Annotated in this window: 49 protein-coding genes (2 of these 49 cut by a window edge); 13 read left to right on the top strand and 36 right to left on the bottom strand. The window is 70.0% G+C overall.

What is annotated here, in order from left to right; translation table 11 throughout:
• Together AMS65_RS15450 and serS are read right to left on the bottom strand one after the other, a co-directional pair.
• Positions 1–842 carry the 5' portion of an HAD family hydrolase gene (locus AMS65_RS15450; RefSeq protein WP_053385069.1) on the bottom strand. 19 nt of this gene lie to the left of the window's left edge, so only the first 842 of its 861 coding nucleotides appear in the window; its start codon is at positions 840–842; its stop codon lies off the left edge, out of view.
• Positions 843–846: 4 nt separating this feature from the next.
• Positions 847–2,112 carry a serine--tRNA ligase gene (gene serS, locus AMS65_RS15445; RefSeq protein ID WP_053385068.1) on the bottom strand — a complete coding sequence of 422 codons (1,266 nt, stop codon included), beginning with the start codon at positions 2,110–2,112 and terminating at the stop codon, positions 847–849.
• 164 nt (positions 2,113–2,276) lie between these two features.
• On the opposite strand from serS, the gene AMS65_RS15440 reads away from it, so the two are divergent.
• Positions 2,277–3,275, top strand: a complete 999-nt coding sequence (locus AMS65_RS15440; protein WP_053385067.1) for a diacylglycerol/lipid kinase family protein — start codon at positions 2,277–2,279, stop codon at positions 3,273–3,275.
• A gap of 9 nt (positions 3,276–3,284) precedes the next feature.
• Here AMS65_RS15440 and pheA read toward each other — a convergent pair whose 3' ends face one another.
• The 7 genes from pheA to AMS65_RS15405 form a co-directional block, all read right to left on the bottom strand.
• Positions 3,285–4,244 carry a prephenate dehydratase gene (gene pheA, locus AMS65_RS15435; RefSeq protein WP_053385066.1) on the bottom strand — a complete coding sequence of 320 codons (960 nt, stop codon included), beginning with the start codon at positions 4,242–4,244 and terminating at the stop codon, positions 3,285–3,287.
• 216 nt (positions 4,245–4,460) lie between these two features.
• Positions 4,461–6,179, bottom strand: a complete 1,719-nt coding sequence (gene pgm, locus AMS65_RS15430; protein WP_053385065.1) for a phosphoglucomutase (alpha-D-glucose-1,6-bisphosphate-dependent) — start codon at positions 6,177–6,179, stop codon at positions 4,461–4,463.
• A 133-nt stretch (positions 6,180–6,312) separates the two neighbouring features.
• Positions 6,313–6,693 carry a RidA family protein gene (locus AMS65_RS15425; protein WP_053385064.1) on the bottom strand — a complete coding sequence of 127 codons (381 nt, stop codon included), beginning with the start codon at positions 6,691–6,693 and terminating at the stop codon, positions 6,313–6,315.
• Positions 6,690–7,709, bottom strand: a complete 1,020-nt coding sequence (locus tag AMS65_RS15420; RefSeq protein WP_053385063.1) for a dipeptidase — start codon at positions 7,707–7,709, stop codon at positions 6,690–6,692. Before AMS65_RS15420 ends, AMS65_RS15425 begins: the two co-directional genes overlap by 4 nt.
• Positions 7,706–8,434: a hypothetical protein gene (locus AMS65_RS15415; RefSeq protein ID WP_157502345.1), complete on the bottom strand. Its 729-nt coding sequence runs from the start codon at positions 8,432–8,434 to the stop codon at positions 7,706–7,708. Before AMS65_RS15415 ends, AMS65_RS15420 begins: the two co-directional genes overlap by 4 nt.
• Entirely contained in the window at positions 8,431–10,146 is a 1,716-nt protein-coding gene (locus AMS65_RS15410; RefSeq protein ID WP_053385061.1) for a hypothetical protein, read from the bottom strand. The genes AMS65_RS15415 and AMS65_RS15410 overlap by 4 nt, the downstream gene beginning before the upstream one ends.
• 23 nt (positions 10,147–10,169) lie before the next feature.
• The gene (locus AMS65_RS15405) at positions 10,170–10,928 is read right to left on the bottom strand and encodes an IclR family transcriptional regulator (RefSeq protein ID WP_053385060.1); all 759 of its coding nucleotides are present in this window, start codon (positions 10,926–10,928) and stop codon (positions 10,170–10,172) included.
• A gap of 314 nt (positions 10,929–11,242) precedes the next feature.
• Here AMS65_RS15405 and AMS65_RS15400 point away from each other — a divergent pair, with 314 nt between their 5' ends.
• From AMS65_RS15400 to AMS65_RS15375, 6 genes are all read left to right on the top strand, one after another.
• Entirely contained in the window at positions 11,243–12,847 is a 1,605-nt protein-coding gene (locus tag AMS65_RS15400; RefSeq protein ID WP_053385059.1) for an ABC transporter substrate-binding protein, read from the top strand.
• A gap of 20 nt (positions 12,848–12,867) precedes the next feature.
• Complete coding sequence (locus AMS65_RS15395) at positions 12,868–13,953, top strand: ABC transporter permease (protein ID WP_083451759.1); 1,086 nt, start codon at positions 12,868–12,870, stop codon at positions 13,951–13,953.
• Complete coding sequence (locus AMS65_RS15390; protein ID WP_053385058.1) at positions 13,950–14,834, top strand: ABC transporter permease; 885 nt, start codon at positions 13,950–13,952, stop codon at positions 14,832–14,834. The genes AMS65_RS15395 and AMS65_RS15390 overlap by 4 nt, the downstream gene beginning before the upstream one ends.
• Entirely contained in the window at positions 14,831–15,637 is an 807-nt protein-coding gene (locus AMS65_RS15385; RefSeq protein ID WP_053385057.1) for an ABC transporter ATP-binding protein, read from the top strand. The genes AMS65_RS15390 and AMS65_RS15385 overlap by 4 nt, the downstream gene beginning before the upstream one ends.
• The gene (locus AMS65_RS15380; protein WP_053385056.1) at positions 15,634–16,452 is read left to right on the top strand and encodes an ABC transporter ATP-binding protein; all 819 of its coding nucleotides are present in this window, start codon (positions 15,634–15,636) and stop codon (positions 16,450–16,452) included. Before AMS65_RS15385 ends, AMS65_RS15380 begins: the two co-directional genes overlap by 4 nt.
• A gap of 185 nt (positions 16,453–16,637) precedes the next feature.
• Positions 16,638–17,429 (top strand): HAD-IIA family hydrolase, encoded by a 792-nt coding sequence (locus AMS65_RS15375; protein ID WP_053385055.1) that lies wholly within the window; start codon positions 16,638–16,640, stop codon positions 17,427–17,429.
• A gap of 18 nt (positions 17,430–17,447) precedes the next feature.
• On the opposite strand, the gene AMS65_RS15370 is transcribed toward AMS65_RS15375, so the two are convergent.
• From AMS65_RS15370 to AMS65_RS15335, 8 genes are all read right to left on the bottom strand, one after another.
• Entirely contained in the window at positions 17,448–17,993 is a 546-nt protein-coding gene (locus tag AMS65_RS15370) for a cysteine hydrolase family protein (protein WP_053385054.1), read from the bottom strand.
• A gap of 193 nt (positions 17,994–18,186) precedes the next feature.
• Positions 18,187–19,680, bottom strand: a complete 1,494-nt coding sequence (locus AMS65_RS15365) for a carboxyl transferase domain-containing protein (protein WP_053385053.1) — start codon at positions 19,678–19,680, stop codon at positions 18,187–18,189.
• Between the two features lie 83 nt (positions 19,681–19,763).
• Entirely contained in the window at positions 19,764–20,990 is a 1,227-nt protein-coding gene (locus tag AMS65_RS15360; RefSeq protein ID WP_053385052.1) for a CaiB/BaiF CoA transferase family protein, read from the bottom strand.
• A 41-nt stretch (positions 20,991–21,031) separates the two neighbouring features.
• Positions 21,032–22,462: an amidase gene (locus AMS65_RS15355; protein ID WP_053385051.1), complete on the bottom strand. Its 1,431-nt coding sequence runs from the start codon at positions 22,460–22,462 to the stop codon at positions 21,032–21,034.
• 7 nt (positions 22,463–22,469) lie between these two features.
• Positions 22,470–23,270: an ABC transporter ATP-binding protein gene (locus AMS65_RS15350; RefSeq protein WP_053385050.1), complete on the bottom strand. Its 801-nt coding sequence runs from the start codon at positions 23,268–23,270 to the stop codon at positions 22,470–22,472.
• Positions 23,271–23,361: 91 nt separating this feature from the next.
• Entirely contained in the window at positions 23,362–24,207 is an 846-nt protein-coding gene (locus tag AMS65_RS15345) for an ABC transporter permease (RefSeq protein WP_083451757.1), read from the bottom strand.
• 1 nt (position 24,208) lies between these two features.
• Entirely contained in the window at positions 24,209–25,000 is a 792-nt protein-coding gene (locus tag AMS65_RS15340; RefSeq protein ID WP_053385049.1) for an ABC transporter permease, read from the bottom strand.
• Between the two features lie 24 nt (positions 25,001–25,024).
• Complete coding sequence (locus tag AMS65_RS15335) at positions 25,025–26,038, bottom strand: ABC transporter substrate-binding protein (protein WP_053385048.1); 1,014 nt, start codon at positions 26,036–26,038, stop codon at positions 25,025–25,027.
• A gap of 169 nt (positions 26,039–26,207) precedes the next feature.
• On the opposite strand from AMS65_RS15335, the gene AMS65_RS15330 reads away from it, so the two are divergent.
• A complete protein-coding gene (locus AMS65_RS15330; RefSeq protein WP_053385047.1) occupies positions 26,208–27,188 on the top strand; it encodes an Lrp/AsnC family transcriptional regulator in 981 nt (326 codons plus the stop codon).
• Between the two features lie 101 nt (positions 27,189–27,289).
• On the opposite strand, the gene AMS65_RS15325 is transcribed toward AMS65_RS15330, so the two are convergent.
• The 5 genes from AMS65_RS15325 to AMS65_RS15305 are packed head-to-tail and all read right to left on the bottom strand — an operon-like array spanning position 27,290 to position 32,791.
• Positions 27,290–28,408 (bottom strand): ABC transporter substrate-binding protein, encoded by a 1,119-nt coding sequence (locus AMS65_RS15325; protein ID WP_053385046.1) that lies wholly within the window; start codon positions 28,406–28,408, stop codon positions 27,290–27,292.
• 3 nt (positions 28,409–28,411) lie between these two features.
• Positions 28,412–29,272, bottom strand: coding sequence for an ABC transporter permease (locus AMS65_RS15320; RefSeq protein ID WP_083451756.1), 861 nt, complete (start codon positions 29,270–29,272; stop codon positions 28,412–28,414).
• The gene (locus AMS65_RS15315) at positions 29,269–30,252 is read right to left on the bottom strand and encodes an ABC transporter permease (protein ID WP_157502343.1); all 984 of its coding nucleotides are present in this window, start codon (positions 30,250–30,252) and stop codon (positions 29,269–29,271) included. Before AMS65_RS15315 ends, AMS65_RS15320 begins: the two co-directional genes overlap by 4 nt.
• Positions 30,249–31,328 carry an ABC transporter ATP-binding protein gene (locus AMS65_RS15310; protein ID WP_053385044.1) on the bottom strand — a complete coding sequence of 360 codons (1,080 nt, stop codon included), beginning with the start codon at positions 31,326–31,328 and terminating at the stop codon, positions 30,249–30,251. Before AMS65_RS15310 ends, AMS65_RS15315 begins: the two co-directional genes overlap by 4 nt.
• The gene (locus tag AMS65_RS15305; RefSeq protein WP_083451755.1) at positions 31,325–32,791 is read right to left on the bottom strand and encodes an amidase; all 1,467 of its coding nucleotides are present in this window, start codon (positions 32,789–32,791) and stop codon (positions 31,325–31,327) included. The genes AMS65_RS15310 and AMS65_RS15305 overlap by 4 nt, the downstream gene beginning before the upstream one ends.
• A gap of 166 nt (positions 32,792–32,957) precedes the next feature.
• On the opposite strand from AMS65_RS15305, the gene AMS65_RS15300 reads away from it, so the two are divergent.
• Positions 32,958–33,947: an Lrp/AsnC family transcriptional regulator gene (locus AMS65_RS15300; protein ID WP_053385043.1), complete on the top strand. Its 990-nt coding sequence runs from the start codon at positions 32,958–32,960 to the stop codon at positions 33,945–33,947.
• A 191-nt stretch (positions 33,948–34,138) separates the two neighbouring features.
• Here AMS65_RS15300 and AMS65_RS15295 read toward each other — a convergent pair whose 3' ends face one another.
• From AMS65_RS15295 to AMS65_RS15285, 3 genes are read right to left on the bottom strand one after another with little or no spacing between them, the layout of a single operon-like run.
• Positions 34,139–34,915 (bottom strand): sulfite exporter TauE/SafE family protein, encoded by a 777-nt coding sequence (locus AMS65_RS15295; RefSeq protein WP_053385042.1) that lies wholly within the window; start codon positions 34,913–34,915, stop codon positions 34,139–34,141.
• A 54-nt stretch (positions 34,916–34,969) separates the two neighbouring features.
• Complete coding sequence (locus AMS65_RS15290) at positions 34,970–36,526, bottom strand: gamma-glutamyltransferase family protein (RefSeq protein WP_053385041.1); 1,557 nt, start codon at positions 36,524–36,526, stop codon at positions 34,970–34,972.
• Positions 36,523–37,257, bottom strand: a complete 735-nt coding sequence (locus tag AMS65_RS15285) for a FadR/GntR family transcriptional regulator (protein WP_053385040.1) — start codon at positions 37,255–37,257, stop codon at positions 36,523–36,525. The genes AMS65_RS15290 and AMS65_RS15285 overlap by 4 nt, the downstream gene beginning before the upstream one ends.
• Positions 37,258–37,508: 251 nt before the next feature.
• On the opposite strand from AMS65_RS15285, the gene AMS65_RS15280 reads away from it, so the two are divergent.
• The 3 genes from AMS65_RS15280 (at position 37,509) to AMS65_RS15270 (ending at position 40,060) form a co-directional block, all read left to right on the top strand.
• Positions 37,509–38,387, top strand: coding sequence for an ABC transporter substrate-binding protein (locus tag AMS65_RS15280; protein WP_053385039.1), 879 nt, complete (start codon positions 37,509–37,511; stop codon positions 38,385–38,387).
• Between the two features lie 63 nt (positions 38,388–38,450).
• Entirely contained in the window at positions 38,451–39,260 is an 810-nt protein-coding gene (locus AMS65_RS15275; RefSeq protein WP_053385038.1) for an amino acid ABC transporter permease, read from the top strand.
• Complete coding sequence (locus AMS65_RS15270) at positions 39,257–40,060, top strand: amino acid ABC transporter ATP-binding protein (protein WP_053385037.1); 804 nt, start codon at positions 39,257–39,259, stop codon at positions 40,058–40,060. Before AMS65_RS15275 ends, AMS65_RS15270 begins: the two co-directional genes overlap by 4 nt.
• Before the next feature lie 189 nt (positions 40,061–40,249).
• Here the strand turns inward: AMS65_RS15270 and AMS65_RS15265 are convergent, their stop codons facing one another.
• From AMS65_RS15265 to AMS65_RS15225, 9 genes are all read right to left on the bottom strand, one after another.
• Positions 40,250–41,467 (bottom strand): glycosyltransferase, encoded by a 1,218-nt coding sequence (locus AMS65_RS15265; protein WP_053385036.1) that lies wholly within the window; start codon positions 41,465–41,467, stop codon positions 40,250–40,252.
• On the bottom strand, positions 41,467–42,654 hold the full coding sequence (locus tag AMS65_RS15260; protein WP_053385035.1) for a glycosyltransferase: 1,188 nt from the start codon (positions 42,652–42,654) through the stop codon (positions 41,467–41,469). The genes AMS65_RS15265 and AMS65_RS15260 overlap by 1 nt, the downstream gene beginning before the upstream one ends.
• A 109-nt stretch (positions 42,655–42,763) precedes the next feature.
• Positions 42,764–43,117 (bottom strand): hypothetical protein, encoded by a 354-nt coding sequence (locus AMS65_RS15255; protein ID WP_053385034.1) that lies wholly within the window; start codon positions 43,115–43,117, stop codon positions 42,764–42,766.
• 143 nt (positions 43,118–43,260) lie between these two features.
• A complete protein-coding gene (locus tag AMS65_RS15250; protein WP_053385033.1) occupies positions 43,261–44,517 on the bottom strand; it encodes an MFS transporter in 1,257 nt (418 codons plus the stop codon).
• A gap of 67 nt (positions 44,518–44,584) precedes the next feature.
• Positions 44,585–46,399: an ABC transporter ATP-binding protein gene (locus tag AMS65_RS15245; RefSeq protein ID WP_053385032.1), complete on the bottom strand. Its 1,815-nt coding sequence runs from the start codon at positions 46,397–46,399 to the stop codon at positions 44,585–44,587.
• Positions 46,396–48,300, bottom strand: a complete 1,905-nt coding sequence (locus AMS65_RS15240; protein ID WP_083451754.1) for an ABC transporter ATP-binding protein — start codon at positions 48,298–48,300, stop codon at positions 46,396–46,398. Before AMS65_RS15240 ends, AMS65_RS15245 begins: the two co-directional genes overlap by 4 nt.
• Positions 48,301–48,560: 260 nt before the next feature.
• Positions 48,561–49,514 carry a 1,4-dihydroxy-2-naphthoate polyprenyltransferase gene (locus AMS65_RS15235; RefSeq protein ID WP_169787581.1) on the bottom strand — a complete coding sequence of 318 codons (954 nt, stop codon included), beginning with the start codon at positions 49,512–49,514 and terminating at the stop codon, positions 48,561–48,563.
• The gene (locus tag AMS65_RS15230; protein WP_241489471.1) at positions 49,511–50,737 is read right to left on the bottom strand and encodes an AMP-binding protein; all 1,227 of its coding nucleotides are present in this window, start codon (positions 50,735–50,737) and stop codon (positions 49,511–49,513) included. The genes AMS65_RS15235 and AMS65_RS15230 overlap by 4 nt, the downstream gene beginning before the upstream one ends.
• Positions 50,738–50,991: 254 nt before the next feature.
• Positions 50,992–51,906, bottom strand: a complete 915-nt coding sequence (locus AMS65_RS15225) for a 1,4-dihydroxy-2-naphthoyl-CoA synthase (protein WP_053385031.1) — start codon at positions 51,904–51,906, stop codon at positions 50,992–50,994.
• 155 nt (positions 51,907–52,061) lie between these two features.
• Here AMS65_RS15225 and AMS65_RS15220 point away from each other — a divergent pair, with 155 nt between their 5' ends.
• A complete protein-coding gene (locus AMS65_RS15220) occupies positions 52,062–53,168 on the top strand; it encodes an o-succinylbenzoate synthase (RefSeq protein WP_053385030.1) in 1,107 nt (368 codons plus the stop codon).
• Positions 53,169–53,198: 30 nt separating this feature from the next.
• On the opposite strand, the gene AMS65_RS15215 is transcribed toward AMS65_RS15220, so the two are convergent.
• Together AMS65_RS15215 and AMS65_RS15210 are read right to left on the bottom strand one after the other, a co-directional pair.
• The gene (locus tag AMS65_RS15215) at positions 53,199–54,965 is read right to left on the bottom strand and encodes an AMP-binding protein (RefSeq protein WP_053385105.1); all 1,767 of its coding nucleotides are present in this window, start codon (positions 54,963–54,965) and stop codon (positions 53,199–53,201) included.
• A 232-nt stretch (positions 54,966–55,197) separates the two neighbouring features.
• Positions 55,198–57,671 carry the 3' portion of a DUF2207 domain-containing protein gene (locus tag AMS65_RS15210; RefSeq protein WP_053385029.1) on the bottom strand. 658 nt of this gene lie beyond the right edge of the window, so only the last 2,474 of its 3,132 coding nucleotides appear in the window; its start codon lies off the right edge, out of view; it ends in the stop codon at positions 55,198–55,200.

The following is a 57,671-nucleotide window of genomic DNA, read 5'->3' as shown; positions in this document are numbered from 1 at the left end:
TCGCGCAGTGCGGTGAGCAGTCCGACCTCCTCGATCGTGCCGGTGACTCGGCCGGCCGCGGCCTGCACCTCCGGCACGGCCTGGCCCATCGCCACGGAGTCTCCCCGGCGTGCCGCCCAGCGCAGCATGTCGATGTCGTTGCGCCCGTCTCCGGCCGCGAACACTCGCGAGGCATCGATCCCGGCCTTCTCGGCGACCACCTCGAGCGCGCTCGCCTTGGTCACCCCGTCCGGCGCGATATCGAGCCACGAGGTGCTGCCCACCGCGTACGAGACGTGCGTCAGCCCCAGCGTCTCCACGGCATCGAGGAACTCCTCGAGGCGGTGATCCGGCGACACCACGACCACGCGCGAGGCCTGCACGCCGAGCAACTCCTCGAATCGCACGCGGCGCTGCTGCGACGGCAGCGTGCCGGTGGGAATCGTATCGGTGTACAGGAAGCCGCCGTCGGCGAGTTCGACGGCGAAGCGCGCGGTGAGCAGCTGCGTGCGGATCTTGACGAGCGCGTCGCTCGGGTCGAAGGCCTCGACGTACTCGCGGCGGTAGGCGCGATGCGCGAGCGGGTCGCGGCGCAGCGTCACCGCACCGTTCGCCGCGACGATCCACTCGGGGCGGATCCGCAGCTTCTCGACGATGGGCAGCGTCGCATCGACCGAGCGCCCGGTCGCGATGACCACTTCGTGACCGGCCTCGTGCAGCGAGCGGATCGCGTCGCCGAGCTCGGGATCGATGTGACCGGACTCGGGATCGTCGCCGGCGCCGGTGAAGCCGTGGTGCAGCACCGTGCCGTCGAGGTCGAGCGCGATGAGATGCCGCTGCTCGATCGGAACGCGATTCGCCATGCGCTCAGGCCTCCGGGGTCAGCGTCTCGAGGCCGCCCAGGTAGGGCCGCAGCGCTTCGGGAACGGTGACGCTGCCGTCGGCGCGCTGATGCGTCTCGAGGATCGCCACCAACCAGCGCGTGGTCGCGAGCGTGCCGTTGAGCGTCGCTACCGGGGCGGTCTTGCCCGTCTCGGTGCGGAAGCGGGTGGCGAGGCGGCGCGACTGGTAGGTGGTGCAGTTGCTCGTGGAGGTGAGCTCGCGGTAGGCGCCCTGGGTGGGGACCCAGGCCTCGATGTCGAACTTGCGCGCGGCGCTCGACCCGAGATCCCCCGCGGCCACGTCGATCACGCGGTAGTGGAGTCCGAGCGACTGCAGCATCTCCTCCTGCCAGGCGACCAGGCGGTCGTGCTCCGCCTCGGCCTCCGCCGGGTCGGTGTAGACGAACATCTCCAGCTTGTTGAACTGGTGCACGCGCAGAATGCCGCGGGTGTCCTTGCCGTGGGATCCCGCCTCGCTGCGATAGCACGTCGACCAGCCCGCGTAGCGGATCGGCCCCCGTGAGAGATCGATGATCTCGTCGGCGTGGTAGCCGGCGAGCGCCACCTCGCTCGTGCCGGTGAGGAACAGATCCTGAGCCGGCAGATGATAGACCTCGTCGGCGTGCTCCCCCAGGAAGCCCGTGCCCTGCATGATCTCGGGCTTCACGAGTGTGGGCGTGATGAGCGGCGTGAAGCCGTGCGCGAGCGCACGATCCAGCGCCAGGTTCATGAGCGCCAGCTCGAGTCGTGCACCCACGCCGCGCAGGAAGTAGAACCGTGCGCCAGACACCTTCGCGCCGCGCTCCATGTCGATGGCGCCCAGCAACTCGCCCAGCTCCAGGTGGTCTCGCGCCTCGAAGTCGAACTCGGGCTTCGACCCGACCTCGCGCAGCGTCACGAAGTTCTCCTCGCCGCCGGCGGGCACCCCCTCGACGACGATGTTCTCGATGCGCATCGCGAGCGCGTCGAACCCGGCCTCGGCCTCCTTGGCGCGGGCCTCCGCGGCCTTCACCGACGCCGCGAGCTGCTGCGCCTGCGCGATGAGCGCCGGCTTCTCGTCCTTGGGAGCGGTCTTCACGCGCCCGCCGAACTCCTTCTGCTCGGCGCGCAGGGTCTCGAACTCGGTCAGCGCCGAGCGGCGAGCGGTGTCGGCGGCGAGCGCCTCGTCCACCACCGTCTCGTCGTTTCCTCGCGCGCGCTGGGAGCGCTTGACGGCCTCGGGATCGTTGCGGAGCAGTACTGGATCGATCACGATTCCCAGCTTAGCGGTGCCCGTCTGTGCCGCGCCCTGCCGCTGTGCCGCCGCAGGGCCGCCGCTCGCGCAGGAGATCCACGATCGTGCAGGAGCGTTTCGCCGTTCCGGTCCTGCATGAGCGTGCATCTCCTGCACGAACGGCGGCCGCTACGCTGTATCCCATGCCCAGCACCCCCGCGCGTCAGCTGCCGAGCGCCGCCGTGGTCTACCATCCGCACAAAACCGATCTCGCGGCACTGCGCACCGCGGTCGCGCTGCAGGAGCGGCAGTCGGGCTGGGCTCCGACGCGCTGGTACGAGACCGAGGAGGCCGACGCCGGGATCTCGGCGACCCGTCGAGCGATCGCCGATGGCGCGAACGTCGTGCTGGCCAGCGGCGGAGACGGCACGGTCCGCGCCGTCTCCGAGGCGCTGCGGAGCAGCGGGATCCCCCTCACCATCGTGCCGCAGGGCACCGGCAACCTGCTCGCCCGCAATCTCGGGGTGCCGCTGGGCAGGCTCGACGAGAGCGTACGGGCGGCGTTCTTCGGCTCCAATCGTCACATCGATCTGGGCGTCCTCAAGATCGTGCGGGAGGACGCCTCGGAGGACGAGCACGTCTTCCTCGTGCTCGCGGGGATGGGACTCGACGCGCGGGCCATCTCCGCGACGAAGGCCACCCTCAAGAAGCGGCTGGGCTGGCTGGCCTACGTCGATGCCGGCATGCGCACCATGCTCACCGACCGCCCGCTGCAGATCCACTACTCGGTCGACGATTCACCGGTGAAGCCGCTCTCCGTGTACACGGTGATGATCGGCAACTGCGGCCTGATGCCCGGCGGCGTGCTGCTGATCCCGGACGCCGAGATCGACGACGGCAAGCTCGATGTAGTGGCGCTGCGACCGCTCGGCCCGTTCTCGTGGCTGCGCATCTGGAACAAGATCGGCTGGGAGAACGGCGTGCTGCGCAAGACGCGGACCGGGCGTCGCATCATCGACCTGGTCAACGACACGAAGAGCGTCAGCTACACGCGCGCCACCCGATACGCGCTCGCGGTGCCCAAGCCGGAGCCCATCCAGCTCGACGGCGACGATTTCGGCCTCGCGCTGGCGGCGAAGGGCGAGGTGGATCCCGGCGCGCTCACCGTGCGGGTGCTCCCCGAGTGGTCGCCCAGGCTCTGAATCGGGCCGTCACACCTCGCCGTCGGGAGTGCCTTCGAGGACCCCGCGCAGCCAATCGCGGGCGTCGCGGAACGTCTCGTCGTCGTGCGCGTCACGGATCGTCGCCGCGATCCGGTCGGCTCGCGGGTAGGAGCCGAGGAACACGACGCGCGGGCTGAAGCGCTTCACCCCGAGCAGGGCGTCGGCCACCCGCTCGTCCTTGACGTGCCCCTCGGCGTCGATGACGAAGCGATATCGACCCATGCGATCGCCGATGGGGCGCGACGCGAGCAGCGTGAGGTTGACGCCGCGGGTCGCGAACTGCTCGAGCAGCTCGAGCAGCGCGCCCGCGCGATCCTCGGGCAGCTCGACGATGAGCGAGGTCTTGTCCGCCCCGGTCGGCTCCCCCACCGGCACCGTGCGGCTGACGAGCACGAAGCGGGTGACGGCGTCGGGGTTCTCGGCGATGCCCTCGGCGAGCACCTCGACGTCGTAGTGCGCCTCGATTCCGGGAGGCGCGATCGCCGCGTCGATGCTCTTCTCGGGGTCGAAGAGGTCGGCCGCCGCCTGCACGTTGGAGGTGGCGGGGAGGTGGCGGTGCCGCGGCACCTGATCGTCGAGCCAGGCCCGGCACTGGCCGTAGGCGACGGGGTGCCCCGTGACCACCGCGATGTCCTCGAGCCGCGTGCCGGGCCGCGCCACGAGCACGAAGCGCACCGGCACCAGGTACTCGCCGACGATCCGCAGGCCCGGGATCGTGGCCAGGGCGTCCTGCGCCACGGTCACGCCGCCGTCGATCGAGTTCTCGATCGCGATCATCGCCGCGTCGCTGAACCCCGACACCACGTCGCCGAGCGCCTCGCCGAGGTTGGTGACGGGGTTCCACTCGTGGCCGGCGGCCTCCGGCACCTGCTTGAGCGCCGCCTCGGTAAAGGTTCCGGCCGGCCCCAGGTAGGAGTAGCGGCGGGTGGCGGCAGGCGTCTCGGGCATGGATCAAGGCTACCGCTGCCGACGCCGTCGCCGGTTGAGCGAGCCTGCGAGTCGAAACCCGTTCGATTTCGATATTTCGACTCGGCTTCGCCTCGCTCAGCACAGCGCTCGCTGACGCTCGCTCAATCGACGGTCACTGCCGGCGCTCAGCCGGCGGCGCTCAGCCGGCGGCGCTCAGCCAGCGGCGGTCAGCCAGCGGCGGTCAGCCAGCGGCGGTCAGCCGGCGGGGGCGAGCACGCGCGCCACGAGCTCCTGCGCCGCCTGCTGCACCTCGGCCAGGTGCTCCGGACCCCGGAACGACTCGGCGTAGATCTTCATGACGTCCTCGGTGCCGGAGGGACGCGCCGCGAACCAGGCGTGCTCGGTCTGCACCTTGAGCCCGCCGATGGGGGCGCCGTTGCCCGGCGCCGTCGTGAGGATCGCGGTGATCGGATCGCCGGCCAGCTCGGTGTCGGTCACGTCGTCGGGCGAGAGCGCTCCGAGCCGGGCCTTCTGCTCCGGCGTGGCGGCCGCATCGACGCGGGCGTAGGCGGGTTCGCCGAAGCGGTCGGTCAGCTCGCGGTAGCGCTCGGACGGGGACTGCCCGGTGACGGCCTGGATCTCGGCGGCGAGGAGCGCGAGCAGGATGCCGTCCTTGTCGGTGCTCCAAGCGGTGCCGTCGAAGCGCTGGAACGAGGCCCCGGCGCTCTCCTCGCCGCCGAAGACGAGGCTGCCGTTCGAGAGGCCGGGGACGAACCACTTGAACCCGACCGGCACCTCGAGCAGCTCCCGGCCGTGCGAGGCGACCACGCGGTCGATGAGCGCCGACGACACGAGGGTCTTGCCCACTCCGGCGCCGGCCGACCAGCCTGGCCGGTGCGCGAGCAGGTAGTCGATCGCCACCGCGAGGTAGTGGTTGGGGTTCATGAGACCGCCGTCGGCGGTGACGATGCCGTGCCGGTCGGCGTCGGCGTCGTTGCCCGTCACGATCGGGTACAGCCGCTGGTACTCCTCGACGGTCGACATGACGTGCCGAGACGAGGGGTCCATGCGGATCCTGCCGTCCCAGTCGAGGTGCATGAACCCCCACTGCGGATCCACCCCCGGACCCAGCACCGTGAGGTCGAGACCGTGGCGATCCCGGATCGCCGCCCAGTAGGCGGCGCTCGCTCCGCCGAGCGGGTGCGCCGCCATGCGCACCCCGGCCTCGCGGATCGCGCCGAGGTCGATGACCTCGCCGAGCGACTCGACGTACTCGCCGAGGAAGTCGTAGCGCCCCACGGGAACCCCGCCGATGCCGTCCTCCTGGCGCAGTGGCGCCAGCGAAGATCGCGCGGAATCGCGATGCGATCCCGCTTGAGCGATCCCCGCACGCGGGATCGCATCGGTGCCGCTCGCCAGCAGTTCGTTGGCACGCGCCGCGATCCAGTCGGTCGCCTCGCCGTCGGCCGGGCCGCCGTGCGGGGGGTTGTACTTGAAGCCGCCGTCGGCCGGCGGATTGTGGCTGGGGGTGACGACGATGCCGTCGGCGCGGTGCGGATCGTCGGCGGTGCGATCCCGATTGTGCGTGAGGATCGCGTGGCTCACGGCCGGCGTCGGTACGAACAGCTCGTCGCCGCTGCCGGACTTCGCCAGCACGTGCACGCCGGCCGCCGAGAGCACCTCGCGAGCCGTGTGCTCGGCCGGGGAGGAGAGGGCGTGCGTGTCGGCTCCGATGAACAGCGGGCCGCGGATCCCCTGCGCCGTGCGGTACTCCGCGATGGCCGCGCTGATCGCGACGATGTGCGCCTCGTTGAAGGATCCCTTCAACGAGGATCCCCGGTGCCCGGAGGTGCCGAACACGACGCGCTGCGCCGGATCGGCGGGATCCGGCACCACCTCGGTGTACGCCGCGAGCAGCGCGTCGACGTCGATGAGATCCTGCTGCTGCGCCGGCCGTCCCGCTCTCTCGTGCATGCTTCCAGTGTGCCAGTACCCTCCGACACGCTCCAGTGCGGGATCGGCTCGGCCCTGCCGCCGCACCGCTGCGGATTCTGCGGCTGCGCGCAGAATGACGGGGATGGACGCTGCGTGCTGCGGCTCGCGGAGACTACGCGGACGGAACCGCGGCGACCGCCGTCAGCTCGACGAGCATCGTCGGCCGCGCGAGCTCGGCGACGCCGACGGCGCAGCGCACGGGCACCACGCCGCCGAAGCGCCGCGCATAGACCTCGTTGAACGCCCCGCGGTTCTCCGCGAGATCGCGCAGGTAGATCGTCAGGTGCGCGACATCGGCGAGCCTCGCACCGACCTTCGCGAGTTCCTCCTCGAGGTTAGCGATGACGATCTCCGACTGCGCCTCGATGCCATCGACGAGTACGCCGTCGGCGTCGACCGGGATGACCGTGACGTAGGCGGTGCCGTGCGCCACGGTGATGTCGGAGGACAGCGCGCCGTTCGCATCCTCGGGATGCCGTGTCACCGCGCTCATGCGTCGTGCTCCTTCGTCGGGGAGTCCATCTCGCTCATCGGCACGAACCCCTCGTCGTACATCCGCTTCCAGTTGCCGAAGAACACCTGCTGCGCTTCGTCGGCGGTCAGCAGGCCCCGCTCGACGAGCCGATCGCGCACCTCGCCGAACTTGTGGAAGTCGAAGTTGTCGATCCAGGCTTCGGGCGGCGGCGCGATGTCGGGCCGCGCAGCGCCGTGCTGGGTGCGCCGGCTCCACCGACCGTTGCGCATCCAGGCGAGGTTGTCGGTCGGCGCGTTCGGATCGAGGTCCGAACCGTAGGCCACGTGGTCGATCCCGAGCAGATCCACGTGCTTCGCGATGAGGTCGGCGGAGCCGTCGAGGGTCGCCGCATACTCGCCCGCGATGTTGTTGTACGTGCAGACGCCCAGCACGCCGCCACCGGCGACGAGCGCGCGCAGCACGTCGTCGCCCTTGTTCCGCGCGTGGTCGTAGATCGAGCGCGCGTTCGCGTGGTTGATCGCGACGGGCCGTGTCGACGCCTCGATCGCCTCGAGCGAGGTGCGCTCGCCGACGTGCGAGAGATCGACGATCATGCCGACGCGGTTCATCTCCTCGACCACCTCGTGCCCGAAGCGCGAGAGACCCGTGTCGGTCGGCTCGTAGCAGGAGGCGCCGATGGCGTTCTGGATGTTGTAGGTGAGCTGCACGATGCGCACCCCCATGTTCCAGAAGTGCTCGATGAAGCCGAGCCGATCGTTGAACAGCGACGAGTTCTGCGTGCCGAGCACGATCGCGATCCGGTCGCTCGCCACCGCGTTATCGATATCGGCGCCGCTCCTCGCGATGAGCGCGAGGTCGGAGTGCTCGCGCACGAGGTCGTTCCACTTCGCGAGCGCGTCCATGGTCTCGAGCGCGTCCTCCCAGAAGGAGGCCGTGATGGTGGCCGCACGCAGCCCGCCGTCGCGCATCCGCTCGAGCAGCCCGCGGTCGTAGCGCCCGCACTGCAGTCCGTCGATCACCGGCCCGCCGCTCATGCGAGCACCGCCTGCGGAGAGTTCCCCGCCTCGCGGCGCAGATGCAGGTAGGTCTCCTCGCTCACCTCGCCGAGCAGGTTGCCCTGCTCGTCGTAGAGCTGCGAACCCGCGTGGCGGCGCGAGATCTCGGAGTCGGGGGTGAGCGCTTCATTCGACTCGTGGAAGAGCCGCCAGAACTGGTCGGCGTCCAGCTCGTAGCCGTCGAGCAGGATCCTCTGCATCGCCGGTCCCGCAGCGGAATCCGCCGGCGATACGGGGGTCGCCGGCGTGCGTTCGAAGGCGACCGTCGCGGATTCGCCGCTGTCTCCGGCGGCTCCGCTCGCAGGACCGATCCGGAACGCGACGCCGCGCACGGCGGCGTACTCGCCGAGCGCGGCGAACATGTCGATGCCGCGCACGTTTCGGACGACGGCCGAGGAATCGCCCGCCGACGCGGCGAGCGCCAGCTCGTCGATGAGCGCCGGGGCGAGGAGCAGGGCCGGCGTCGCGTCGCCGTCGAGCACGAGGCGCTCGCCGACGCGGCCGACGATGAAGCTCGTCCGCGCCTCCGGGTAGCTCGCTCGGACGCGCTCCATCTCCGTCACGGCGTCGAAGCCCTCGGCCTGAGCCGCCATGATGGCGTCGCGCACGGCATTGACCGCGTACCCCGGGCACCCCCTGGAGTGCAGGTAGCGTCCCACCATGTGTCGCATCTCGCGGGCGGACGCCCGCATCCTCTCCGTCATCGTGCGGCTCCGATCGTGGTCGCGGGCATCTGGGGGTAGCGGGTCTCGATCTCGAGGCCCTCGTTCAGGTCGGCAGCCGTGGGTGCGCCGAGGTAGATGAGCCCGAGGACGTTGCGGTCGTCGCCCTCGTCCACCGTGCGCAGCAGGCCGTGGACGGCAGAGTTCATGAAGCGCACGATGGAGACGGGGACGAACTCGTCCGAGAGCATGTTGATGTGCGGCGAGTGGTAGCGGAATCCGCGCAGCGACTGGATGCGCTCGACGGCCGCCCGGAGATCGGGGCGTTCGCGCAACAGCTCGCCCACGTACCCCGCATTCGTCTCCTGCAGCGCCGCTGCGACGGCCTGCAGCTCGGTCGGGAGGTCGAGCGCCCAGTTGCGGCCTCCCTGGACCTCGGCGGCCGGTCCACGTCGAGGCTCCTCGGCGTCGGCCGACTTGTACCAGACGTAGTGCCGCGCGCCCGGGGCGTCCATGTCGGTCCCGAGCGCCCAGGTGTAGTCGCGATCGATGATCTCGCGGAGTTCGGAGAGCGTCATAGTCGCGTCGCAGACGAACTGCTCGGAGCGGATGCCGCCCTCGAGCGCCTCGACCACCCGCTCGTAGGGCAGCAGCTCGAGCAGGTTCGCGGCGACGAGTTCCCAGGCCTCGTCACCGATCCGCCCTTCGAGGCGCCCGAGGAGCTCCGCCCCGGTCGTCGCGCCGCGCGCCGCGAGAGCCTCGAGCTCGACGACGGCGTCGTCGAGGTGCACCGCGACGCGGTGGGGGTCGTCGAATCGCGCGTACACGTACGGATCGACCCGGGCGAACTCGGCCGCGCGCCGCAGCAGCTCGAGGTACTCCTCGTACGAGGCCTCTCCCGGACGCAGCGGGATCAGCGTCGCCTCGGCCAGCAGGGTCTGGCGCTGTTCGAGCCAGGTGCCGACGAGCATCGGGTGGGTGTTCACGAAGAAGAGCAGCCCCAGCGCCGAGCCGTTGCCGATGCCGATCATGCGTCGGAGTTCGCGGTCGAGCACCGCCGCCTCGGGGTTGCGGTGCTTCGCCATGGTCTCGACGAGGTCGGACGCGAACTCGCGCATGATGAACGCGGACAGCAGCTGCGCGTGCAGCGGCAGCCGCAACGGGTGGTCGGCCTCGAGCGTGAGGAAGGAGCGAGTGAGGAAGGTCCCGTTGCCGTCCAGCCCGGTGTTGCGCATGAGGTACCCGACCTCCCAGAGCTCACGGGTGTCGGGTTGCCGGCCCTCGACCAGCGCGTCGACCGTGTGGTTGAACGCGCGGAAGCTGCGGTTCGAGCGCGCCCACGTGAGGGTGCCGGGCACCGCGCGGCCCGCGTAGAGCTTCGGCAGTTCCTCGCGCGTGGTCGCCCGATCCGCCGCCGTCGTCGGCCCCTCGATGAGGGCCCCCATCATGTCCCAGTTCTGGCCGGTGATCCGGCCCGTGCGCCCGTCGAGCGTCGGCTCGAAGCTGAAGATCACGAAGTCGAACACCCGGCCCGCCGCCGCGTGCACCCGATACAGGGCCTCGCCCTCGGCTCGCGCATCGACGTCGAAGTGCACGCGCTCGAACGTCCATCCCTCCTGCTGCATCTTCTCGAGCAGGCTGCGCCCGGCCGAGATCCGGCTGGCGGGCAGCGACTGCAGGCGTCCCGACCGCAGCAGCTGATCGGGATCGAGGATCCGTCGAGGGACCTCGACGGACGGGGGTGTGATGGACATCGGCACTCCTTCGTGTTCTGGGGCTAGGTGAGCAGGATTCCGGCGCTCTGTTCGGTGAGATCCTCGATCGCCCGGGCGCCGGCCTCGAGCGATGAGAGCACGTGATCCGGCTTCGCGCGGCCGTGCGGCCAGTGCGCGGACAGCGCGAATCGCACCCGGCCGGGAGTACGGCCGACGGGAACGGCGACGATCTCGATCGGATCGAACTCGTCGTCGACGAGCATCGCGTACCCCTCCGCCCGCACTCGGGCCCGCTCGGCCTCTCCGGGGAGCTCGACGCCGGAATCGCGGAACCGGCGGAGTTCGGACTCGCCGAGGTAGCTGGCGAGCACCGACCCGAGGGCGCTTCCCGCGATGCCGAAGCGTTGACCGTGCTCGAGCGACACGTGGACGTTCCTCGGCGGCAGCCCGCGTCCGACGATCGTGACCGAGTCGCCGTCGAGCGTGCCGAGGGAGATGCCCTCCCCGAGCTCGTCGGCGAGCCGGGTGAGTTCTTCGGAGATGCGCTGGTCGACGCTCGCGTGCCGCAGCGCGGCCTGGCCGAGGCGGACCGGCGAGAAGGTCAGGGTGTACGAGCCCTGCGCATCGGTCGTGAGCCACCCGCCCGCGACGAGCGTCACGAGTTGCCGGTGCACCATCGACCGGGATCCCCCGACCCGGCGGGCGATCTCGGACACGCCGAAGGGTGCGCTCGTCTTCGCGATCTCCTCGAGCAAGCGCAGCATCTTGAGGTTCGAGGTCAGCGGTGCCGTACCGCCCGTCCCGGGAACGCTCTCAGTCATGGGATCTCCATTCTTTGTCACCTATTTCGTGACATAGTTGCGCATTGCGTGACACGAAACTAGCCAGCGAATTCGGATAAGTCAACTCGTTTTTCCGGAATGCGCCTGTCCTGGCATGCAGAGATTCGTTTCATAACAAAATACGGATCCCTCTTGACGAACATCGCATCACCGGTAATATCGCTCTCACTGCTTCACAAATTAGAAGCAGTTGTCACGATATGGTTGACACTAACCCCGACAGCGAGGTCGCGCAAGTCCTGATCTCACCGGGTACAACCCCGCGACACCGATACATCGAAAGGATCTGCGACATGGCATCGAAGCCGCTTCGAAAAGCCGCAGGGGTCTCCGCACTGCTCATGGCCGGCGCCCTCGTCGTCTCCGGCTGCGCAGCCGGAGGCCAGGCGGGCAACACCGGCGCCTCGACGGAGAAGCCCGGGACACTCGTCATAGACCAGGCGTTCACCGCGCAGTCGATCGACCCCGCCACCATCTTCCAGGTGACCGACGCGATCGTCGCCAGCGGCATCTACCAGACGCTCTTCACCTACGTCGACAACGTCGCCGAGCCGCAGCCGCTCCTCGCCGAGTCGATCGAGGCGAACGACAGCGCGACCGAGTTCACCGTGACCCTGCGCGACGACGTGAAGTTCGCGAACGGCAACCCGGTCACCGCAGCGGACGTGGTGTTCTCCCTCAACCGCCTGAAGCACCTCGGAGCAAGCCCGGCGTATCGCATGGAGGGCGTCACGGTCGCAGAGGCCGACGAGCGCACCGTGACGATCACCACCGAGAGCCCGGCGCCCTACATGGAGCACACGCTGACCGCCTCACCGCTGTCGATCGTCGACGACGAGACGGTGCGCGCAGCGGGTGGCACGGATGCCGAGGACGCGGCCGAGGCCGATCAGGCCGGCAATCTCTTCACCGAGTCGGGCAACGGCGTCGGAAGCGGCCCGTACACGCTCGAGAGCTACGACACGAACTCTCAGATCGTGCTCGTGAAGAACGAGGACTACTGGGGCGACGCGCCCGCCTACGACCGCATCGTACTGCGCAACGTCAACAACGCGCAGCAGCAGAAGGCGAACATCGAGGGCGGCGACAGCCAGATCGCACTCGACATCCCGGGGCGCATCGCCGAGGGCATGGAGTCGGACGCGCTGAAGGTGCAGTCCTCGCCGTCCCCCGAGGTGCTCTACCTCGCCCTCTCCCAGAAGGCCGGCGCGGCAACGGCCGATCCAGATGTCACGGAGGCGATCAAGACCGGCATCGACTACGAAGCGCTGCGCGCCCTCGTCGGCGCGGGCGCCAAGGAGGCCACGGGCATCATCCCGTCGATGATGCTCGGCTCCCTGCCGGAGGGCGAGGGCCCGAAGTCCGATCCCGAGGCGGCGAAGCAGCTCCTCGCCGACGCGGGCAAGACCGGTACCGCGGTCACGCTGGACTACGCGAACGACTACACGCGCCTCGCGGGCATCGACTACAACGTGCTCGCCCAGGGCCTGCAGACCCAGCTCGAGGCGATCGGCCTGAAGGTCACCCTGAACCCGACGCCCACCTCGACCTCGCTCCAGCGCTACATCGACGGCGAGACCGAGATGGCCCTCTGGTCGTGGCCGCCGGACATCGCGGACCCCTCGGACGTGCTGGTGTTCTCCGCCGGCAATCTCATCGGCGAGCGTGTGCACTGGCCCGCCGATGCGGCCCCCGAGGTCGCGAAGCTGGCGGACGAGGCCCGGGCGGCCATCGGAGAGGATCGCGCAGCGGCCTACACCGCCTGGAACGAGGCGATGAACGAGGAGGCCCCCTTCGCCTACCTGCTCGAGCCCTCCTTCTTCCTGGTCGCCTCGACGAGCGTGGAGCACGTGAGCCACGATCCGCTCGCCGGCGTCAATCTCTCGCAGATCCGCTGACACCGCACGGAACACGTATCGTGACACAGACACTCTCCGGACCCGGGGCGGACGCACGGACGTCCGCCCCGGAGAAGGGCGGCGGAAGCGGATATCTCCGTTTCGTGCTCCGCCGCCTCGCCACCTCCCTCATCACCCTCTTCGGGATCACCCTCGTCTCCTTCGGCCTGGGCGTCCTCGTTCCGCTCCGGCCCGAAACCGCGAATCTGAGCCAGCAGGCGCTCGCCAACCCCGAGGCCGTCGCCGCCTTCCGGGAGAAGTTCGGCCTCGATCTCCCGATCTGGGAGCAGTACCTCCGGTACCTCGCCGGCCTCTTCCGCGGCGATCTCGGCATCTCGCAGCAGACGGGTCAGCCCATCGCGGGCGACCTCGCGAAGTACGCCCCGGCGACCCTCGAGCTGGTGCTCTGGGCGACAGTGCTCTCCGTGCTGATCGGAGTCACGCTCGGGATCGTGGCCGCTCAGGCCCGCAACCGCTGGCCCGACCACTTCGCGCGGATCGTCTCGCTGCTCGGAGTCAGCCTTCCGACCTACTGGCTCGCGCTCGTGGGGTCGACCATCTTCTTCCGCCAGCTCGGCTGGCTGCCCGGCAGCGGTCGGCTCGACGCCGCGACACCGCCGCCGCCCGCCGTGACGGGCTTCTACACGATCGACGCGCTTCTGGTCGGGGACTTCACCACCTGGGGCTCGGCGGTCGCGCACCTGATCCTGCCCGCGACCGTCCTGGCCCTTTCGAACCTCGGCATGGTGCTCCGCTTCACCCGCAGCGCGGTCCTCGACGGCCTCAACACCGACGCGGTGAAAGCGGCCCGGGCGAAGGGACTCCCCAGCACTCGCGTCCTGATGCGCTACGCGGTGCGGAGCGCATCGAGCCCGATAATCACCGTCACGGCGCTCTCCTTCGGCTTCCTCCTCGCGGCCACGGTCTACGTCGAGCAGATCTTCGCCTGGGGCGGGCTCGGCCAGTACGCCTACCGCTCGGCCACGAATCTCGACATCACAGCGATCACGGGCATCTCGGTGGTCATCGCCGTCATCTTCCTCGCCGTGAACTTCCTCGCCGACGTCCTGGCCTCGGCCTTCGACCCAAGGATCCGACTCCAATGAGCCGCACCGATGTGATCTCCATGATCGACCAGCCCGAGCGCAGCCGGCGCGGGCGCCTTCCCGCGTGGCTGCGCACGCCCTCCGTGATCGCCTCCTGCGCCGTGCTCTTCGCCTGGCTGCTCGTGATCCTCATCCCCGCGCTGACGCCGCACGATCCGCTCGCGACCGTCGGACCGGCGCTCTCCCCGCCCGACGGCTCCGCGCTGCTCGGAACCGACGCGCTCGGCCGCGACAACCTCAGCCGCACACTCGCCGCGGCTCGCGTGTCCGTGCCAAACGGCCTCATGATCGTGGCGGCAGCGGCGCTCCTCGGCACTGCGATCGGCCTCGTGGCGGGCTTCTTCGGCGGATGGATCGACGAGATCCTGATGCGCATCGCCGATCTCGTCTTCGCGTTCCCCGGCATCATCCTCGCGATGGCGATCGCCGCCGCGCTCGGCCCCAGCATCCAGAACGCGGTCATCGCGGCCGCGATCAGCTGGTGGCCCGCGTACGCCCGAGCGGTGCGATCGATCGTGCTCGCGCTGCGCGAGTCGGAGTTCGTGCTGTCGAACCGGCTGTCCGGCGTCGGCCCGCTGCGGTCGATCCTCGTCGACCTCCTGCCGGCCGTCAGCGGTTCCGTCCTCGTGCTCGCCATGCTCGACATCGGCGCGGCGATCCTCTTCCTCGCGGGGCTCTCCTTCCTCGGCCTCGGCGCGGTGCCGCCCACTCCCGAGTGGGGTTCGATGATCTCCGGCGCGGTGCAGTACTTCGACCAGTGGTGGCTGGCGATCGCGCCGGGCATCGCGGTGGTCTCGGTGGTGCTGGCCTTCAACATCATCGGCGACGCGATCCGCGACAGCCTCGAACCGCGCATGAGCGAGAACGGAGCCGGATCATGAGCCTGCTGGAAGTGGACCGTCTCAGCGTTCTGCGAGCGAGCGGCCTGGGCGAGCCGCTCGTCTCGGAGGTCTCGTTCTCCGTCGACGCCGGGGAGGTCGTCGGCGTCGTCGGCGAGAGCGGCTCGGGCAAGACCCTCACCGGTCTCAGCCTGCTCGGCCTGCTGCCCGACGGGCTCACCGCGACCGGCTCGCTCCGCTTCGACGGCCGGGAGCTGCTGACGCAGAGCAGCAGGGAGTGGGAACGCACCCGCGGCGCCGAGATCGCCATGGTGCTGCAGGATCCCTCGTCCAGCCTGCACCCGATGCTCAAGCTCGGCGAGCAGCTCACCGATCACCTGAAGCTGCACCTGGGCCTCGGCGGGCCCGAGGCGGACGCCCGGGCGATCGAACTGCTCGAGCGCGTGCATCTGCGTGAGCCGAAGCGCCTCCTGCGGCAGTATCCGCATCAGCTCTCGGGCGGCATGAAGCAGCGCGTGTCGATCGCGATCGCCCTGGCCTGCGGGCCGAAGCTGCTGATCGCGGACGAACCGACGACGGCCCTCGACGCCAACATCCGCACGGAGATCATCGCGCTGCTCGACGAGCTCCGCCGCGAGAGCGGTATGGGCATCATCTTCGTCACGCACGACCTCGCGATGCTGAGCTCGATCGCCGATCGGGTGAACGTCTTCCGCACGGGCGAGATCGTGGAGTCCGGCGAGGCGGATCGTCTCTTCCGCTCCCCCGAGCATCCCTACACGCGGGTCCTCCTGGACGCCGTGCCGAAGATCCCCTGGCCGCTTCCCAAGGAGGTTCAGTCGTGACGCGTACCGAGAACGAGGCTGCCGCGCTGCTCGAGGTGAGCGAGGCCGTCGTCAGCTACCGGGTGAAGGGCAGAGGTCGCTTCGTCGCCGTGCAGGGCGTCGACCTCGAGGTGCGGCCCGGCGAGATCGTCGGCATCGTGGGCGAGAGCGGCTGCGGGAAGTCCTCGCTGGCCCGGGCGCTGGTCGGGATCAACCGGCTCAGCGGCGGTTCGATCCGCTTCCTCGGGCGCGAGGTCACACCGCTGCCCATCCGTCGGCGCCCGGCGCACCTCGTCCCGCTGCAGATGGTGTTCCAGGATCCGTACGCCTCCCTCAACCCGAGGCGACGGATCGCGCAGCAGCTCGAGGAGGTGTGGAACTCCTCGGCCCGCGCTCGCGGCGAGCGCCGCTCGGACGCCTCGCGCGACGCGGCCATCGCCGAGGTGCTCGATCGGGTGGGGCTCGATCCCTCGCTGTGCTCCCGCTATCCGCACGCGCTCTCGGGCGGGCAGCGGCAGCGCATCGCCATCGCGAAGGCGCTGCTGGCCGACCCGAAGGTGATCGTCGCGGACGAGCCGATCTCGGCGCTCGACGCCTCTTCTCAGAAGTACGTCGGTGAACTGCTGCGACGCCTCGTGGACGAGCTGCAGATCGGCATGGTCATCATCTCGCACGACCTCGCCGTCGTCGCGACCATCGCCGACCGCACCGCGGTCATGCGCGCCGGACGGTTCGTGGAGCAGGGACCGACGGAGCGGGTGTGGACCGCCCCGGAGGATCCGTACACGCTGGAGCTGCTGAGCGCGGTGCCGGAGCTCGTGGGCCGCGAGAACTGAGCGGCGGGATCGAGGCGGGTCCGCGACGTGGGACCGCGCACGAAACCGAAAGCCGGAGTCGCGTTCTGCCGCATCCCTCACGGGGAAGCGGCAGAACGCGACTCCGGCTTCGGATCGACATGTAGAGGCGAAGGAACGGCGACGGTGAAACCGCTCGTTCACACGGCGGGACTACGCTGGGTGGCATGACCGAGATCGAGATCCCGCAGCGCCGTCGAGAGATCGAGTGCTGGCTCACCGACATGGACGGCGTGCTGGTGCACGAGAACCGGGCCATTCCGGGCGCGGCCGAGTTGCTGCAGCACTGGCGCGATCAGGAGATGCCGTATCTGGTGCTCACCAACAACTCGATCTTCACGGCCCGCGACCTCAGCGCACGCCTCGCCGCCTCGGGCATCGACGTGCCCGAGGACCGCATCTGGACGAGCGCGCTCGCCACCGCCGCCTTCCTCAAGCAGCAGCAGCCGGGCGGTTCGGCCTTCGTGATCGGCGAGGCCGGGATCCTCACCGCCCTGCACGACGCCGGATACGTGATGACGGAGTCGAACCCCGACTTCGTCGTGGTGGGCGAGACCCGCAACTACTCGTTCGAGGCGATCACCAAGGCGATCCGGCTCATCATCGGCGGGGCCCGCTTCATCTCGACCAATCCGGACGCGACCGGCCCCAGCGCCGAGGGACCCCTGCCCGCCACGGGCGCCATCAACGCGCTCATCACCGAGGCGACGGGCAAGGTCCCCTACATCGTCGGCAAGCCCAATCCGATGATGTTCCGCTCGGCCCTCAACCAGATCGGCGCCCATTCCCACAACACGGGCATGATCGGGGATCGCATGGACACCGACATCGTCGCCGGCATGGAGGCCGGGCTGCACACGGTGCTCGTGATGACGGGGATCTCGGATCGCGCCGAGATCGAGCGCTTCCCGTTCCGCCCCGACGAGGTGCTCTCGTCGGTCGCCGACCTGCTGGAGTAGGCGTCGGGCGGGCGCGGGTCAGCCCGCGAGGTACTCGTCGACGGAGCTCGCGGTCGCGAACCCGCCGGCGAGCGCCGCGATGAAGGCGGCGTGCACCGCGGCCCCGGGAACGCTCGTCCCGCCGAACTCCAGATCCGGTGCGGCGCAGGCGTCGTGCAGCAGCCTCACGGAGAAGCCGCGCTCGGCGGCCGCGCGCACGGTCGAGTCGACGCACATGCTCGTCATCATGCCCGCCACCACCAGCTCGTCGGGCGCGATGCCGGCGAGCCGCTCGGCGAGATCGGTGCCGAGAAACGCGTTGGGCTCGGCCTTCTGCAGCACCGCCTCGCCGTCGAGTGGCCGCACCGCTGCGTGGATCTCGACGCCGGCGGTGCCCGGGCGCATGAAGGGCGCATCCGGGGCGTCCCAGATGTGCTGCACGTGCAGCACCGGATCGCCGCTCTCGCGGAACGCGGCGAGCGCGCGAGCCGCCGATTCCGCGGCGGTGTCCGATCCGACGAGCGGGTAGGCGCCGCCCGGGAAGTAGTCGTTCTGAATGTCGATGATCAGCAGTGCGCGGGTCACGTGAACTCCTTCGTGCGGCGGTCCGGCGGTGGGTTCAGCCTACGCTGCCGCCGTCGGCTCCGGCAGGGTGCCGACTCGCTGCGCTCCGCCGGTTGAGCGAGCGGAGCACGTCGGAGCGCAGCGGAACCGTAGGCCTCGGGATCCGAGTTTCGACCCCGCTGCGCTCCGCTCAACCGGCGGATCGGGGTCGAGCTCAGAGCCCGAGCCTCCGGTAGCGGTCGTGGCGGAGCACCCGGCGGCGGTCGGGCTGCATGAGCTGGAGCGCCGCGATCTCCTGCGCGATGGCGTCGCCCATGCGCCGGCAGAAGGCCACGGCCTCCTCGGCTGCGTCGGGTTGCTCGGCGACGATGCGGTCCACGATGCGGTTCTGCCGCAGCCGCGCCGAGGCGACGCCCTGCTGTTCGGCGAGCTCGGGGGCGTGGCCGGTGTCGCGGTGCACGATCGCCGAGGCGCCCTCGGGCGGGAGGGGCGAGAGCCAGGCGTGGAGCGCGGCGAGGGTGCGATCGGCGGGCAGGATCGCGAGGGCTCCGCCGCCGGTGCCTTCGCCGAGCAGGATCGACAGCGTCGGGCCGCGGTGTGTGGCGAGGTCTGCGAGGCAGTGCGCGATCTCGGAGGCGAGGCCGCCCTCCTCGGCCGTCTGAGACAGGGCGGCACCCGGGGTGTCGATCACGGTGACCAGTGGCAGCCGCAGCTCCTCGGAGAGGTGCATGGCGCGGCGCGCAGCGCGCAGCGCGCCCGGGCCGAGCGGGGCGTGGGATCGCTGCACGCGCCGGTCCTGCCCCACGACGACCGCCGGCACCCCGCCGAAGCGGGCCAGGCAGAGCGCGAGGCCCGGATCGCGCTCGCCCTGCCCGGTACCCGAGAGCGGCACGACGTCGGTCGCGGCGTGCCGCAGCAGCTCCCGCAGTCCGGGCCGGCGCCGGTCGCGGGTGCGGGTGACCGACGCCCAGGTGTCGGTCGAGCCCGCCGGATCCTCGGCCGCGGATCCGGGATCGCCGGCGCGGACGGCGAGCTCCGCGTGGGTGGGGCGCTCCAGCAGGCGCAGTGTCCGCGCGATGACCTCGCGCAGCCCCTCGGGCGGGAGCACGCCGTCGATGATGCCGTGCCTGGCGAGGTTCTCGGCCGACTGCACCCCGGCGGGGAACTTCTCGCCGTAGAGCGCTTCGTAGACACGGGGGCCGAGGAAGCCGACGAGCGCGCCCGGCTCGGCCACGGTGACCTGCCCGAGCGACCCGAACGACGCGAGCGCGCCCCCGGTGGACGGGTGCCGGAGATAGGTGAGGTACGGGAGCCCCTCGGCCTGGTGCGCGGCGACGGCCGCGGCGATCTTCACCATCGCCACGAACGCGACCGTGCCCTCCTGCATGCGGGTGCCTCCCGACGCCGTCGACGCGAGCACGGGCAGCCGCTCGGCCGTGGCGCGCTCCATCGCCTGCACGAGACGCTCCGCCGAGGCGACCCCGATGGAGCCCGCGAGGAACTGGAACTCGCACGCGATGAGCACCACCCGACGCCCCTCGACCAGCGCCTCCCCCGTGATGATCGACTCGTCCACACCGCTCTTCGCCGCGGCGGCGGCGAGCTCGTCGCGGTAGGCGTCGCCGAGATCGGGCTCCGCCGGTGCGACGTCCCAGCTGACGTAGCTGCCGGGATCCGCGATCAGCCCGATCAGTTCGCGCGCCGACAACCGGCGCGGCTTCCCGCTCCCGCCAGCCGCGCCCGCTCCGGTGGTGCTCGCGGTTCCGGCAGCCGGCGCCGCGGTCCGGGCGCTCACGCGCTCGCTCCCGCCGGCTCGCCCGCGGTCGCAACGCGGTCCAGGCCCAACCACGCGCGGATCGCCTCGCCGTGCTGGTCGAGCACGGGCGGCGCCGTGTGCTCGGTGCGGGATCGCTCGGTCTCCCCCGCCGCGTCGATGTCGAAGAAGCGGATCGCGGGGCCCGGCAGCGAGATGCTGCCCAGCGCAGCGTGTTCCACGTCGACCACCAGCCCCTGCGAGTGCAGCTGATCCCACTCGTACACCTCGGCGAGATCGCGCACCTTGCCCGCGGGAACTCCCGCGGAACTCAGGCGCCGCAGCAGCGGCTCGGCGTCCTGATCCGCGAACGCGGCCTCCACGAACGCGATCGTCTCGCCCCGGTGCGCCACCCGATCCGGGTTCGCCGCGAGCCCCGGTGTCGCCGGATCCAAGCCGAACTCGGCGCAGAAGGCCTGCCACAGGCGCTCGTTGCCCACACTGATCTGCACGGCCCCGTCCCGGCAGCGGAACAGCCCGTACGGCGCGATCGAGGGATGATGGTTGCCCTGCGCGGCCGGCACCTCGCCCGCCACCGTGACCCGTGTCCCCTGGAAGGCGTGCACCCCCACGATCGAGGACAGCAGCGAGGTTCGCACCACACGCCCGCGCCCCGTCCGCTCCCGCTCGTGCAGCGCCGCCAGCACCCCAACCACGCCGTGGATGCCGCCCAGCAGATCCGCGATCGGCACACCCACCCGCTGCGGATCCTCCACACCGGATCCGGTGACCGACATGAGGCCCGCTTCTCCCTGCACGATCTGGTCGTACCCCGCACGACCGCCCTCCGGGCCATCGTGCCCGAAGCCCGTGATCGACAACTGCACCAGACGCGGGTTGAGCTCCGCCAGCGCCGTCGTACCGAATCTCAGCCGATCCATCACTCCGGTGCGGAAGTTCTCGATCAGCACATCCGCATGGCTCAGCAGCTCGGTGAGCACCCGGCGACCGTCGTCGCTCTTCAGGTCGAGGGCGATCGACTCCTTGTTGCGGTTGCAGGAGAGGAAGTAGGTCGAGTACGGCGCACCGTCGGCGCCGTCCACGAACGGCGGCCCCCACGAACGCGTATCATCCCCGGCACCTGGAGCCTCGACCTTGATCACGCGCGCGCCCAGATCCCCCAGCATCTGCCCCGCGTGCGGGCCGGCCAGCGCACGCGACAGATCCACCACCAGTACTCCGTCGAGCGAACCCTGATTCACCATGTCAACCACTTCCTTATCGTGTGAGTGTTCAGCCTGCGCGTCTACGCGTCGACCGCGACCCCGAGCCGCGGATGCATCCGCGGCCAGCGCGTGCGCTCCTCGTAGGCGTAGGCCGCCCGCAGCAGCAGCGCGTCGGCCCCCTGCGGGGCGACCAGCTGGATGCCGACGGGCAGCCCCGACTTCGAGAAGCCGGCGGGCACGGAGAGGGCCGGCACGCTCATGCCGGACACCACGCAGACGGAGCGCATCCAGTCGAGGTAGTCGCCCATGCGGTGGCCCGCGATCTCGGCGGGCCACCGCTGCTCGGCGGGGAACGGCAGCACCTGCGCGGTGGGCGTGATCCAGAGGTCGTAGCGCTCGAAGTACTCGCGCGTGCGGTTCTCGAGCCTCGTGCGAGCGCGGGTCAGCTCGTGCAGGTCCGCCGCGCTCTGGCGGGTTCCGGCCGCGACGTTCTCGAGCACCTCGTGCTTCACCTGATCGGGATGGGCGCGCACCAGCTCGCCCCACCCGAACTCGTAGTCGAATGCTCGGGTCTGACGGAACACGTAGTCGGCCTCGGAGATGTCGGGCGACGCCTCCTCTACGACGGCGCCCGCCTCGGCGAACACCGCGAGGGATCGCTCCGCCAACGCGACGACCTCGGGATCGACCGGCATGCCCAGACCCACGTCGGGCGACCAGCCGATGCGCAGCCCGGCGACGCCGCGGCGCAGACCCACCTGGAAGTCGACCCCCGTCTCCTGGATCGAGGTCGGCACGCTCGGATCCGGGCCGGAGAGCACAGTCATCAGGAGCGCGAGATCGGTCGTCTCACGCGCCATCGGGCCGGTGCGTCCGAGCCACATCCACGAGTTGGAGCCGGGGGTCGGGATGCGCCCGAGCGAGGGGCGCATCCCGAGCACGTTGCAGAACGCGGCGGGGATGCGCAGCGAGCCTCCCATGTCGGAGCCGTCGCCGATGGGCTGGATGCCCGCCGCGATCGCCGCGGCGGCTCCGCCGCTCGACCCGCCCGCGCTACGCCCCGTGTCGTACGGATTGCGAGTCGTGCCGAACACCTCGTTGAAGGTGTGCGCGCCCGCCGCGAACTCGGGCACGTTGTTCTTGCCCGTCATGATCGCCCCCGCGGCGCGCATGCGGCCCACGATGAGACTGTCCTGCTGCGGCACCGCGTGCTGCAGCAGGGGCGAACCCCAGGTGTTGGGCATCCCGGCGGTCTCGTTGGTGTCCTTGTTCGTCATGGGCACTCCGTGCAGCGGCCCCAGCCGCCCGCCCGCAGCCTGACGCGCATCGGCGCGCTCGGCCTCTGCCCACGCGGCCGCGCGATCCTCGTAGATCACGGCGTTGATGGCGGGATTCACCTCGTCGATGCGGTCCCAGTGGGCCTGCAGCGCCTCCCGCGCCGAGAGCTCTCCCGCCCGGATGCGGCCCGCCAGCTCGGCGGCGGGCATCCACCTCAGCTCGTCGTTCACCATGCCTGCCTCACGCGCTCCGCGCGGGCTGCGACGGGATCGCGCCTGCGCGGATCAGCTCGAAGATCTCGGTACGCAGCTCGGCGAACTGGTGCAGCGCGCGCGTGGAGATCTGGTCGCGGGGCTCCGGTAGGTCGACGTCGACGATGCGCGTCACGATCGCCGGCCGGTGCCCGAGCACCACGACCCGGTCGGAGAGGTAGACCGACTCGTCGATGTCGTGGGTCACGAGCAGGATGGTCATGCCGAACTCGTCGCGGATCTTGAGGCAGAGATCCTCGAGCTCGAAGCGGGTCTGCGCGTCGACCGACGCGAAGGGCTCGTCCATGACGAGCACCTCCGGGCGGTAGGCGAGGGCGCGGGCGATGGCCACGCGCTGCTGCATGCCGCCGGACAGCTGCCAGGGGAAGCGGTCGAGCGCCTGGGCCAGACCGACCGAGGTGAGCGCCGCGCGCACGCGCTCGTCGGCCTCGGCCTTGGGCAGGCGCAGGTGCTTCAGCGGCAGCCGCACGTTCTTCTCCACCGTGAGCCACGGCATGAGCGAGCGCGTGTACTCCTGGAAGACGAGCGCCATCTCCTCCGGCGGACCGTCGATCTCCTTGCCGTCGATCCTGGCCGACCCCGAGGTGATCGACTGCAGCCCCGTCAGGCACTTCAGCAGCGTGGTCTTGCCGATGCCCGACGGGCCCACGATCGAGACGATCTCGCCCGCCGAGACGTCGAAGGTGAGGTCGGCGATGACCTGCACGTCGGATCCGCCGACGGCGTAGGACTTGGAGAGGTGCTCGACGACAAGCTGGGTGTTGGTCATGATGGTCTCCGTGTTCGGTGAGGTCTGCGGGGTGGGGTGGGGTGGGGCTCGAGCGCCTTGATTTCGACTGCGCTCAATCGGCGGCGCCCGGCTAGTCGGCCGAGGCCGCCTTCTGCGCGCCGAGGTACCAGGCGAGGGCGCGGCGGCGCACCACGGTGAAGACGAGGTTCGCGAGGAATCCGAGGACGCCGAGCAGCACGATCCCCGCCCACATTCCCTTCACGTCGAAGCTGCCCTGCGCCAGCAGCGTCAGCGCCCCGATGCCGCGCGCGGCGCCCATCATCTCGCTGGTGATCATCACGATGAACGCCACCTGCAGGCTCACGAGCGCGCCCGAGAAGATCTGCGGCGACGCCGCGGGGACGTAGATGCTGCGCAGCTGCTCCCAGCGGGTGAGGCGGTAGACCTGCGCGGTCTCGAGCAGCAGCGGCTCGGTGGATCGCACGCCGTCGATCGTCGAGATGAGCACCGGGAAGAGCGACGCGAGGGCGATGGCGAACACGCGCACCTCGTTGCCGAATCCCATCGTGGCGATGAAGATCGGCAGGAGGGCGACGGCCGGGATCGAGCGCACGAACTGCACGATGGGGTCGAGGATCCAGAACAGCGGCTTCACGAGGCCCAGCAGAATGCCGAGGGCGATGCCGGCCGCGCAGGCGATGAGGTACGCCAGCACGAAGTTGCCGATGCTCGGGAGCACATCGCTCGCGAACTTGTCGAAGAGCCACAGGCGCTGGAACTCGATCAGGATGTCGCGCAGCGGCGGGAAGAACGGGTTGGTGGAGTTCAGGGATCCGAACCACCAGGCGAGGAGCAGCAGGATCGGCACGCCGATCTCGAGCGTCAGCAGGAGCGGGCGGCGGCTGCGAGCGCGCTTCGTCTTCGCCGCGGTGCGGATGACGGTGGTGCTGGTGTTGGGACTGGGAGCGATGGTCATCTCAGTTCCCCTTCCGGTAGGAGGCGTGCCAGTGCAGCAGGCGGCGTTCGGTGCGACCGGCCGCGGTCTGCACGAACAGGCCCAGTACGCCCAGCACGACGACGTAGGCGAAGATCAGGTCGCTGCGGCCCGAGCTCTGGGCCACCGTGAGCGCGCTGCCGATGCCCGGAGCTCCGCCGAGCATGCCGGCGACGACGGCCATGATGAGGGTGACCGGGGCGGCGACCCGCATCGCGGTGCCGATGAAGGGAGAGGCGCCGGGCAGGATCACCCGCCACAGGATCTCGCCCGGCCGCATGCCGAAGGAGCGCGCGGTGTTGCGCATGACGGGGTCGACGGACTCGACGCCCGCGGCCGTCTGCGCAGCGATCGGCAGCATGACGCCGAACACGACGAGGAAGACGCCCATCTCGGCCGTCGGGCCGAGCACGAGCATGGCCAGCGGCAGGATGACGATCGCGGGGATCGGGCGCAGGAACTCGAGCACCACGCGGGTCGCCGCGAAGGCGACATCGGAGGTGCCGACGAGCACGCCGAGGGCGACGCCGACGACCGCGGCGATCGCCCAGCCGAGCAGCGCGATGCCCAGCGTCAGCAGGACATCGACCCAGAAGGAGCTCTGGAGGAACAGCCCGCCCAGCGCCTCGGCGACGACGGGGACGGAGGGCAGCGCGCCCTCCGAGGTGACCTGCGTCGAACCCCACTGCCACGCGACGAGGAGGAGGACGATGCCGAGGGCACCGAAGAGAATGGGTGCGGCCGCGAAGCGACCGGCTCTGGCTGATGACTGCATGCTCGTCCTCCTCCTCGTTCGCGGCTACTCGGCCGACGCGGCCAGGATGGTGCTGACGTCGACGGGCTCGGGGAAGAACTCGATCGCCACGAGCTTCTCGTCGACCTCGGTCAACTGAGCGGGATCGATGGCGGCCGGCCAGTACGACTGCGGCATGTCGGCCGGCGTGAGCTTCAGGCCCGCGCGGTCGATGGCGTGCTGCTTGACCTCGTCGATGTTCTCGTTGGCCCACTCCGACGCCTGGGCCATGGCCCGCTGGAAGCGCGCGACGGCCTCGGGGTTGTTCTCGACCCACTCGCTGTTGCCGGCCCAGGAGGTGGTGGCGGAGCCCTGCGGGAAGAAGACCACGCTCGGGTTCATGACGCGCTTGAGGCCGGCCTCGTCGGCCTGGAGGGAGAACGGACTGACCAGGAAGGCCGCGTCGATCTGGTCGGCCTTCAGCGCGTCGAGCGCGGGCTGGAAGCCGAGCTTGAGCCACTCGATGTCGGCGGTCTCGACGCCGGCCTCGTCCAGAACCGAGGTGATGGTGGCGTCGGGCTGGCCTTTGAGCTCGGGCACCGCGATGCTCGCACCGGCCATGTCATCGATGCTCTCGATGCCGCTGCCCGCGCTGACGTAGATGCCGACCGAGGTGTAGTCGCGCTGCTCATCGAGTGACGCCTCCGCGGCGGCGGGGTTGATGCCGTCCGCCGCTGCGACCATGGTGATCGGCACGTTCTGGCGCGCCATCGTCAGCGCCGAGATGGTGGGCACGAAGGCGAGCTCGAGCTTGCCGGCCTGCAGTGCGGCGGTGGCGGCGGGCAGGTCGGGCAGCTCGACGATCTCGACCTCGAGCCCCTCCTCCTCGAAGATGCCCTGTTCGACACCCATGTACAGCGGCTCAGCGGCGATGGACGCCTGCGACTGCACACGGATCTTGATGGGCCCGTCCTCTGCGGCGGCATCTCCGCCGCCCGAGGGAGTACTGGACGAGCAGGCCGCGAGTGACACGATCGCGGCGGCGGCGAGACCCATGAGTCCCAGCTTGCGAATCTTCATTGACACAACTTTCACTTCGGGATTGAGAGAGCAATTCGGATCCTGCCGCGCCCCGCCCGAAGACGAGCAATCCGTCGGCTTTGATCGAATTAGCTATGACTTTAAGCAGATACGAATGGTGTCGTATATCGATATTGCTATTCTGAAGAAATCGGCAGAAAATATTGCCATGATCACTACTCAGGTACTCGAATCGCTCGACCGGAGGATCGTCGCGGCGCTGCAGGTCAACGGGCGCGCCGGCTGGCGCCGCATCGCCTCCGTGATCGACGCCCCCGAGCGCACCGTCGCCGCGCACGGCACCGAGCTGCTGCGCACCAGGCAGGTGCGCATGACCGGCCTCACGCTGCTCCCGCAGGGCGGTGTGCTCGACAGCACGATCGCCAGCGTGCGCTGCGTCTCGGGCATGAACCGCGTCACCGCGACCGCGGCCGCCTCCCGCCCCAACTCGGTGTTCACCTACCTCACCACCGGCGACGCGGACTGCGTCTTCGAGCTGATGAACGAGCGCACCCGGTCGCTCTCGATGCTGCTCGACGAGATCCCGGGCATGCCCGGCGCGGCGGGCATCGACACCGCGACGATCCTCAAGCTCTACAAGGGCACCCACCAGTGGCTTCCCGGCATCCTCGACGAGGATCAGGTCGCCGCGCTCAAGGATCGCGAGCAGAGCTGGGAGCCGACGGGGTCGGTGGAGCTGGCGCCCCTCGGCAGGGAGGAGCAGGAGATCGCGCGGGTGCTCGCGGCCGACGGGCGCGCGACGATCGAGGAGCTCGCACGGGCGACCGCGCTCTCCCCCGCCTCGGCGCGCCGCCGTCTCGCCCACCTGCAGGCGAGCGGCCGCCTCTTCGACCGGGCCGTCGTCGAGCCGGCGGCCCTCGGCTTCCCCGTCGAGGCGATCCTGCGCATCCGCACCTTCCCCGGCCGCACCGAGTCGGTCGCCATGCGGCTCGCCGGGGTGCCCGAAGTGCGGTACCTCGCGTTCACCACCGGCCGCCACCAGCTCTTCGTCGACATCGCCTGCGTCGACCACGCCGCGCTCGCCGACTTCCTCATGCGGGCCGACTGGACCGAGGACGCGGTGGAGGTCGACACCTCGATCGTGATCCAGGCGATCAAGCGCAGCGGCGTGCGCATGGACGACGCCTGAGGCCGCGCGCCCGCGGGCGGGTACAGGAGCGAGCGCGCACGGGAGCCCCGCACGCCGCCGCTGCGGGCGGCGCGGCGCGGCTCCCGGTCGCGCGATCATGCTCAGCCCTTGAACATCGTCCAGAGCTTGTCGTACTGCTCCTTCACGTCGGGCGAGCAGGGCGTCTGCAGGAGGCCGCGCGCGGCCTCCTCGTCGGTCGGCACGATCACCTTTCCGCCGCCGTCGTCGAGCTGGTCGAGCGCCTCGCCGATCCCCTTCAGCGGCACCGAGTACTTGATCCAGTTCGCGTTCGTCGCCGCGTTGGCGGGATCGAGCATCCAGTTCATGAAGATCTTCGCGTTGTCGGCGTTCTGCGCGTTCGTGAGGATCGCGAGGTTGTCGCCGCCCATCGTGTACCCCTCCTCGGGCAGCACGTACTCGAGGTCGGCGTTCTGCGCCTTCGCACGCGCGAAGGAGCCGTTCCACATGGTCGAGAGCACGGTCTCGCCGCCGGCGAGGCGGTCGATGGTGCCATCGGAGCTGATCACCTTGACGTTCGGCTTGAACTCGTTCAGCAGGTCGAGCGCCTTCTGGTAGTCGGCTCCGTCGTCGGTGCAGGGCTCGGAACCGGTCGCGAGCAGCGCCGCATCGATCACGAAGGTCTGGCTGTCGTGCAGGCCGATCAGACCGCTCGAACCGGCGGGGGCCGAGAAGTAGTCGTCCCAGCTCGTCACGGGATCCTGCAGTACAGCGCTGCTGTAGCCGATGCCGTTGTAGATCATGGCGTAGGGCGTGGTGTACTGGCGACCCTCGTCGAAGTACATGTCGATGAAGCCGTCCTCGATGTTGCCGCCGTTCGGCCAGCTCGTCGCGTCGATCTCCGCGAGCTGGCCGCTCGCGATGAGATCCTCGGCCACGTAGTCGGACACCGTCACCACGTCGTAGGTGGCGCTCCCGGTCTTCACCTTGGCGACCATCTCCTCGGCGGACGAGAAGGTGTCGACGTTGACCGTGATGCCGGTCTCCTCGGTGAAATGCTCGAGCGTGTCGGGGTTGATGTAGTTGGTGAAGTTGAAGAGGTTGACGACGCCGGAGCCGCTCTCCGGGAACGCCGCGGCTTCGCTGCCGCTGCCGTTTCCGGTGTCGGTGTTGTTGTCGGTGGTGGCGCAGGCGGTGGCTCCGAGGAGGAGCGCGGCCACGGAGGTGGCTGCGAGCGTGAGGCGCAGGGGCGTGTGTTTCATGGGTCAGCCTTTCTTTCGGGTGATGAGTTGGGACAGGACGAGGACGAGGACGGAGACGACCAGGATCATGGTCGAGAGGGCGTTGATCTCGGGGGTGAGACCGACGCGGAGCGATCCCCAGATGTAGAGGGGGAGCGTGGTGGAGCCGGGGCCTGCGGTGAAGAAGGACATGATGAAGTTGTCCATCGACACGATGAAGGAGAGCATGCCGCCGGAGATGATCGCGGGGGTCAGCATGGGGAGGGTGATGCGCCGGAAGATGCGGCGCTCGTTCGCACCGAGGTCGGCTGCGGCCTCGAACTGGGACCAGTCGGCTTCCGCGAGGCGGGAGCGGATCGTCATCAGCGCGAAGGGCAGCCCGACCACGGCGTGGCCGACGATCATCGCGGGGATCCCGAGCGGCACCTTCGCGAACGCGAAGAGGCTGAGGATCGCGATCGCGAGCACGATCTCGGGCAGGATCAGCGGTGCGGCCAGCAGGCCGGACGCGAGTGCCGAGTTGCGGCGCTTCATGCTGATCAGGCCGACGGCCGCGAGGACCGCGAGGATGAGCACGATCACGGTCGACCAGACGGCGATGACCAGGGAGTTCATGAACGCCTGCCGGATCTGAGCTGATCGGAACACTTCCGTGTACCAGTCGAGACTGAACCCGCCCCACACCATCACGATGTTGTTCGCGTTGAACGAGTACCCGATGATCACGGTCAGCGGCAGGTAGAGGAACACGAGCAGGGCGATGCCGACTCCCGCGAATCCGGGGAACGCGTTCAGCGCTCTGAACGCGCGCAACCGGGAGCGATCGGGAGCGCCGGCAGGAGGCGCAGCGCTGCCGATGCCGCTAGCGGTGCTGGTGGTGGTCATAGCAGGCTCGCTTTCTCGCCCGACGCGGACAGCCGTTTCGCGGCGAACGCGAAGCCGAGCAGCGCCAGCATGGTCAGAATCAGCAGGGCGACGGAGATCGCGGCGCCGAAGGGCCAGTTCATGGATTCCTTGAACTGGCGCTGGATGACGGTGCCGATCAGGTCGAGCTTCGCGCCGCCGAGCAGCATCGGCTGGATGAACGCGCCCAGGGCGGGCACGAACACGAGCAGGCTGCCCGCGAGGATGCCCGAGCGCAGACTCGGCAGCAGCACACGGGACACCACTTTCCAGCGGGTCGCGCCGAGGTCGTAGGCCGCTTCCGCGAGACGGAAGTCGAACTTCGCGGCGCTCGTGTAGATCGGCAGGATCATGAACGGCACGAACACGTACACGAGACCGACCATCGTCGCGAACGGGCTCGGGAACATCGGCAGCGGTTCGAAGCCGACCGCCTTGATCCCCGCGTTGATGAGGCCCTGGTCGTTGAGCATGATCATCCACGCGTAGGTGCGGATCAGGGTGTTCGTCCAGAACGGGATCGTCACCGCGAGCACGAGCATGTTGCGCACCTTCGGGGTGCGCGTCGCGATCCACACCGCGGTGGGGATCGCGACCAGGATCGCGAGCAGCGTGGTCAGGCCCGCCATCCACACCGATCGCCACAGGATCACAAGGTACTGGCCGTTGAAGGCGAGATCGCCGCTGAAGTCCTCCTCGAAGAGGAGCCGCTGCCAGCTGTCGAAGCTCACCGGCCCGGCGACGCCCACCCCGCCCGGCGCCCGGCTCATGAAGGAGTAGCCGATCACGAGGATCACCGGCAGCGCGACAAACACGATCCCCAGCACGAGGCCCGGGGCGGCGAGCCACGGCGAACCGCTCCCCGGACGCCGCCACCTCGTCTTGCGGAACTGCTCCGCCGACGCCACATCCACCGGCACCGTCGGATGCGGAGGCGATGCGTGGTGAGACGGCGCGGTCATGACCGCACCACCCTCGCCGCCCGCGGCGCCACCGCCAGCGCCGTCCGCTCGCCGACCGCGGAGGGCCCGGCGTAGTTCGCGTCCACCCGCGCCCACACCTCCTCGCGCGCCCCGATCCGCACGCACAGCCTGAGGTCCGTGCCCGTGTACTGGGAGGCGACGATCTCCCCGGTAAACGCGCCCGCGTCCGCGATCCGGAGGTGCTCCGGACGGATCCCGACCGTCGCCTCCGACTCGCCAGCAACCGGCTCCGACAGCGCGTCCACCTCGATCAGGGCACCGTCGCGTGTACGCGCACCATCCCCGTCCGGGGTCACGGTGAGGAAGTTCATCTCGCCGATGAACTCGGCCACGAACCGGTTCGCCGGCTCCGCATACAGTTCGCGCGGAGCCCCCAGCTGGGCGATCGATCCGCGGTTGAACACCGCGATCCGATCCCCCATGCTCATCGCTTCCTCCTGATCGTGCGTCACGAACACGAAGGTGATCCCCGACTCGACCTGGATGCGCTTGAGCTCCGTCTGCATGCCGCGCCGCAGCTTCAAATCCAGCGCCGACAGCGGCTCGTCCAGCAGCAGCACGTCGGGCTTCTTCGCCAGCGCCCGCGCGAGCGCGACCCGCTGCTGCTGGCCCCCCGACAGCTGGGCGGGCTTCCGGCTCCCGAACTCGCCCAGCCCCACCAGCTCGAGCATCTCGTCGACACGGGCTCGCACCTCGGCCGACTTCGCCGACTTGCCCTCCATCTCGAGACCGAACGCGATGTTCTCCCGCACCGTCAGATGCGGGAACAGCGCGTACGCCTGGAACACCGTGTTCACGTGCCGCCGATACGGCGGCAACTGATCGATCCGATCACCCCCCAACCAGATCTCGCCGCTCGTCGGCTGCTCCAGACCCGCGATCGAGCGCAGCAGCGTCGTCTTGCCGCAGCCCGACGGGCCCAGCATGACGAAGAACTCGCCCGGAACGATATCCAGATCGATGCCCTTGAGAGCGGTGAAGTTCGACCCCTCCGGGGTGGTGAACTCCTTGGTGAGATCTCTGATCGAGAGCGTTGCGCCATCGCTGCTGCTCATCGCAGTGCCTCCGTTTCTTGCAGTGATTCATGGGGTGCGGCCTGCGCCGCGAGGATCCGGGGTCGCTCGCGCCACACGGGCCGAGCGTCTTCGAACTGCTGCGCCAGGGCGAGCAGCAGCGGCTCCTGCCGGGGCGGAGCGATCAGGTGCAGCCCGACCGGCAGGCCCGAGGCGGTGAAGCCGCAGGGCACGCTGATCGCGGCGAAACCGGTGAGCGAGATGCGCCAGCTCGCCCGCATCCACTCGAGGTAGTCCGGCTGCACGACGCCGTTGATCTCCTGCGGCCAGCTCTGCTCTGCAGGGAAGGGCACGACCGCGGTGACGGGGGCTGCAAGCACGTCGATCCCGTCGAAGAGGCCGACCAGCCCGTTGTAGACCCGGGTGCGCTGCTCACGGGCCTCAAGGAAGTCGGCGACCGTGAGGCGCAGCCCGGCCTCGGTGTTCGCCACGAGTTCGGGGCTGAGCAGCTCACGGTGCTCGTCGAGCAGCCTGCCGAAGCCGCGGGCGTAGTTCAGCCCGCGCAGCACCCGGAATGCGCGATCGGCTTCCTCGAGCACCGGTTCGACGTCGCGCACCGCGTGGCCGAGCCCATCGAGCGTCGGCCTGCCCTCGCCGTCGAGCACCGCGGTGATCTCCGGCTGGATGTCGAGGCCCCCGAGCGTGCGGCTCCAGCCGATGCGCAGGGGCCGGCCGAGCGCGGGGATCCCGGCTCCCAGCGCGTCGGGGAAAGCGATCGGGGCGCGCACGTCTCCGCCCGAGAGCACCGACAGCAGCAGGGCCACATCGCCCACCGTGCGCCCCATCGGCCCGTTGGTGGCGAGCGTGTCCCAGCTGTCCTGAGACGGCCAGTTGGGAACCCGCCCGATGGAGGGCCGCAGCCCCACGACATTGCAGAACGCCGCGGGATTGCGCAGCGAGCCGCCCATGTCCGAGCCGTCGGCTACGGCGCTCAGTCCGGCGGCGAGCGCCGCGGCGGCCCCGCCGCTCGACCCGCCGGCCGAGCGGCTCGGGTCGTAGGGATTGGTGGTGGTGCCGTACACGCGGTTGTAGGTGTGGGACCCGGTGCCGAACTCGGGGGTGTTGCTCTTGCCGTAGATCACCGCGCCGGCGGCCCGCAGCCGCTCCACGACCAGCGAATCGCGATCCGGAACGTGATCGGCGTGGAGCATCGAGCCGTAGGTCGTGCGCATGCCCGCAGTGTCCTCGAGATCCTTCACCACGACGGGCAGCCCCTCAAGCGGACGCGGCTCGGCGCCGGAGGACCGCAGCCGATCCGAGCGCTCGGCGACCTCCTCCGCCGCGGCGAAGTCGGCGGCCACCACCGCGTTGATCACGGGGTTGACCCGCTCGTAGCGCTCGCGGGTATCGCGGAGCAACTCGCGAGCCGAGAACTCGCGGCGCTGCAGCGCGGCGAGCTGCTGCAGCGCGCTCCAGCGACAGTTGTCATTGTCCACTTCGGTCACTCACTCCTCCTCGAATGAGTAGAACAGGAAGAGCGGGATGCCTTCGTGTCTGTTTCGTCATAAATAATGACCATAAATGACTACTATGTCAATACTGAGTCCTTCAGGTGTCCGAAAAGTTACACTGGGATCTGGGCTTTGACCGAAACGGCGAGAGCGAGCGCGCATGACCGAAGTACTGGACCCGGCCGACCGCGACATCTGCGCCGCGCTGCTGCGCAACGGCCGCGCCTCCTGGCGCCTGATCGCGCAGGCGACGGGCCTGCAGGAGCGCACCGTGTCCCGACGCGCCACGCGCCTCTTCGAGCAGGGGCTCGTGCGGGTCACCGCCTTCGCCCACCCGCTCGTCGCCGGGCGCGGCGACGCCTTCCTCGCCCGCATCGCCTGCCGCCCCGACCAGCTCTCGAACGTCGCGCGCTGGCTGTCGCATCGGCCGGAGACGCTCTGGGTCAGCACGCTGATGTCCGAGAGCGCCGTGCTCGCGGAGTGCTTCATCCGCACCGAGGACCGCGCGTCCCTCATCGAGCGCGAACTCCCCCGCCTAGAGGTGCGCGACTACTCCTTCTCGCCGCTGCACCGCTACCGGCGTACCGTGCGCGGCTGGCAGCCCGACATCCTCGACGAGGGACAGCTCGCCGTGCTCGGCGAGGACGAGACCTCGGCGCTGGTCGCCCCCGAGGAGCTGCTCAACGAACTCGATCAGGTCGACCGGGGCATCCTCGACCTGCTCATTCGGGACGGGCGCATGAGCATCGACGCGATCTCCTCGGAGCTCGGACTCGCGAAGGCGACCGTGCGCCGGCGGATCCAGATCCTGCAGCGCGCCGACCGCGTCAGCATCCGCGCGGTGCTCGATCCGGGCCTGCTCGGCTTCCCCTACGAGGTCTATCTCGACGCCCGCGTCTCCGTCGCCCGGCTGGGTGCTCTCGCTGACCTCATCGCCGCGGACCCTCGCAGCCGATGGGTGGCCGAGACCTCGTCCGACAGCTCGGTGCGGGCGATGCTGGCGTTCCGGGATCGGAACGAGGTGCCGGCCGCGATCGCCGAGCTGGCGACGCGCTTCCCCGAGGGGGAGCTCAGCGTGCGCGCCGAACCCCTGCTCACCATGTACAAGCGCAGCGACGTCGTGCTGCCGCCCGCCTACCCCGCCCCCTGAGGGGCCTTCCGGATCCGGGCCTTGAGCCCGTCCTCTCCTGCGCCCCGCCCGATCCCCTCTTCCTTCGCGCGTCAGTTCTTGCTGCCTCATCCGAGGTTTGATGACAACAACTGACGCGCGAAGAGGGGATCGGGTGGCGGCGGTTCGGTAGGCGCGGGTGGGGGACAGGCAAGGGTACTCCCGGCAACCGCCTACTTCTTCTTGCGCAGCGTCTTGAAGAGCATCTGCCCCAGGATGAACGCGAGCAGGACCGAGAACGCCGCGTTCGACCAGAACGGCGGGATGTGCGTCGCGATCACCGCTCCGAGCGGCGAGAGCACGCTCGCCGCGATCCCGAGTATCGCGGCCGCCCGCAGGTCGACGTTGCGTCGGCGCGCATTGCCGATCGTTCCCGACAGCGATCCGGGGATGAGCATGATCAGCGAGGTGCCCTTCGCGACGAGGTCGCTCGACCCGAAGAAGAACATGAGGATCGGCACGACGACCACGCCGCCGCCGACCCCGAGCAGCCCGGAGAGCACACCCGTCACGAGTCCCGTGAACACGAGCAGGATGCCGGAGAGCACGGTGATGTCGATCGAGGCGTCGCGCTGCGGCACCACGAACCAGAGGCTGATCACCACGCCCAGCAGGAACGCCATGAACATCCAGCGCAGGAAGCCGGTGGGCACCCGGGAGAGCAGGAAGCTGCCGAGCTGGGCGCCGAAGATGATGCCCGCCGCCAGCAGCAGCGCCGCGAGCCAGTCCACGTTGCCCTGCACCGCGTAGCCGATGCCCCCGACCACCGCCGCCGGCAGAATCGCCGCGACCGAGGTGCCGGCCGCGAGCCGCTGCTGGAAGCCGAGGATCATGACGAGCATCGGGACGAGGACTACGCCTCCGCCGATGCCGAAGAGTCCGGAGAGCAGGCCGGTGGTCGCGCCGAGCAGGGAGAGGACGAGGATGCTGGGACGGGGGGTGCTGGTCATAGTGACGGTCGATTCTGAGGTTCGTGGGTGATCGGGACGCGGCGCGGCGCGGGATCAGCCCGGGTCTGCGACCACGATCGCCGAGCCGTCGGAGCGGGGATCGCTCGCCGCTTCGTACCCGTCGGGGGTGACCTTGATCAGGTTCGAGTGGCCGAGGTCCTCAGTGTACGGGGGCACGGTCCCGAGCTCGAAACCGGCCGCGGCGATCGCGGCCCGCGCTGAGGCCGGCGCGTCCTCCTCGATCGTCACGGTGACGGGTGCTTCGCCTCGCGCCTCGTCGACGATCCAGCGCGGCGCGTGCGTGGCGTCGTGCGGCGACGCCACGGCCAGCGAGCGCAGCAGCAGCTGGGTGTGGATCTGCGGCTGCGCCGATCCGCCCATCGTCGCGGGTACCCACGCGAGCTCGTCGCCGCGCAGGATCAGCACCGGCATGAGGGTGTGCCGCGGGCGTTTGCCCGGAGCGAAGGCGTTGGGCGATGCCGCGTCGAGCGAGAACGAGGTGCCGCGGTTCTGGAAGACGATGCCCGTCTCGGGCTCCAGGATGTGGGCGCCGAAGCCCCAGTAGACGGAGTTGATGAGCGACACCGCCCAGCCGTCCGAGCTGACGGCGCTGAGCCCGACGGTGTCTCCGCTCGCCGTCGCGGCGCCGCGGATCGGACGCTCGGGGGCCGCCATCGCCACGAGTTCCACGCCCGACGCTCCGCCGAAGCCGGGGTCGGCCAGCGCGGCCGCGCGCACCGTGTTGCTCTCGTGGAAGGCGCGGGCGAGCTCGCCGGCACCGGCGCCGAGCGGATCCTCGATCCCCGACCCTCCGTCGGTTCCGGCGATGGCGTTCAGCGCGCGCAGCAGCATGAAGCCGGAGGTATTGGGCGGTCCGGTGAGCACGCGGAGCCCCGCGAAGGCTCCCTCGAGCGGCTCGCCCCAGAAGGCGGAGTAGTCGGCGGCGTCCTGCATCGAAATCTTCGAGCCGAGGCGCTGCAGGCCCGCGATCCAGCGCGCCGCGGTCTCGCCCTCGTAGAACTCGGCGGAGCCGTGTTCGGCGAGTCGGCGCAGCGTGGCGGCGAGCGCGGGCTGCACGAGCGGCGCGCCCTCGGCGAGCGGCTCGCCCCCGGGGTAGAAGATCGCGCTCGCGCCGGGATCCTGCGCGAGCGAGTCCCGGTCGTCGACGAGCGCTGCGGCGACCGAACGCGAGTTGGGAAACCCCTGCTCGGCGTGCCGGATCGCGGCTTCGAAGTGCTCGGCCCAGCTCAGCTTCGCGCCGTACTCGTGCAGCGCGTTCCAACCGCACACCCCGCCCGGCACGGTGACGGTGTCGATACCGCGCAGGGGCAGCTGCTCGCCGTGCTTCTCGCGCAGCGCCTCGAGCGTCTGAGCCGCCGGCGCCGTGCCGGTGGCGTTGAGGAAGCGCACCTCGCCGTCGGGGCTGCGCACGAGGGCGACGAGGTCGCCGCCGAGCGCCACGTTGTTCGGGTACACCACGCACAGAGCGGCCGCCGCGGCGAGCGCGGCATCGATGGCGGTGCCGCCCGCTTCGAGGGCGGCGGCGCCGGCCTCGGTGGCGAGGTGGTGCGACGTCGAGATCGCGCCGCGGTGGGTGTGGGTGGATTTCACTTCGCTCCTTCGTCCTGAAGCCTGGTGCCGGTCGCCGCGAGGGCGATCTGCTTGCCGATGTCGAGCACGTGCGCGCGGGCTTCCTGCTCGGCGAGTTCGCCGTCTCCCGCAGCGATCGCCTCGAAGATGCGGCGGTGGGCGGCGCTCGACGCCTTGCGGCGCGCCTTCGTCTGGTATCGGCTGGCACGGCTCGGCGCGATCTGCTGCGCGATCTGCTCGTTGATGAGCTCGAGCAGCGGATTGTGGGCGTACTGCGCGATGGCCTGATGAAAGGCGCGATCCAGTTCTGCGTATCGCTCTTTGGTCACGTCCTTCTCCATCGCCTCGACCAGTTCGCGCAGCTGGGCAAGATCGCGCGAGGTCGCCCGAGTCGCCGTGATCCTCGCGATCGGCGGCTCGATGATCGCTCGGAGCTCCATGATGTCGTGCAGCTCAGGACGCAACGAGTCGACGATCCCCAGCGCGTTCTCCGGCACCTTCGCGCGCTCGCCCGGAGCGAGCACGATCGTGCCGCGTCCCGGTTTCCGATCGATCAGACCACGATTCTCGAGCTCGCGCAGCGCATCGCGGATGGAGGGGCGGGACACTCCGAAATACTCAGCGAGTTCGCGCTCCGGCGGCACCTTCTCGCCCGGGGCGAGCTTGCCCTCCAGGATCAATCGTTCGAGATCGACGGACAGGCGGTCGGGCACGGAGAGCGTCGTCGCTCGCCCCACTGCTTCCCAGTCCATGTCGGCTCCTTTCGAGCGGCTCACCCATCAGAACTCTCATTCTGCCTCGCCGGAACCGCACAGCCGAAGCCTCGCCGTTTCACGGCCTGGTCTCTTCTGTTTCAGTTCGGTTACGCAGTTGACGATACCGGCGGCGCCGGGTATCGTCCATCACAGCTTAGTCAGTTGGTCCGACCATCAGCCGCTGACGACAGCATACTCCTTCACCGAAGAAGGGCAACCCGAAACCACTACCGAATGGAGAGACCGCCGTGGCTTCCTCTCGCACCACCCCCAGACTCCTCACCGGAGCGTTCACCGCTCTCCTCGCAAGTGCGGCCCTGGCGCTCGCCGGCTGCAGTCAGGCCGCTCCAGAGCCCTCGGGCGGCGAGAGCGGAGGTTCCGCGTCGGTCGCGCCACCGGCCATCATCAAGGAAGGGCAGCTCACCATCTGCACCGGTGACTCGCCACCCAACATCTACTACGACGAGAACAACGAGTTGATCGGAGTGGAGATCGACCTCGCGAACGCACTCGCCGAGAACCTGGGCTTGCAGACGTCACTCGCGGAGTACGCCTTCGCCGGACTCATCCCCGCACTGCAGGCCAAGCAGTGCGACGTGATCATGGGCTCGCTATACATCAAGCCCGAGCGCGAGGAGATCGCGAACTTCGTACCCTATCTCTACTCGGGCACCGGCGTCGGCGTGGCGAAGGAGAACCCCCGCAACGTCACCGGCAACGATGATAGCCTCTGCGGCCTGAAGGTCGTGGCGATCACCGGTGCCACCGGTGCGGCCGCCGCCGACACTCGTTCGGAGGCCTGCGAGGCGGCGGGCAAGGCCCCGCTCAACATCACCCTGATCGACGAGGGAGCCACCGCCGTGCAGCAGGTACTCACCGGGCAGCAGGACGCCTTCATCGACACCTCCGAGATCATGGGCTTCTACGGTCAGCAGAGCGACGGAGCGATCACGCTCGTCGGCGAGGTGTCCGACAAGATCAGGATCGGCGCGGCAACGCTCAAGGACAACACCGAGCTGAACGAGGCACTCGCCGAGGCATTCCAGACCATGATCGACGACGGCACGTACCACGCAATCCTCGAAGAATGGGACGTCACGGGCAACGACATCACCCAGGCCGACTAGTCCACTCCGGGGCGGGGAACGATCCTCCCCGCCCCGGCCCGATTCTGCAAGGACTCCCACACAATGACTTTCGACTGGACCTACTTCTGGAGTTCGCTCCTCCAACCGAACCAGAAATTCCTCGACGGACTCTGGGTCACGATCGGCATCTCCGTAGTCGCGATGTTCCTGGCCCTGATCCTCGGTCTGATCATCGCACTCATGGGACGCAGTCGTCTCCTGCCGCTGCGCATCATCGCAAGCCTGTACATCTGGATCATCCGAGGCACTCCTCTCCTGGTGCAACTCGTCATCCTCTACACCGGCTTCGCCGCAGCGAACATCTTCCGCTTCGAAGACGTCACCATAGGTATCCTCATCAAGGGTGCTGTGCAGGCCGCCATCATCGGTCTCATGCTCAACGAGAGCGCGTACATCTCCGAGATCGTGCGCGGAGGCCTCGAATCGATCGAGAAAGGCCAGACCGAAGCGGCCCTCTCTCTCGGGATGACTCCGCTCGGCTCAATGCGATGGATCATCGTGCCGCAGGCGATCCGCGTCATGGTTCCCCCACTGGGCAACTCCTTCAACGGGCTCATGAAGAGCACCTCGATCCTCTCGATCATCGGCGTCTCCGAGATGTACCAGGTGGGAAGCACAATGGCGGCGTCCACGTTCAAAGCCTTCGAGATCTTCATCGTGATCGCGCTCTACTATCTGGCGCTCACCACGATCTGGACGATCATTCAGACGCAGATCGAGAACTGGCTCAACGCCAAGGCCGGCCTCCCCAAGGCCGAGTCGGTCTGGAAGCGCCTCTTCGGCATGCGCAGCAAGCGAGATCGAGTGGCGCCCAAGAACCCGCTCGCCGACTTGGAAGGAGCCGCGGCATGAGCGCCACGGAGTACACCGCCCCCGTCTCGACGGCGGACGGTCCCATCGTCCGCACGGTCGACATCAACAAGTGGTTCGGCGACCGGCACATCCTCACCGATGTCTCGCTCGAGATCGAGCGCGGCGAGGTGGTCGTTCTCGTGGGCCCATCGGGCGCCGGCAAGACCACATTCCTGCGCACCCTCAATCGACTCGAGCCGATCGACAGCGGGGAGATCCACGTCAACGGGCAGCGGATCGGGGAGCAGGAGACCGAGTCCGGCAAAGTGCGAGAGATCTCGGCTCGGGCCCTCGCGAAACAACGCTCGGACATCGGCTTCGTGTTCCAGCATTTCAACCTGTTCCCGCATATGACGGTGCTCGAGAACATCTGGCACTCGCCCGTGCGTGTGAAGGGCGAGAAGAGGGCCGACGCGCTCGCCTACGCGGAGGAGCTCCTCGCTCGTGTCGGTCTCTCCGACAAGGCCGGCGCGCGCCCCCGCTCCCTGTCCGGAGGACAGCAGCAGCGCGTCGCGATCGCCCGCGCCCTGGCCATGCGTCCTGCGCTCATGCTCTTCGACGAGCCCACGAGCGCCCTCGACCCCGAGATGGTGGGCGAGGTACTGCAGGTGATGAAGGATCTCGCGGCAGCCGGCATGACCATGATCGTGGTGAGTCACGAGATGGGCTTCACGCGGGAGGTCGCAGACCGGGTGATCGTGATGGATGCGGGTGCCATCATCGAGCAGGGGGATCCCGAGCTCGTCTTCACCAACCCCGAGCACGAGCGCACCAGGCAGTTCCTCTCGAAAGTGCTCTGAGCCGGGAGCTCTGAGCCGGGGCTGTCATGACCTGGCTTTCGCGCCGAGATCCCCCTTTCTGTCATCTCTCCCCCGGCGGAGCGGCAGAAAGGGGGATCTCGAGGCACCCCGGGCAGCACCGGCACCGGCACCGCGGGGCGCACCGCGGTGCCGGTGGCATGGTGGGATCGGCCGCGAGGTCCGCTCGAATCAGCGCCGGTGAGCCGCGACCACGCGCTCGTAGACGTCGAGCAGCACCTCGATCTGCGCCGATTGCAGAAAGTCCCGGGCCTCCGACTCCGGTACCCGGTGCGCGGCGGGATCCTCCGCGATCGCCGCGACCGCCTCCTGCAGCGTGCGCGCGAGGGCAGAGACGCTGCCGTCCGGCACCCGCCACCCCGTCGAGACCGCCACATCGTCGGCGATCTCCGGGTCGCAGAAGACGGTGGGGGTGCCGAGCACCGCCGCCTCGAACGGGGTGAGCCCCTGCGTCTCGAACCCCATCGAGGTCTGCACGAGCGCGTCGGCGTCGCGCATGGCCGCGAGTGCATCGCGGTACGGCACCGGCCCGGCCACGGTCACCCGATCGCCGATCCCCAGCCGGGCGATCCGGTCACGCACCCGCGGCAGCAGCAGCCCGGCGCCGTGCAGCACGACATCGGCGTCGATCCCCGACTCCCCCACGGCGTCCACGAACTCGAGCACGCGCTTCTCGTGACTCATGCGCCCGAGCCACACGAGGCGCGGCCGTCGCCGCGGCGTGCGCGGCAGCGCGCGCACCTCGGCGATCGCCGCGTCGTCGACCCCGCCGCGGGTCACCAGCACCCGGGGTGAGACGCCGTGCCGCTGCAGCTCGTCGGCGAAGTGCCGCGACGGCGCGGTCACCGCGCTCGCCTCCGCCGCCAGCTGCGCGAGGTAGCGCCAGGCCCCGCGGGCCTCCCGCGACACCGGGCCGCGGCACCGCCCCAGCGCCAGACCGCGCCAGAGCCGCAGCGCGCCGAACACGAGCGGGGCGAACGGGGTGACCGCCCGGGTGCCCTCGTCGACGTGGTTGTGCATGGTGATCACGAGCGGAACGCGCAGTCCGCGCGCCGCGCGCAGCCCGATCAGCGCACCCCAGAAGTCGCCCTGCACGTGCACGAGGTCCACGGCGGGCAGTCCCGACAGTGCCGCGGCGAGCACTCGGTCGGTGCGCCTCCCAGGCAGGCTCAGCCCGTACTCGCGATCCCGGGTGATGGGCATCGAGGGCAGATCGACGTACGATTCGCGGTCGGCGGGGTCGGCGACATACCCGCGACGGTGCAGCGCGGGTGCGGCGATGGTCACCCGGTGCCCGAGCCGCTCGAGGTACCTCCGCTGCAGGCGGATCGCCACCTGCACCCCGCCGAGCGACTCGGGGTGCTGATCGGTGACGATGAGGACGTGCATCAGCTCGCGACGGGCTCGCCGCGGTAGAGCGCCTCGAACGTGTCGAGCGTGCGGTCGATGTCGTGCACCTGCACCGACTCGAGCGATGCGCGCTGCATGCGCTCGAAGTCATCCGGCGAGCTGTGCAGAATGCGCTCGATCTGCTCCGCCAGCTCGCGATCGTTGCCGGGCTGGAACAGGTGGCCGTTCTCCCCCTCGTGCACCAGGTGCGGGAGCGCCATCGCGTTGGCCGCGACGATGGGCAGCCCCGAGGCCATGGCCTCCATGGTGGCGATCGACTGCAGCTCGGCGATCGAGGCGATCACGAACACGCTGGCCTCGGTGAGGTGCGCACGCAGCTGCTCATCGCTGACCCGACCGGTGAAATGCACTCGGTCGGCGATGCCGAGTTCGACGGCCAGCTTCTCGAGGTTCTTGCGCTGGTCGCCGTCGCCGACAACCGTGAAGCTCACATCGAGCGCGGGATCGATGCGCGGGATTGCGCGCAGGATCACGTCGATCTCCTTCTCGAGCGTGACTCTGCCGACGAAGACGAGCTTGTTGGCGGAGCGGGGAGCGAAGTCGGCGGTGTAGTTCGAGGCGCGCAGGCCGCAGCTCACCGGGAGCACCCCCCTGCGGTGCGTATTGCGCTCGAGGAAATCGGCGGCACGGCGGGTGGGCGTGGTGATCGCCGAGGCGAGCTTGAGCACGCGGTCGGCCGCGCCCCAGCCCCAGCGCACGAAGACGCGCTTGGCCCGCTCGGGAAGCAGGGTGAAGTCGAGCACGTTCTCGGGCATGACGTGGTTGGTCGCGACGATGCGGATGCCGCGCTTCGAGCCCTCGATGGCGAGGGCTCGCCCGATCACGATGTGCGACTGGATGTGGATCACATCGGGACGCACCCGATCGAGCAGCCTGCGCGCGTACCCGCGGGCCCGCCACGGCAGCACGAAGCGCAGCCAGTCGTGCGGGTACCAGCGCCAGCTCGCCCAGCGGTGCACGGTCATCCGCTCACCCTCGATCGTCTCGACGAAGCTGCCCGCGCGGTTGTGCCGCACGGAGGGGGCGACGACGTGCACGTCCTCCCCTCGCTGCACGAGGCCGGCGGCCAGCCGCTCGGCGAAGCGGGCTGCGCCGTTGACGTCGGGGAGGAAGGTGTCGCATCCGATGAGGATGCGAAGAGGAGGCTGGCGATCGGTGGTGCTCACGGTGTGCGGGAGTCCTTCGGTCGGGAAACGTGCGCCGGTGGGCGGACGGAGTCTAGTTTAGGCAACGACGTCTCAGAAGCCGCGGAGAGTCGCCGGAGCGCGCTCAACCCTATTCCGGGAACACCCGCCTCGAGATGGCCTGCACGTCGCGATCGAGACCTTCGAGCTTCGTCTCGAGGCGCGAGAACCGCTCGTCGAACGCCCGCTCCTGATGCTCGAAGCGCAGCACCATCTCGGCGTGCAGGGCCTCGAAGCGGCGGTCGACCGCTTCGAACTTGGCCTCGAACTTCGCGTCGATGGCATCGAACTTCGCGTCGATGGCCTCGAACCTCGCCGCCACCCCGTCGAACTGGGCTGAGATGGTGCGCGTGAGCAGCTGGATGACGAGGGTGACGAACCCGACGAGCGTCGCGGCGAGCACGCCGATGACCGCCCAGATCTGCGGTTCGTTCATGGTGATCACGCCCTCATTCTCTCTGATTCTGAGCCAGTCTGCCAGAGAAGAACCGCTGATCGAGCGCATAAACGGAAGATGTGGATAACCCGGTCTCACAGGCGTGGGAATACCGCCTGTGAGCGAAGTGTCACCGATCGACGAACACCCGGTCAGGGATCCCGTCGCCCGCCCCGCGCACGCGGGATGTAGCGCGGGATCCAGCGCGCGAAGCCCGCGCTGCCGAGCACCGCGAGCGCCCCGGTCGCCGCGGCGGCGAGCGGCAGCGAGGCCACTGCGATGGCCGACACCGCGAGCGGCGCGAGCGCGCCGCCGAGGTCGGTGAGCGTGCGCCACGCGGCGAGGTAGGGCGCCGGATCCTCTCGCGGGGCCAGATCGGCGCCGAGGGTGAGCAGGATCCCGCTCGAGAGCCCGTTGCCGATCCCGATCACCACCGCGCAGCCCAGCAGCCAGATCTCGGCCCCCGGCAGGTCGTGCGTGAACGCCAGCACGAGGAAGCTCAGCGCCATCGCGACCGTCGCCGGCAGCGCCGCCCACAGGCGCCCGTAGCGGTCCATGACCTGCCCGCTCGTGTAGAAGAGCGCGAAGTCGATCGTGCCCGAGATCCCCACCACGAGCGCGATACCCGTGGCGTCCATGCCGATCGAGACGCCCCAGAGCGGCAGCAGCACGTCCTTCACGGAGCGCAGACCCGACAGCGCGGCGGCCGATCCGCCGATCCGCAGCAGAGGTCCCCGGCCGGCCCGGACGGCCGCGACGATCCCGCCCGTCCGCGGCGCCGGCGCGGCGCCGGGAGTCGCGTCCGCAGCCGCACGGTCCGGCGACGGGGCGATCACGCGCTCGGGATCCGGGGCGAAGCCGACCAGCAGCGCCGCGAACCCGAGGCACACGACGAACGCCCACACCGGCGCGGCGGCACTCCCCGTCACCGCGAGCAGGCCGGCAGCGAGGAAGGGGCCCGCGAAGCGCCCGAGGCGGTGGGATCCCCCGATCAGCGACAGCGCGCGGGCGCGGAACGCGAAGGGCACCCGCGTCGTCATGAACGAGTGCCGCGCGAGCCCGAAAGTGGCCGCGGCGAAGCCGACCACGAACACCGAGATCCCCAGCACACCGAGGTTCGGCGCGAGCGCCACCCCGGCCGCCCCGAGCAGGGCGACCCCCGAGGCGATGAGCATCGCGATGCGCTCCCCCGCCCGCGACACCACCCAGCTCGCGGGCAGGTTGCCGACGAGCTGCCCCACCACGACCGCCGACGCGATGACGCCCGACAGGCCGAGTCCGGCCCCCATGCCGACCGCGATCACCGGGATCAGCGGCAGCATCGCGTACTCGCCGAGGGTGAACAGGATCGTCGGCCCGTAGATGCTCGGAGCCATGCGCCGCAGCAGCGCCCGCGTGGAATTCGACATGTCGCTCCCACACTAGAGGAACACCGGAGGATACGGATGCCGCGGGATCGAGCCCGCGACCGCGGGCTCAGGCCTGCGACGCCGCCCACTCGCGATGCAGCCGGGCGTAGCGTCCGTCGCGCGCGATCAGCTGCGCCGGGCTGCCGTCCTCCACCACGCGGCCGTGCTCCATGACGAGCACCCGGTCGGCGATCTCCACCGTCGAGAGCCGGTGCGCGATGATGATCGCGGTGCGATCGGCGAGCAACCGCTGCAGGGCGTCCTGCACCTGCCGCTCGCTCGGCAGGTCGAGCGAGGCCGTCGCCTCGTCGAGGATCAGCACGGTCGGGTCGGCGAGGAAGGCCCGCGCGAACGAGATCAGCTGGCGCTGGCCGGCGGAGACCCGACCGCCGCGCTTGTTCACGTCGGTGTCGTAGCCGTCGGGAAGCGCTTCGATGAAGTCGTGGGCGCCGACCGCGCGGGCGGCCGCCTGGACCTCGTCGAGCGAGGCATCGGGGTTTCCGAGCGCGATGTTGTCGGCCACGGAACCGCTGAACAGGTAGGCCTCCTGCGTCACCATGACGACGGTCCGCCTCAGATCGGCGGAGGCGACGGCCCGCAGGTCGACGCCGTCGAGCCGCACGGCCCCGCGCCGCGGGTCGTAGAAGCGCGCCACGAGCTTCGCGAGCGTCGACTTGCCCGCGCCCGTCGTGCCCACGAGCGCGACGGTCTGGCCGCTCGCGATCGTGAGCTCGGGAATCTGCAGCACGCTCCGGCCGGCCCCGTACCCGAAGTCGACGTCCTCGAAGCCGATCTCGCCGCCGCCCTCGGGCAGCAGATCGGGCTGCGCGGGATCCGACACCGTCGGCTCCTCCTCGAGCACACCCGACACCTTCTCCAGCGCGGCCGCCGCCGACTGGTAGGAGTTGAGGAACGTCGCCACCTCCTCGAGCGGCCCGAAGAAGTTGCGCACGTACATGATCGCGGCCAGCAGCACGCCGATGGCGAGCGCACCGTCGACGACGCGCAGCGAGCCCCACAGCAGTACGACCGCGATCGTGGTGCTGCCGAGCAGCATGAGCGCCGGATCGAACACGCCGTACAGCTTGATGACGCGCAGGTTCGCGTCGAGGTACTCCTTCGCGGCCCCCGCGAACTCGCGCGAGCGCTGCCGCTCCTTGCGGAACGCCTGCACCGCCCGGATGCCGGTCATCGTCTCGACGAACCGCACGATGAGCTTCGCGCTGGCCACGCTGGTGGCACGGAAGCCCCGCTGCGACTCGCGCACGAACCAGCGCATGAGCAGCACGAGCGGGATCATCGCGGCGGCGAGGATCAGGGCGCTCTGCCAGTCGAGCAGGAGCAGCGCGCACAGCGTGAACGCACCGATGAGCACGGCGTCGACGAGCTCGTTCAGACTGCCGTCGAGCAGCTCCTGGATCGACTCGAGGTCGCTCGTCTGCCGCGAGATGATGCGCCCCGACGTGTAGCCCTCGTGGAACTCGAGACTGAGCCGCTGCGTGTGCCGGAAGATACGGGTGCGCAGCTCGAGCATGATCGCCTGCGTGAGCCGGGCGATGAGCACGACGTACCAGCCGACGAGGGCGCCGCCCACCCCGCCGGCGCCGAGGATCGCCGCCGCGGTCCACAGGATCGGCGTCCAGTCGCCGCCGAGGGCGGCGGGCAGCGCGGTGTCGATGCCGTAGGCGATGAGGCTCGGCACGACGGCGCGCAGGATCGTGGACACCACGACGACGGAGACCGTGAGCGCGAGGAGCCCCTTCCGCGGACGCAGGATGTCGGCGAGGAGCCGCAGCGAACGCCGCCGGATCGACCGGCTCTCGGCGCGGTTGTAGTCGCCGCGGTCCTCGCCGCTCGTGCCGTGCACAGTGGTGACGCTCATGCGACAGCCCCCTCTCCGGACCCGTCCTCGGTTCCGGGCTTCCTGCCCCCGGAGGCGCCGCCACCCGCAGCCCCGCCGCCCCGATCGTCATCGCCGAGGGTGGACAGCAGCGCACGGTACTCGGCACTCGTGCGCAGCAGCTCGGTGTGCTTGCCCACCCTGGTGATCCGCCCCTCGGACATGACCGCGACACGGTCGGCCAGCGCGACCGTCGAGGGACGGTGGGCGACGACGAGCACCGTGGTGTCGGCGAGCACGCGGCGCAGCTCGGCGGTCACCCGCGTCTCGGTGTCGACGTCGAGCGCCGACAGCGGGTCGTCGAGCACGAGCACGGCGGGCTTCGCCGCGACGACCCGGGCGAGGGCGAGCCGCTGACGCTGCCCGCCCGAGAGGCTGAGGCCCTCCTCGCCGACCTCGGTGTCGAGACCGAGGGGCAGGTCGTAGGCGAAGCCGGCGTGCGCCACCTCGAGGGCCTCTCGCAGCACCCGCTCTGCCTCCTCGCTGCCGGGCTCGAGATCCTCACGTCCGAGCAGCACGTTCTCGCGCACCGAGGCGGAGAACAGCACCGGATCCTCGAAGGCGATGCCGATGTGCGAGCGCAGGGTCGCGAGCGACATCTCCCGCACATCGATGCCGTCGAGCCGTACCGCTCCCCCGGTCACGTCGAACAGGCGCGAGGGCAGCGTGGTGAGCGTGGTCTTACCGCAGCCGGTCGCGCCCACGAGCGCGAGGGTCTCGCCGGGCTCGAGCTCGAGGTCGAGGCCCTGGATCACGTCCCGCTCGCCGTCGCCCATGTCGGGGTAGCGGAAGGACACGTCGTCGAACCGGAGGCGGCCCGTCGGATGCCCCGGATCGACGGGGTGCGCGGGATCCTCGACCGCGATCCGCGCATCGAACACCTCGAAGACGCGGTCGACCGAGGTGCGGGTGTCGATGAGCATCGAGAACAGGAAGCCGAGGGACCCGATCGGCCAGCTGAGCGCCGCGGCCAGCGTGAAGAAGGCGAAGAGCTGACCGACGGAGAGCTCGCCGCGGGTCACCAGCCAGACTCCGGCGAACAGGCAGAGAGCCTGCGCGGCGATCGGCACGATCTCGTGCCAGAACCAGATCTCGCCGAGCGCCCGCGCCTTGCGCAGCTCGGTGCTGCGCAGCGATTCCGCCCGCCGCGTGAAGGCGGCCAGCGCGTGCCCGCCGCGGCCGAACGCCTTGAGCACCCGGATCCCGTGCACGCTCTCCTCGACGGAGGTCGCGAGATCGCCCGCCTGGTCCTGGCTCAAACGCGAGAGGCTGTCGAAGCGCGAGTTGAAGCGCATGCTCGCGAGCCACAACGGCACCGTGCAGACGAGGAAGAGCGTGCCCAGGAGCCAGTGCCAGCGGAACAGCAGGCCGATCCCGATGACGATGGTCAGCAGGTTCACGAGCAGCATGATGAGGCCGAACGAGAGGAACCGCCGCACCCGGCCGATGTCCTGCATCATCCGGCTGAGCAGCTGTCCGCCCGGCCACCGGTCGTGGAACGCGACGGGCAGTCGCAGCAGCCGTTCGAAGAAGGCCTGGCGCACCAGCCGGTCCACCTCGGTCGCGGGGGCGAGCACGAGCGCGCGCCGCAGAAAGACGAACAGGGCTTCGACGAGGCCCAGAGCGAAGACGGCGCCCACTCCCCACAGCACGACCGCGCGATCACCGGTGCTGATGGGGCCGTCGATCACCCACTGGATCACGAGCGGCACCATGAGGCTCACCAACGTGGCGGCGAGCGCGACCACTGCGCCGCCGATGAGACGCGGCATCGCAGGGCGGGCGTACGGGATGAGCCGCGCGAGCGAGCGCAGCATGGGGAGCCGCGGCGGCGCGGCGGTCTCGGCGCCGGCAGGCGTTGAGGCGGAATGCGGAGAGGTCATGATCCCTGATCGGATGGGAGCGCTGCGGCGCAGAAGGCCGGTGCTCGGTGGCTGAAACGGAGAGGGCTGCGGAAAGCGCAGCCGGATGAACTAATGTCCGGTCAGCAGGCTGCCCGGAAGAGCAGCTGCCGACGGGATGCGGATGCGTTCCATGGCCTGCTCCTTTCCTCCGGGTCGATCGGGATACCTGAGTCAGCCTACCGACTCAGAGAGGGCCGGGGCAAGGGGCCTCTGACAGGGCATCGACCTCTTCGCGCCGATCAGAACGCGAAGCCCACCCCGAGCAGCACGCCGTAGGCGAGCGCCGCGAGACTGGTCAGCTGCAGCACGAGGATCAGCTCGCGCGGGGTCTTGGCGGTGATCACGATCAGGATGCACGGCGCCACCACCAGCAGCACGAGCCACACGAGCACCAGGCCGGGGTTCACGAGACCGAAGACGGCCGGCACCGCGAAGGGCAGCAGCACGCAGACGATGTAGAGCACCCGCGAGGCCCGATCGCCCATGCGCACCGCGAGGGTGCGCTTGCCGGCGAGCCGATCGGTCGGGATGTCGCGCAGATTGTTGACGACCAGCACGGCGACGGCGAAGAACCCGACCCCCGCGCCGGCGAACCAGGCCTCCTGCGTCTGCACGTCCGTCTGCAGGTACACGGTGCCGACGGTCGCGACGAGCCCGAAGAAGATGAACACCATGACTTCGCCGAGGCCCGCGTATCCGTACGGCCGCTTACCCCCGGTGTAGAACCAGGCGGCGAGGATCGCGAGCACGCCCAGCGCGAGGAACCACCAGCGCTCGCTCATGATCACGGCGGCCAGGCCGGCCACCGCGGCGAGCCCGAAGAACACGAGGGCGGTGACCAGCACCCTCCTGGGGTCGACGAGCCCCGATCCGGTGAGTCGCGCCGGCCCCAGCCGGAACTCGTCGGTCCCGCGCACTCCGTCGGAGTAGTCGTTGGCGTAGTTCACGCCGATCTGCAGCAGCACCGCGACCGCGAGTGCGAGCAGCGTGAGCGGCAGCGAGAAGCCCTGCACCATGTGGGCGACCCCGGCGCCCGCAGCGACCGGTGCGAACGCGAGCGGCAGCGTGCGCAGGCGCGCACCGCCGAGCCAGTTGCGCCAGGTGATCCTGGGCTGATCGCCCGCGGCGACCTGCCGCTCCGCCGCGGCCCGCACCGCCGGGTTGCCCGACTTGCGCCGATCCCTCGCGTTCACTGCTCCTCCTCGACTTTCTGCATCTGACGCGTCTCCCGGAAGCTGGCCCGCAGTCTTGTCAGCCACTCGTCGAGAGCGGTGAGGTCGGGCTTGCCTCCCGCGAGGCGCGGGATCTCCTCGGTCTCGGTGACCCACTCGGGTGCCGCGGCCGCGCCGAGGCGATCCCGGATCGCCGCGCGCACCTCCTCGAAGGCCGCCGCACCCGGCTCGGTCTCCACGACCAGGCTGACGCGCTCGCCCCACTCCGGGTGCGGCGCCGCGAGCGCCACCGCGCTCCCCCAGCCCGCGAAATCCCTGGCCGCGCGCTCCACCTCGTCGAGAGACACGTTGACGCCGCCCGAGATGATCACCCGATCGAGTCGCCCCGTGACGGTGAGCATGCCGCCCAGCAGTTCACCCGCGTCGCCCGTGCGGTACCACCGGGTGACCGCGCCGTCGCGGCCGCGATCCTCGACGAACCGTTGCGCGGTGAGCTCGGGATCGCCCGCGTAGCCGAGCGCCAGCGTCGATCCGGCCAGCTGCACCTCTCCCTCGCGGATGCGCACCCTCGTGTCGCCGATCTCGACGCCGTCGTAGACGCAGCCCCCGGCCGTCTCCGTCATGCCGTAGCTGCGCTTGAGCGCCACGCCGAGCTCGTGTGCGCGCCGGCGCATGACCAGCGGCACGCCCTGCCCGCCCACCAGCACGGCGTCGAAGCGCCGCAGCGCGTCGGCGGCGCCGGCGTCCCGCTCGGCCAGGTCGAGCAGCCGCGAGAACTGCACCGGCACCAGCGAGACGTAGCGGCGATCGTGTTCGAGGCCCTCGGCCGCCTCGAGCAGGCGCTCGGGGTCGAAGCCATCGTCCCCGCCGTCGAAGAACACCGGCGCGATCCCCGAGACCTCGCCGCGCACCAGCATCTGCAGTCCCGAGATGAGGTGGACCGGCAGCGCGACGAGCCACTGCCCCGGGCCTCCGAAGGCCTCGTGCGTCGCCTCGGCTCCGGCACGCAGCGCGTCGGCGCCGAGCGCCACCGCCTTGGGCATACCGCTGGATCCCGAGGTGCGCACCACGAGCGCGGTGCCCTCGGGCAGGGTCTCGTGCTGCAGCGCGACGATCGCCTCCGGGTCGGTGCCCGCGACGACCGGCAGCACCGGGGCGCCCCCGGCGAGGGCGTCGGCGAGCGCGGCCATGAGCCAGGCGCGGTCATCGGTGGGGATGGCGCGGAGTCCGTTGGGCGCAGTCACCGTTCCAGGGTACTCGGGTCGCGGTGAGTGCGCCCCGAGCGGGGACGGCCTCGCGCCCGCCCGTGCCTCCTACCGGTCCTGCGCCCCGTTCCCCATACGCGCGCCAGTAGATGCTGTCTCACCTCAGGTTTGGTGACAACTACTGACGCGCGAAGATAAGGGCGGGCCGGGAGACGGACAGCGCGCAGGCAGAAGGGGAACGGCAGGTAAGGCACGAGGCCGGGCGGCAAGCACCGAGAAGTGCGGGCGACACCTCAGTAGTGGTAGGGGAAGGGACTCCAGTCGGGCTCGCGCTTCTCGAGGAACGAGTCGCGACCCTCGACGGCCTCGTCGGTGCCGTAGGCGAGGCGCGTGGTCTCCCCCGCGAAGAGCTGCTGGCCCACGATCCCGTCGTCCACCGCGTTCATCGCGTACTTCAGCATGCGGATCGCCGTGGGCGACTTGCCCAGGATCTCGCGCGCCCACTCGATGCCGGTGCGCTCGAGATCCTCGTGGGGCACGACCTCGTTGACCGCGCCGATCTCGCGCGCCCGGTCCGCCGAGTACTCGCGCGCCAGGAAGAAGATCTCGCGGGCGTTCTTCTGCCCCACCTGGCGGGCGAAGTACGCGCTGCCGTAGCCCGCGTCGAAGGAGCCGACGTCGGCGTCGGTCTGCTTGAACCTCGCGTGCTCGCGGCTCGCGATCGTGAGGTCGCAGACCACGTTGAGCGAGTGTCCGCCGCCCGCCGCCCAGCCGGGCACGAGCGCGATGACGACCTTCGGCATGAAGCGGATGAGCCGCTGCACCTCGAGGATGTGCAGGCGGCCGGCGCGCGCCTGGGCCTCCGGGCCGACCGCTGCCTCGTCGTCGGAGTACTTGTAGCCGTCGCGGCCGCGGATGCGCTGGTCGCCGCCCGAGCAGAACGCCCAGCCGCCGTCCTTCGGGCTCGGGCCGTTGCCGGTGAGCAGCACGACGCCCACCCGCGGGTTGACCCGCACCCGATCGAGCGCGTCGTACAACTCGTCGACGGTGTGCGGACGGAATGCGTTGCGCACCTCCGGACGGTCGAACGCGACCCGGGCGATTCGGCCGTCGCGGCTGAGGTGCGCGGTGATGTCGGTGTACCCCTCGGAGCCGGGCGCGGGCGCCCACTCGGCCGGATCGAAGAGCTCTGAGACCTGCTGCGTCATGGACTCCAGCCTACTTGCGCGCTGCCTGCGGGTTCCGCGCTCGGGCGGAAGATCTGGGATCTGCCGAAGATATGGCGGATAGACTCGGATCCCGCATATCTTCGGCAGATCCCAGATCTTCTGCAAGCGCAGGAACCGGGCAGCAGGACAGGACCATGAGACTCGCGCACCCACCGCAGCCCCTCCCCGCCGCGCTGCCCCCACTCGCCGAGGTGCTCGCGGCGACACGGGTGGTGGCGATCCCCACGCGCACCCGGTTCCGCGGAATCGCCGTGCGCGAGGCCGCGATCCTCGACGCGCCGCTCGGCGCGAGCGAGTTCTCGCCGTTCCCCGAATACGACGACGGCGAGGCCTCGGCCTGGCTGGCGGCCGCACTCGACTTCGGGTGGGCGGAGCAGCCGCCCGTCCTGCGCGATCGTGTCGAGGTCAACGCCACCGTGCCGGCGGTGCGCCCCGACGAGGTGCCCGGGATCCTCGCCCGCTTTCCCGGCTGCCGCACCGCCAAGGTGAAGGTGGCCGAGCGGGGCCAGACGCTCGCCGAGGACGTGGCGCGGGTGCGCGCCGTGCGCGAGGCGATGGGCGACGCGGCGCGGGTGCGGATCGACGCCAACGGCGGCTGGACCGCCGACGAAGCCGCGGCCGCGCTGCGGGCGCTCGCCGAGTTCGACCTCGACTACGCCGAACAGCCGTGCGCGACCGTGGCGGAGCTGGTCGAGGTGCGGCGGCGCCTGTCGGCTGAGCATCGAACGGCTGATGGATCGAGTTCTTCTGCCGTCGTCACTCCCGATCCCGCGACCCGCGGATTAAAAGTCCGATGTTCACCCCTCGTCAGGATCGCCGCCGACGAGAGCGTGCGCAAGGCGTCGGACCCGCTGGCCGTCGCTCGGGCGGGCGCCGCGGACCTGCTCATCGTGAAGGCGCAGCCGCTGGGGGGCATCCGGCGGGCGCTCGGGATCGTCGCGAACGCCGGGCTGCCCGTCGTCGTCTCGAGCGCGCTCGACACGTCGGCGGGCATCGCGATGGGGCTGCACCTCGCCGCAGCGCTGCCCGAGGGCGCGCTGGCGGGAGCCTGCGGGCTCGGCACGGTCGCGCTGCTCGACGGCGACGTCACGGCCGAGCCGCTCGTGCCGCAGCACGGCGGGATCGCGGTGCGCCGGCCGAGCCTCGATCCCGAGCTGCTGGATCGCTATGCCGCCCCGCCTGAGCGGGAGGCCTGGTGGCGGGAACGGATCACCCGCTGCTACGGTCTGCTCACCCCCTGAGACGAGGGATCACTCACCTGAGACGAGGGATCATCCCTTGAGACCGGGGAAGTCCTCCTCGCGCCACTCGCGCTCGAGCCGCTCCCCGGCGGCGAACGCCGCCTCCTCGCGCTGCCGCAGCTCGACGCGGCGGATCTTGCCGGAGGTCGTCTTGGGCAGCTCGAAGAACTCGACCCGGCGCACGCGCATGTAGGGCGGCAGCGCGGCGCGGGCGTGGGCGAGGACCGCGCGGGCGGTGTCCGCGTCGGCCTCGACACCGGCGGCGAGCGCGACGTAGGCCTTCGTCACGTTGAGGCGGGTCTCGTCGGGAGCACCGACCACCGCGGCCTCGGCCACGGACGCGTGCTCGATGAGCGCGCTCTCGACCTCGAACGGCGAGACCTTGAAGTCGCTCGACTTGAAGATGTCGTCGGTGCGCCCGACGAAGGTGAGCACGCCTCCCTCGCCGCGCTGCGCGACGTCGCCGGTGTGGAAGAGCCCGCCGGCAGTGGCCTTCTCCGTGGCCGCGACATCGCCGAAGTAGCCGGGCATGAGGTTGACCGGCTCGCGACGCACCAGGTCGCCGTCGACGGCCGGGTCGGCGCCGACGATGCGCAGACAGATCTCCCCCTCGTCGGCCTCCCCGCCGGTGAGCGGGTCGACGAGCACGGCGTCGACGCCGGGCAGGGGCTTGCCCATGGCTCCCGCCACGATGGGGTCGCCCGGCATGTTGCCGATGAGCGCGGTGGTCTCGGTCTGGCCGTAGCCGTCGCGGATGTCGAGGCCCCACCACTCCCTGATGCGCGCGATCACCTCCGGGTTGAGCGGCTCGCCCGCCGAGACGACCTCCCGCAGCGCGCGCGGCTTGTTGTCGAGGCGTTTCTGGATCAGCATGCGCCACACCGTGGGCGGCGCGCAGAAGGTGTTGACCCCGACGCGGTCGAGCTCGGAGACGAGGAACTCGGGATCGAAGCGGGCGTAGTTCGCCACGAAGACGGTGGCTCCCACGTGCCAGGGGCCGAAGAAGCTCGACCAGGCGTGCTTGGCCCAACCGGGTGCGCTGATGACGAGGTGCACATCGCCCGGCCGCACGCCGAGCCAGGACAGCGTGGTGAGGTGGCCCACCGGGTAGCTGGTGTGGGAATGCACCACGATCTTGGGCAGGCTGGTGGTGCCGGAGGTGAAGTAGAGCAGCGCGGGATCGGTGCTCGCCGTGGTCTTGCGGACCGGGGCGAGGGATGCGGCGCTCGCCTCCTCGTAGCGCAACCAATCGAAGAGCTGCGCCCGATGATCCTGCGAGGCGGCGTCGAACCCGACGCCGATGCCGCGGAAAGCACCCGGCACCGCTGCGAACTTGATCGCGTCCTCCGCAGCGGCGAAGACCCATCGCACGCCGCCGCGCTCCACGCGGTCCACGAGCTCGTGCGCGCCGAGCACCACGGAGGTGGGCAGGATCACGACGCCGAGCTTCATCGCTGCGAGCATGATCTCCCACAGTTCGACGCGGTTGCCGAGCATGAGCATGGCCACGTCGCCCGGCTTCGCGCCGATGTCGCGCAGCCAATTGGCCACCTGGTCCGAGCGCTGCTTCATCTGCGCGAAGCTGCGCTTCAGTTCGCCGCCGTCCTCCTCGGCGATCCAGAGCGCCGTCGCCTCGTTGCCGTCGGCGATGCGGTCGAAGACGTCGTGCGCCCAGTTGAACTCGGGGCCGACGTCGGGCCAGCGGAACTCGGCGCGGGCGCGGGCGGGATCCCCCGCGCACTCGAGCAGCTGATCCCGCGCGGCGAAGAAGGCGGCGGTCGGGTCGGTGTGAGTCATGAACCCCATTCTCTCGCAGAGGTCGTATCGAGAGACATCCTTCGTCCCTGCGGGTGTTCACGGGGTTCCCGGAGACGGATTCCTCGGCGGGTTCTCGGGTGTGGATCCTGCGACTCATTCTTCGCGCAGGATGACGGGGTGGGGCAGGTTGCGCGCAGGATGACGGGGATGCCTCACGCAGGATGAGGGCGGGGCAGGACGCGCGCAGGATGCAGGGGCGGGGCTGGCGCGCTCACTCCTTGCGCGGCACGCTGCGGCGGGCCACCAGGATCACCTGCGCCAGCACGGCGGTGAGCATGAGCGCGCCGATCGCGATCGCACCCCAGCCGCGGTTGTCGCTGCCGGGCATCGTCATCACGGCCCAACAGAAGAGTACGCTCTGAGCGGCGGCGGCGAGGGGAATGGCGGCGAACGAGATCGTGCGGAGCGAAGCGCTCGCGCGCCGGCGCGTACGCAGCGCGAAGACGAACACGCCGATCGACGCCGCCGAGACGAGCGCCGCGAGACCGAGCACGGTCGCGAACGGCAGTTGGCGCGCGAGGCGGTATCGCTCGTACGCCTGTTCGTCGACGTTCGCAAAGGTGCCGGGCACGAAGTTCAGCACCGCGCCGAGGTCGTTGTTCAGATCGAGTTCGTACTTCTCGAAGGTCGCGTTGATCTCTTCGGAGATCTGCCAGGGCCCGGCCGGTTTCTCCTCCGCGTAGTCCTCGCCCTCTCGGGATTCGACGGTCTCCGCGTCGACCGATACGACCAGCGCACCATCGTCGAGAGTGCGCTCGTCGCCGATCCTCAGCTCGTACGGGCGCGAGACCCCGAGGTCATCGTCGAGGTAGACGCGGTTCTCGTACTCCCACGGCTGGAACCAGTTGCCGTTCTCGTACGGCACCCGATCGCGCTTATGGTCGAAGTCGATCCACCCGCCGGAACGGATCTCGTCCGCGAGTTCGGGCACCACGGTGAGCTGGACGCGGAGCGGACGGACCGGGGCGGTGCCGTCGAAGGCGCTTGCGGCGTTCGTGTAGTAAGTGTCGTCCCAGAAGTCGTACCAGGCCGTCCACCGCAGCTGCTGCATCGGTTCCGGCCCGTTCGCGGTGCTCACGACCGGGCTCGTCAGCGTGTACTCGATCTCGACCTCGTACAGACCGTCGAGCACCTCCGACGTCCGAGTGGCCATCACAATGCTCTGCGGGCCCGTGATCTCGCGGAACGGCACAGACTCTCCGTCGACACGCACGTCGGCGATCTCGAAACCGAGATCCTGGCCGAGCCGTTCCCTCGGCCACTCCCTCGCCAACTGCGGCACCGACGCGCCGCCCGGCGTGAACCGCACGGTATCGCGTTCGACGACGCTGAGCCGCGCCCGGCCGTTCTCGTCGCGATCGAGCTCAGCCGAGACGTCGAAGCCCTCGACCTGAGCCCAGATGGCCCCCGACAGCCCGGACCCCGGCCAGGTGATGAAATCCTCGTCGTTGTAGGGCACCGGCTGGGTCGAAACGGTGACGATCGATCCGGCGAGGAGCGCGACCGCCGCGACGAGCGTCAGCACCGCCGGCAGCGATACGAAGTGCTCGGTGCGCCAGCCGCGGCCGAGCCAGCGGTCGCCCGACTCGCGAGCCGCGTGCCCGGCAACGGCCCGCCCCGCCCGCCGCGGCCCCTCGAAGAGCACCGCGTACGGCAGCAGCGGTTCGTCGGCGGGGCCGCGATCCAGCAGCCTCGTCGCCCGGGTGTACGCGTCGATGCCCTTGAGCTGCTGCACGGCGAGCGCACCGGCGCGGGTGAGGGGGCGCGGTCGGCCCACCACCCCGATGATGACCAGCGCGAGCACGGTCGACGCGAGCACGAAGAGCCCTGGCCACCAGACGACGGTCAGGATCACCTGGTGCGAGAGCTGCCGCAGCAGCCCCCACTGCAGCAGCGCGATCGCGAGGGAGCCGAAGATGAACGTGTCTCGCACGTAGCTGTCGGGCACCCAGCGCAGCCGATCCTCGACCGGATGATCGTGCGCCCTCCAGCGCGCTCGCCGGCGGGCCACGCTCGGGAAGTTGCCGATCCGGCCGGCGCGCATGCCGGCCCGTGCCACCGCCGCCAACCACAGTTCGCGATCCCGGCCGCCGGGATCCGCCGGCTTCCCCTTCGTTTTCCTCGCCGACTTCGATCCCGCCGGCCCTGCCCCCAGCTCGGAGATCAACTCGGCGTGCCAGGGCCGGTCGAGCAGCTGGGCCGCTCTGGCCGGAGAGAGGCTGTCGGGCGGGTCGGAGCGGGGCAGGTACCAGGGATCCCCCGCGCTGTCGGCCCACACGATACGGCGGGCCGCGAGCGCGAACAGCAGCAGGATCGCCAGCAGCACGAGCGGCATCAGCGGGCCCCAGGTCTGCAGCCAGAAGAGGGGCGTGGTGGGCGGCTGCTCGAAGGTGCCCGCCTCGAAGCTGGTGTCGATGAAGAGATCGGGGTACGGAGGCAGGGTGTCGTCGTTGCTGAAGGCGTAGCGCACGCCCTGCGCCGTCTCCTCCTCGGGGGTCAGCCACTCGGTTCCGCTCAGCAGCAGCCACCCCACATAGGCGCGCGGGGCGCGCACGAGCGCATCGTCCAGCTCGTGCGGCAGCGTCAACGACACCTCGACGCCCTTGGTGGCCTGCGGCCAGCTCGGCCCGAGCAGCGGCCAGGACCAGCTGTCGACCTCCTGCTCGGTCGCGGCGTCGATCTCGG

Source organism: Leucobacter celer subsp. astrifaciens, from assembly GCF_001273835.1.
In the GTDB taxonomy this organism is placed as follows: domain Bacteria; phylum Actinomycetota; class Actinomycetes; order Actinomycetales; family Microbacteriaceae; genus Leucobacter; species Leucobacter celer.
This window is presented reverse-complemented; position numbering and strand designations above follow the sequence as displayed.

Coding starts and splice junctions, on each gene's coding strand:
- AMS65_RS15440 (WP_053385067.1), top strand. CDS start 2,277: ATGCCCAGCACCCCCGCGCGTCAGCTGCCGAGCGCCGCCGTGGTCTAC.
- pheA (WP_053385066.1), bottom strand. CDS start 4,244: ATGCCCGAGACGCCTGCCGCCACCCGCCGCTACTCCTACCTGGGGCCG.
- pgm (WP_053385065.1), bottom strand. CDS start 6,179: ATGCACGAGAGAGCGGGACGGCCGGCGCAGCAGCAGGATCTCATCGAC.
- AMS65_RS15425 (WP_053385064.1), bottom strand. CDS start 6,693: ATGAGCGCGGTGACACGGCATCCCGAGGATGCGAACGGCGCGCTGTCC.
- AMS65_RS15420 (WP_053385063.1), bottom strand. CDS start 7,709: ATGAGCGGCGGGCCGGTGATCGACGGACTGCAGTGCGGGCGCTACGAC.
- AMS65_RS15415 (WP_157502345.1), bottom strand. CDS start 8,434: ATGACGGAGAGGATGCGGGCGTCCGCCCGCGAGATGCGACACATGGTG.
- AMS65_RS15410 (WP_053385061.1), bottom strand. CDS start 10,146: ATGTCCATCACACCCCCGTCCGTCGAGGTCCCTCGACGGATCCTCGAT.
- AMS65_RS15405 (WP_053385060.1), bottom strand. CDS start 10,928: ATGACTGAGAGCGTTCCCGGGACGGGCGGTACGGCACCGCTGACCTCG.
- AMS65_RS15400 (WP_053385059.1), top strand. CDS start 11,243: ATGGCATCGAAGCCGCTTCGAAAAGCCGCAGGGGTCTCCGCACTGCTC.
- AMS65_RS15390 (WP_053385058.1), top strand. CDS start 13,950: ATGAGCCGCACCGATGTGATCTCCATGATCGACCAGCCCGAGCGCAGC.
- AMS65_RS15385 (WP_053385057.1), top strand. CDS start 14,831: ATGAGCCTGCTGGAAGTGGACCGTCTCAGCGTTCTGCGAGCGAGCGGC.
- AMS65_RS15375 (WP_053385055.1), top strand. CDS start 16,638: ATGACCGAGATCGAGATCCCGCAGCGCCGTCGAGAGATCGAGTGCTGG.
- AMS65_RS15360 (WP_053385052.1), bottom strand. CDS start 20,990: ATGGTGAATCAGGGTTCGCTCGACGGAGTACTGGTGGTGGATCTGTCG.
- AMS65_RS15355 (WP_053385051.1), bottom strand. CDS start 22,462: ATGGTGAACGACGAGCTGAGGTGGATGCCCGCCGCCGAGCTGGCGGGC.
- AMS65_RS15350 (WP_053385050.1), bottom strand. CDS start 23,270: ATGACCAACACCCAGCTTGTCGTCGAGCACCTCTCCAAGTCCTACGCC.
- AMS65_RS15345 (WP_083451757.1), bottom strand. CDS start 24,207: ATGACCATCGCTCCCAGTCCCAACACCAGCACCACCGTCATCCGCACC.
- AMS65_RS15340 (WP_053385049.1), bottom strand. CDS start 25,000: ATGCAGTCATCAGCCAGAGCCGGTCGCTTCGCGGCCGCACCCATTCTC.
- AMS65_RS15335 (WP_053385048.1), bottom strand. CDS start 26,038: ATGAAGATTCGCAAGCTGGGACTCATGGGTCTCGCCGCCGCCGCGATC.
- AMS65_RS15330 (WP_053385047.1), top strand. CDS start 26,208: ATGATCACTACTCAGGTACTCGAATCGCTCGACCGGAGGATCGTCGCG.
- AMS65_RS15325 (WP_053385046.1), bottom strand. CDS start 28,408: ATGAAACACACGCCCCTGCGCCTCACGCTCGCAGCCACCTCCGTGGCC.
- AMS65_RS15320 (WP_083451756.1), bottom strand. CDS start 29,272: ATGACCACCACCAGCACCGCTAGCGGCATCGGCAGCGCTGCGCCTCCT.
- AMS65_RS15315 (WP_157502343.1), bottom strand. CDS start 30,252: ATGACCGCGCCGTCTCACCACGCATCGCCTCCGCATCCGACGGTGCCG.
- AMS65_RS15310 (WP_053385044.1), bottom strand. CDS start 31,328: ATGAGCAGCAGCGATGGCGCAACGCTCTCGATCAGAGATCTCACCAAG.
- AMS65_RS15300 (WP_053385043.1), top strand. CDS start 32,958: ATGACCGAAGTACTGGACCCGGCCGACCGCGACATCTGCGCCGCGCTG.
- AMS65_RS15295 (WP_053385042.1), bottom strand. CDS start 34,915: ATGACCAGCACCCCCCGTCCCAGCATCCTCGTCCTCTCCCTGCTCGGC.
- AMS65_RS15285 (WP_053385040.1), bottom strand. CDS start 37,257: ATGGACTGGGAAGCAGTGGGGCGAGCGACGACGCTCTCCGTGCCCGAC.
- AMS65_RS15275 (WP_053385038.1), top strand. CDS start 38,451: ATGACTTTCGACTGGACCTACTTCTGGAGTTCGCTCCTCCAACCGAAC.
- AMS65_RS15270 (WP_053385037.1), top strand. CDS start 39,257: ATGAGCGCCACGGAGTACACCGCCCCCGTCTCGACGGCGGACGGTCCC.
- AMS65_RS15265 (WP_053385036.1), bottom strand. CDS start 41,467: ATGCACGTCCTCATCGTCACCGATCAGCACCCCGAGTCGCTCGGCGGG.
- AMS65_RS15250 (WP_053385033.1), bottom strand. CDS start 44,517: ATGTCGAATTCCACGCGGGCGCTGCTGCGGCGCATGGCTCCGAGCATC.
- AMS65_RS15245 (WP_053385032.1), bottom strand. CDS start 46,399: ATGAGCGTCACCACTGTGCACGGCACGAGCGGCGAGGACCGCGGCGAC.
- AMS65_RS15240 (WP_083451754.1), bottom strand. CDS start 48,300: ATGACCTCTCCGCATTCCGCCTCAACGCCTGCCGGCGCCGAGACCGCC.
- AMS65_RS15225 (WP_053385031.1), bottom strand. CDS start 51,906: ATGACGCAGCAGGTCTCAGAGCTCTTCGATCCGGCCGAGTGGGCGCCC.
- AMS65_RS15220 (WP_053385030.1), top strand. CDS start 52,062: ATGAGACTCGCGCACCCACCGCAGCCCCTCCCCGCCGCGCTGCCCCCA.
- AMS65_RS15215 (WP_053385105.1), bottom strand. CDS start 54,965: ATGACTCACACCGACCCGACCGCCGCCTTCTTCGCCGCGCGGGATCAG.